Here is a 56,573-nt window from a genome sequence, read left to right as displayed (position 1 = left end):
CTGCTCGAATTCGGCGCGAGGGAAGACGAAGAGGCAGTGATCCTGCCCCTTGGTGACCATCAGCCCACCCGCCAAGGCGTCACGGAACTTCGCGGGCAGCGCGAGCCGCCCCTTGTCGTCCAGCTTCGGGGTGTGGGTGCCGAGGAACACGGCCTCCACCTCCCTACCGTCCACGGTGGCGAACCACCCCGGACGGCCACGGGGCTTCCCTTCCGCCCCACTGGGCACCACCGTACCCCACTTTTCACCACAGTCAACGCGACAAACCCGCGGACCACTCCGTCGAGTGTTCCGTTTGCGCAGGTCAGCAGGGTGGGTGCCGGTGGGGGGCGTGGTGGGGCGCGGTGGCCAAGATCCCCCGCACCGGGGGCCGGAGCAACCTCAGCTGTACCCCAAGCGTCCGCATAACGGCCGCGAAAGAACCCACCCCCGCCCCGGTGGGGCCCGGTGGGGACGCAAGTGGGGCCCGGTGGGGCGCCCGGTGGGACCCGGTGGGACCTCGGGTGGGGCCCAGTGGGGTCTCGGGTGGGTGGCAGTGGGGACACCGGTAGGGCCAGGTGGGGACACCAGCCAGTGGCGCGGATGCCGCGAATGACTCATTCGGGACATCCGACGCCCCGAATGAGTCATTCGCGACCTTGGCCGGCCGAGTTGTCCACAGGGCTGTGCCGGTAGCCGGGAGTAGTCCACAGATTACGACGACCGGTATGTCTGCCCGGTCGATTGCCGGACGATCGATCCGTGACCAGAAGATCGTGGGCCCGAGACGCCGAGGAGCTCTTCGGCGCCAGCCGGCGCGGCGTGATCACGGTGGCGCAGCTGGAAGACCTGGGCGTCCCGTCACGCACCAGCTACCGGCGATGCCGTCCCGGCCAACCGTGGCAACGGCTCCTTCCCGGCGTCGTCCTGCTCCGCACGGGCACGCCGACCCGGCGGCAACTGCTCGAAGGGGCCTTGCTGTACGGCGGCAGCGAGGCGGTCGTGACCGGCCTCGAGTCATGCCGTCGGCAGGGTCTGAAGCGCGAAGCCCGGCCGGGCGAACCGATCCACCTCCTGCTGCCGGCCCACCTCAAGACAACCAGCAGCGGCTACGTTCTCGTCGAGCGGACCACCCGGCTGCCCGCGCCGGTCACCCTCGACGAACTGCCCTTGGCCCCCGTGGTCCGAGCGGTGCTGGACGAGTGCCGGCGGCTGACCGAACGCGCGCCGATCAGAGCTTTGCTCGCGGAGGCGGTGCAGCAGTTGAAGGCCGGCCCGGCCGAACTGTCGGCGGAGCTGGAGCAAGGTAGCGACAGAGGCAGCGCTCTGCCACGCGAAGTGCTCCGGGAGATCGGAAAAGGAGCCCGATCGCCCGCCGAAGCCGCGGCCATGGCCGTCTGGCGTCGCACCGGCTTGCCGGAGCCGGTGTGGAACTTCGAGATCTGCGACGAGCGTGGCCGGTACATCGCCACCCCGGACGCCTGGTGTGATGCGGTGGCCTTGGCCTGGGAGATCGACTCCTACGAGTTCCACTTCGGCCAACCCGGCTACGCCGCCACCCTCGAACGCAACAACCGGTACGCCGCCGCGGGGGTCGCGGTGGTGCAGACAGTGCCCAGCCGGCTGCGTACCGAGCCCCGAGCCGTGGCCGGCGAGCTCGTGCTGGCTTACCGCGCGGCGGCGAATCGCCCGCGCCCTCCGGTAGTCCTGTCCGGACGTCGCGAATGACTCATTCGGGACCTCCGACGTCCCGAATGAGTCATTCGCGACGTTGCGGCGGCGCGGGTTAGGTCTCGGGGGTCAGGAGGGCGGCGACGCGGGCCGCGAGGCGGGTGCTGTCGACCGGGGTGACCGTCACCCACTCCTGGTCGCCGCGGCCCGGGGTCTTCGTCGCGCAGTAGGCGCCGACGTCCGTGTCGAACCACGTCAGCCCGCCGACCCGCGCCACCCGCCCCGACGCCGACCGGCGGCTGACGCTGAACTGCCCCGCCGCGTACACCGGCCGGGCCTGGATCGCGCGGACCTCCTCGAGCTGGGCCGCCGCCGTCCCCGAACCGGCGTCACCCGACAGCGTCGACGCCGGGAGGCTGATGCCGTAGCCCGGACCGGCCGACAGCTCCGGCAGGACGTCCACGATCGCCGTGCAGAGCTCGCCTTCGCGGATCGAGTCCAGGCCGATCGTCTGCTCCGGCTGGGTCGCCAGCACCCCGCGGCGGCCGCGGACCGCCGTCACCGCGCGGAACGGCGCCGGCGCCGTCATGTCGGCCAGCGCCTCGCACGCGACGAACACGTCCGCCGCCGCCAGCAGCTCCAGGCGCGTGGCCAGCGCCGGCTCCAGCCGGGACCCGCCGTAGAGGCCCCGCGAAGCCAGGTTGTCGTACACAGCCTTCCGGACCTCGGCGCGCTCGGCGTCGGTGCCGCCGACGCTGCGGACGGTCAGCGGTTCCGGCGGGCGGGCGTGGCCGAGGTCGGTCCAGAGGATGTCGAACGCCGACGCCGAAAGCCGGATCAAGCCCGCCCCAGCGACGGCGGGTTGGGGAACGACTCGGCGGGCGCGTGGCCGCGCAGCGCCGTGTCGCGCGTCCGCAGGACGTCGATCGCCTTCTGCCGCGCGGCTTCCGCTTCGGCGCGGCGGGCCGCCATCTCCCCCGCCAGCCCGGCCAGCACGAGCACGTTCCCGCTGGACGCGGCGTCGCGGATCATCGACGCCGGGTCGTAGGTCACCGGGGGCGGCATGTCGGCGCGGGCCCGCGCGGCCACCTCCGCCTGCGCGCCGACCGCCTGGCCCACCGACGCCGAGACGGCGGCCGAGTGCGACAGCCACCGCGCGGCCCGGCCGAGAGCCGCGCGCGCCTCGTCCCCCGCCTCGCCCTGCCAGTGTTCCTCCGAGGACGCGACCAGCGCGGCGACGTCGGCGGTGGACTCCTGCAGCCGTTTCGCGAGCCCGTCCCAGCGCGCGCCCGCCTCGCCGGCGGCGACCGGATCGTTGCCGTGCTCGACCTCCGCGGCCATCGCCTCGTGGCTGTAGGCCTCGTACCGCGCGGTGGGAACGGGGGGTTCGGGCACGGCGCACCTCCTGGTCAGGGCAGCTTGGGTTCGACCAGCCCGGCCACCGTGCCCGCGCGCCGGCACGCGAGCGGGGTGTCCGAGAAGCCGGTGTTGCTGACGTCGATCTGCACGCTGGCGCCGTCACCGACCCCGAGGAGCACGGCGCAGGTGCCGTCGGCGGCCTTCTTGTCCGCCACCTGCAGCGCCGGGTGGGCGCCGACCTTCGTCTTCGTGGCCGTCTTCTTCGCGACCGCCAGGTCGGCCAGGCCGTCGGTGTCGCTGAGGGTCACGGTGACGCCGAAGGTGCCGGGCACGGTCCAGTCGCACGCGCGGGCGCCGGCGATGTCCTTGGGCTTGCCGAGGACGCCGATCCCGGCGGTCGACCGGTCCTGCGGGGTGAGCAGCGTGCAGGGGTCGAGCGCGGCGAGGCCGGTCCAGGCGACCGGCGGGGGCTGGGCCGTGGCGGATGCGGACGCGGACGGGTGCCCGGCGGCGGCGGGTTGCTGCCCGCAGCCGCCGAGCAAGAGGAGAAGGACCGGCGCGCCCCACCGGAGCCGCCCGCGCACCCGGTCAGCCACCGGTGCAGTCCACGCCTTCGGCCGCTTGCTCGTCCGCGTGCTGGTACTTCGCCAGCGCCTCGCCGATCCGGTGCTTGAGCGTCTCCAGCTCCTTGCCGAACGCCGTGAGCTGCTGGACCGCCGAGCCCTGGCCGCCGATGCCGTACTCGGCCATGAACCGGCCGATCTCGCCCGCGTACCCGCCGCCCAGCGGCACGCTCCGGCCGAGCACCTTGGCTTCGCGGACCATCTCGCCCACGACGTCCTGCAGGGCGCCGAGTTTCGCGTAGGCGTCGGTGGCCAGTTCGGGCGCGACCGCGAAGCCGCGCACGTCGAAGGGCGGCTTCGTTCGCACCTCGCTCATAAGCGGTTACGCCTCTCCGTAGCCGGGCGACCTCGAACCGCAGCATACGACAGAGCAGGGTGTCAGCGGGAGCACCCAGAATCGGGTGAAAGGGCACCCGTTCGGGGTATCGTCGCTGCTTGCGCAGTGTCATCGCGGGGTTCCACCCCCCGGTTCGCCCGGGTTTGACACACTGGGTGGCAGGCTGGTCGCTGCGCGCGGACACCAGCGAGGGGCCGTTCGGGCCCGGCGGTGCGCACAGTGCGCGCGGCCATGCGCCACCAGGAGGTCGAGTGACGTCGAGAATCCAGTCTGCCGCGCCCGGATCGGGCGAGCAGGCATCCGGGCGGCCGCCTTATCCGGCGGAGCCCTCGGGCAACGGCCGGGCCCACGGCCACCCCGGCAGAGTGCCGCTGGACGAACTGCACGAGACCGCGCGGCGGATCGCCGCCAACGTCGAGCGCGTGCTGGTCGGCAAGCCCGACGTCATCCGGATCGCCCTGGTCACGCTGCTCGCCGAAGGCCACCTCCTGGTCGAAGACGTGCCCGGCGTCGGGAAGACGTCGCTGGCCAAGGCCCTCGCCCGGTCGATCGACTGCACGGTCAGCCGCATCCAGTTCACCCCCGACCTGCTGCCGAGCGACGTCACCGGCGTTTCCATCTACAACCGCCAGTCCGGCGAGTTCGACTTCCGCCCCGGCCCGGTGTTCGCGAACATCGTGGTGGGCGACGAGATCAACCGCGCCTCGCCGAAGACGCAGTCGGCGCTGCTGGAGTGCATGGAAGAGCACCAGGTCACCGTCGACACCTCGACCTACCGCCTCGACCAGCCGTTCATGGTCATCGCCACGCAGAACCCGATCGAGATGGAAGGCACCTACGCCCTCCCCGAGGCGCAGCGCGACCGGTTCACCGCGCGCGTCTCCATCGGCTACCCCGACCAGCAGGCCGAGCTGGCCATGGTCGACGAGCACGCCGGCCACAACCCGCTCGAGGAACTGCAGCCGGTGTCCGACGGCCAGACCGTGCACCGCCTGATCGAGACGGTCCGCGGCGTGCACATCGCGCCGGAGGTCCGCCGGTACGCCGTCGACGTCGTCGCGGCCACGCGGCAGGTCCCGGAGATCCGGCTCGGCGCGTCCCCGCGGGCGACGCTGCACCTGGTCCGCGCGGCGCGGGCGCAGGCCGCGCTGTCGGGCCGGGACTACGTCGTGCCGGACGACCTGCACACGGTCGCGGTCCCGGTGCTGGCGCACCGCCTGGTCCTGACCACCGAGGCCCACGCGGCGCGGCGGTCGGCGACCGACGTCGTGCGCGCGGTGCTGCACCGGGTGCCGGTGCCGCAGGGTTCCCGGCCGTAGAGCCGAAGGGGAAGAGAACCGCATGCTGCGTGCCCTGTCCGGCCTGACCACCCGCGGCCGCTGCCTCCTGGCCGCGGGAATCGCCGCCGCGGTGTGCTCGTTCGTGCTCAACGAGCGCGACCTGCTGCGGGTGGCGGTGTTCGTCGTGGCGCTGCCGCTGCTCGTCGCCGTGTTCATCTCGGCGACCCGGCTGCGCATCGGCGCCACCCGCGCGCTGCGCCCCGAGCGGGTGGCGGTCGGCGGGAACGGCGAGGTGCAGCTGGAGCTGTGGCGCAGCGGACGGCTGCCGGCCGGCGAGATCCTCCTCGAAGACGGCGTGCCGTACGCGCTGGGTTCGCGCCCGCGGTTCGTCGTCGAACGGCTCCCGCACGACCGCCGGGTGGCGCTGCGGTATCCCCTGCAGCCGGTGCTGCGCGGGATCCAGCAGGTGGGGCCGCTGCGCGCGACCATCACCGACCCGTTCGGGCTGTGCGAGTTCGAGCGCGAGCTGATCGGCCATTCGCGGCTGGTGGTGGTCCCGCGGGTGGTTGCGCTGTGGGGCCTGCCGAGCGGCGCGGGCATCGGCGTCGGCGACGACGGCACGGTCCGCCTGCACGCCGGGCAGGGCGAGGCCGACGTGATCGTCCGCCAGTACCGCCAGGGCGACGACCTCCGGAAGGTGCACTGGCGCTCGACGGCCCGCCGCGACGAGATCATGGTCCGCGTCGAGGAGCGCCCGTGGCGCGGCGGCACGACGGTCCTGCTCGACCACCGGGCGGCGGCCCACCACGGTGCCGGCCCGGCGGCGAGCTTGGAGTGGGCGGTGTCGTTCGCGGCGTCGGCGGCATTGCATTTGCGCCGGTCAGGCCACCGGGTCCGGCTGGTGAGCGAGCACGGCGCCACGCTGGCCGACACCCCGGGCGACGGCGGCGACCACTACGACCACGTGGTGCTCGACGCACTGGCGGCCCTGCAGCCGGCCCACCAGCGCGACATCACGCTGGCCGGCGACCCGGCGGAGGGCCAGGAGCTGATCGCGGTACTGGGCACGGTGAGCACGGAGGCGGTGCACGAGCTGACCCAGTTCCGCCCGCGCGGCATCCGGAGCCTGGCGGTCCTGCTGGACACCCCGACGTGGTCGGCGGGCGTGACGGCCCCCGAGCAGCGAGCGGCGGCCACGGAGGATTCGGCGGCGCTCCTGCGCGCGGCGGGCTGGGGCGTGGTGATCGCGGGCCCGGGCTCGCCGATGCCGCAGGTGTGGGCGGAGTTGTGCCGCAGCGGCGCCCGCCGGGGAACGCTGATCGGGGGCCCGCGATGAGCACTACCGCACCCCCGCGTCCCACCGACCGGCCCGCTTCCCGGCCGGGGCGGCCGCTTTCCGCCTGGCGCAGCAGCGTCCTGGCTCCCGTTGCCGCCGGGGTGGCCACCCTCTGCGCCGCCACCTCCGTCACCAGCGTCGTCTCCGGGCTCGCCTGGTTCGGGTACCTCTTCGTCGCCGTCCTGCTCATCGGGGCCGCCGGGCTCGCGCTGCGGTCGCTGCAGGTGCCGACCGTCCTCGTCGGCCTCGGGCAGCTCGTCGTCCTGCTCTTCCTCATCACCGGGGCGTTCACCACCCACGGCATCCTGCAGGTCATCCCCGGCCCCGAGGCGTTCTCCGAGATCGGGACCACGCTCTCGGCCGCCGCCGAGCAGATCCGGGTCGGGCTGCCGCCCGTCGAGGGCAGCCAGCCGATCCTGTGCCTCGTCACCATCCTGATCGGGCTCGTCGCGATCCTGGTCGACACGCTGACCGTCGCCGTCGCGGCGCCCGCCGCGACCGGGCTCGTGCTGCTCTGCGTCTACGCCGTGCCGGCCGCGCTGAGCGAGGAAATGCTGCCGTGGTGGACGTTCCTGTTCGGCGGCGCCGCCTTCGCCGGGCTGCTGGCCGTCGACGGCAACCACCGGCACCGGCGCTGGCGGACCCGCGAGGCGCCCGGGCGCAGCGGCAAGCCCGGCGTGCTGTCGGCGCCGGTCGCCGTCGTCTGCGCGGCGATCGTCCTCGGCCTGCTGGGCGGGGCGATCACCTGGGTCGGCACCGTCGGGCGGATGCCGTTCGGCGGCAGCGGGAACGGCCCCGGCGCGGGCTCCGGCGGCTTCGGCATCCAGCCGTTCACCGAGCTGCGCGGCATGCTCGACCAGGGCGCCAACCGCGAGCTGTTCAAGGTCCGCGGCCTCGGCACCGACCGGCGCCTGATGCGCGCGATGACCCTGGACACCTACTACCCCAACAAGGGCTGGGGCCTGCACGACGAAGGCCGTTCGCAGCAGGGCAGCCCGGTCGGGCCGCGGCTGCCGGCCGCGCCGGGCGACGACGGCACCGGCGCCGCGCGCAAGATCGACGTCGAGCCGACGAGCTGGCGCGACAACTGGCTGCCAGTCTACGGCGCGCCGCGGGTGATCGACGGCGCGGCCAACGGCTACCTCTACGACCAGATCAGCGGCACGGTGTTCACGACGCGCAGCGAAGCTCCGCCGTCGTACACGGAATACGCGTCGCTGAAGGAACCGACGGCGGCCGAACTGCGCGTCACCTCGCGGGTCGACGACCTGCCGCCGCGCTACACCGAAATCGAGCAGGTCGACAACCGCGTCCGCGCGAAGACCGAGCAGCTGATCACCGGCGCGTCCAACGACTTCGACCGCGCTTCGGCGATCTGGCGGTACTTCACGGCGCAGAACGGGTTCGTCTACGACACGAACACCGGGCCGGCCAACGACGCCGACGCCCTCGCCGACTTCATCCTCAACAACAAGCGCGGGTTCTGCGAGCAGTTCGCGTCGGCGATGGCGGTGATGCTGCGGGTGGCGGGCATCCCGTCGCGGGTGGCGATCGGCTTCACGCCGGGCGTGCAGGTCAACGACTACCTGTCGATCAGCACCCAGGACGCGCACGCGTGGGTCGAGGCGTACTTCGGCGACAAGGGCTGGGTGACGTTCGACCCGACGCCGCTGTCCGACGGCCGCGGCATCACCCCGTCGTACCTGCAGGCCGGGCCGCAGGACGGCACCCAGCCGGACGACACCCAGGTGGCGCCGAGCACGGTCCAGTCGAGCGCGGCACCGACCGGAGTCCCGCGCGACACCGAGCCGAACCTGCCGGCCCAAGCGGCGAAGGACGCTTCGGGCAGCGACGGCTGGCTGTTCGACTTCGCGGTGGTGCTCGCGTTGCTGGGCGCGGGCGCGCTGGTCGTCGCGGCCCTGCTGCGCCGGTTGTTCGACCGCAGACGGCAGGCGGCGCCGCCGGTTCCGCTCCCGGACGAGGCCGGGCCGTCACCCGGCGACCGGAGCGAGGGCGCGCTGCTGGTCCGGGCCCCGGCGCCGACAGCGGCCCCGTCCCGGGCGCAGGCCCTGCTCGGCTGGCTCCCGCTGCTGGCGGCCGGGTTGTGGATCACCGCACTGGGCCTGCTGGCGGCGACGGTCGCCTGGTGGCTGGGTGTGCTGGTGGTGCTGGTGTCCCTGCTGGTGGCAGGCCCGGCGATGATGCGCGAGGCGGTCCGCCGACGGCGGCTGCAGCGCATAGTCCAGCAGCAACCGGGAGCGGCCGACGCGGCGTGGGCGGAGCTGCGCGCGGAGTGCGCCGACCGTGGTCTGCCGATCCCCAGCAGCGACACGGTACGGGTGGCGGGCCAGAAGCTGGCGGCGAAGCACCACTTGGACGACGAAGGCCGCGAAGGGCTCCGGACGGTGATCGGCGTGCTGGAGAGGTCCTGGTACGGCGAGGACGAAACGCCACAGCCGGAACTCCAGCCGGCCTTCGAGGGACTGCGGCGGAGCCTGCGCCGGAACGCACCGCTTTCGTGGAAGGGACGCCTCTTCCCGCGCTCGGTCTTCCGCAACCGCGACTGACGAACTCCGCGCGGACATCACACGTGATCAGCGAGGCATCACCCGTGATCCAAGGGGCATCTCGCGTGATCCGAGAGGCATCACACGTGACTGGGGAGGCATCACACGTGATCAGCGGGGCATCACCGTGATGCCCCGCCAGTCACGCGAGATGCCCGTCCAATCACGCGAGATGCCCGTCCAATCACGTGTGATGCCCGCCCTGCGCTGCCCTCACCCTTGTGGGGGTCACCCACTGTCACCCCAGCTGGCCGCGGCCTCGTGGGTGGCTGAGCACACAAGAAGATCCGCGTCCCTCCGAACGGCGGGACGCGGATCTCTGGTCTTGCGGCGCTACTGCTCCTCGAAGCGCTGGCGGAAGCGCTCCTCCATCCTCTGGGTGAAGGAACTCCGGCGGCCTGACTGCTTGCCGCCGCGGGCGCCCGGTCCACCGCCCTTGCCGTCTCCGTCGGCGCCGTGCCGAATCGATGTGACGGCCATCATGACTCCGAAGAACATCACGAGGAACCCGAGCACGCTGATCAGCGGGATGTCGGCCACCCGGAACTGCGGCACCACCACGCCCAGCACCAGCAGGGCCACGCCCACTACGAACAGGGCGATGCCCTGAATACGCCGTCGGCGAGCGGGGCGACGCAACCGGGTGCCACGCACCGTGGATGCGAACTTGGGGTCCTCGGCATAGAGCTCGCGCTCGATTTGATCGAGCAGCCGCTGCTCATGCTCGGAGAGTGGCATCTTTCCTCCTCCGGCACAGCTGTCGCGGGCGCCGGGCCGCGCAACGTCCTGGACCCAACAGCCAACCCCAGGCGGGGTGGCACTGTCCAGGATACGAGGCCCGCGCCCGCACGACTACCCGATCCCGCATCCAGAAGGGATCGAATTGGGCTAAATCCGGCCGGCGGGGTGTTGCGGACGGTCACCGTCGCCGATCGTGACCGTTTTACCGCGTGTTCCACGTTGTGGGGGAACGCCGACCGTGCCGCGGCTCACCGCTCGTGATCAGCCCGCCCGAGGCGGGACCGAGCGCCCATCGCCCTCCTGGTCCCGAGGCGCCAGCAACGACGCCGGCCGGACCGCGGCCGAGCCGAACTTCGACCGAGCCACGTCGGCCGCCACCTCCGCGTCACGCCAGCGCGGCGCCGGCGACTCGAACACCAGCTGCTCCCCCGCCTCGCCCGTTTCCAGCCCCTCCACCCGGACCCCGATCAGCCGGACCGCCCCCGCCGGCGCGTGCTCCTCCAGCAGCGACACCGCCACCGCGTGAATCTCCCGCGCCACGTCCGTGGCCGAGACCAGCGTGCGGGCCCTCGTGATCGTCCGGAAGTCCGCGAACCGCACCTTGATCGAGACCGTCCGGCCGCGCACGCCCCGGGCCCGCAGCGTCGCCCCCACCCGCGAAGCCAGCCGCAGCAGCTCCAGGCCGAGGGAAGCCCGGTCGTGGCGGTCGACGTCGAACGTGTGCTCCGCGCCGATCGACTTCTCCGGGGCGTCGACCACCACCGAGCGCTCGTCCACCCCGTGCGCCAGCCGGTACAGGTGCTCGCCGATCGCCGTGCCCAGCGACTTCTTCAACCGCTCCGGCGGGAAGGCCGCGACGTCGGCGATCGTGTCCAGGCCCAGGCGACGCAGGCGCTCCTCCGTCCGCTCGCCGACGCCCCACAGCGCCGACACCGGCAGCGGGTGCAGGAACGCCAGGGTCTCCGCCGCCGGCACCACCACCATGCCGTCCGGCTTCGCCATCCCCGACGCCAGCTTCGCGACGAACTTGACCTTCGCCACCCCGACCGAGCAGGTGATCCCGTGCTCGGCCTCGACCCGCGCGCGCAGCTGCGCGCCCAGCGAAGCCGGCGTCGCGCCCAGGCGCCGCAACGCCCCGCTGACGTCCAGGAACGCCTCGTCCAGGCTCAGCGGCTCCACCAGCGGCGTCAGCTCGCGGAAGATGCCCATCACCCCGCGGGACACCGAGCCGTACAGCCCCGAGGTCGGCGGGATGTTGATCAGCTGCGGGCACAGCCGCTTCGCCGTCGAGAACGGCATGGCCGAGCGCACGCCGAACTTGCGCGCCGGGTAGTTCGCGGCGGCCACCACGGCCCGCGGGCCGCCGCCGGACACGACCACCGGCTTGTCCGCCAGCTCGGGCCGCGTCCGCAGCTCCACCGACACGAAGAACGCGTCCATGTCGACGTGCAGCAGCCCGCACCCGGTGTCGTCCGGCACCGGCTCGCCCGGCCGGACCCGGAACCGGCCCATTCCGCCCGGCAACTCAGCATTTCGCCCCACGCCGGGGACGCTACCGGCCACCACCGACAGTTTCCGATCACCGGGAGCTCGACGGCGGAAACCGGCCGGAAAACCCTCAGCCGAGGCGGGCGACCGCGTGCAGCCGCCCCGCGATGTCCCGCAGCGCCGGCGACCCCGCCGCCGCCTGCTCGAAGGCGGCCAGCTCGTCGTCACGGACGTCGCCGGGCACCAGGTCCGAGATCACCCGGTCGCCTTGCAGCAGTGTGACCTCGAGGCCGGCGGCCTCCAGGCCGGCGCGCAGGCCGTCGGCGGAGAACCGGCGCAGCACCGTGTCGCCCGGGGCGATCCCGTCCGCGCTCTCGAGCAGCCGCCGGGCCTCGCCGACCCGGCCCGCCAGCGCGCGGTGCAGCACCGCCGCGTGGCGGTTCGCCACCAGCACCGACACCGCGCCACCCGGCGCGACCGCCGTCGCCAGCGCCGCGAGCACCGCGGCCGGGTCGTCGACGATCTCCAGCAGCCCGTGCGCCAGCACCAGGTCCGCCGAGCCCGCCTCGACGTGCCTGCCCAGCGCGTCGGAGTCGTCCGCGACCACCGTGATCAGCTCGGAGACGCCCTCCTCCTCGGCGCGGCGCTGCAGCGTGGCCAGCGCGTTCGGGCTCGGCTCGACGACCGTCACCCGGCAGCCCGCCGCCGCGAACGGCACCGCCCAGCCGCCGCTGCCGCCACCCACGTCGACGACGCGGGGGTGCTCGGCGCCCCGAGCGCGGGCGGCCTCGATCTCGGCCTCGAGCACCCGGCGGACGGCGCCCGAACCCCGGGCGGCCACGGTCTCCGTCTTCATGTCGCACAGGGTAGTGCCCGCCCCGCGCCGTCCCCCGGGCTCCTCCCTTCGAGTGAACGCCCCTTGCCCGGCGGCGCCCGGAGCCCGCACCCGTAGGCTGGAGAACGTGCACACGGTCGCCGTACTCAGCCTCAAGGGAGGCGTCGGCAAGACGACGGTCGCTCTCGGTGTCGCGTCCGCCGCCCTGCGTAGGGGCACCCGGACCCTGGTGGTGGACCTCGACCCGCAGGGCAACGCCACCACCTCGCTCGACCCGCCGTTCACCGACGCCACCCTCGCGGACGTGCTCGAAACCCCCACCCGGGAGATGCTGCAGCGCGCCATCGCACCGAGCGTCTGGAGCGAGGACGTCGACGTGCTCGTCGGCTCGGAAGAGCTGGAGCTGCTCAACGACCCGGAGGCCGACAGCGAGCGCCTGGCGAACTTCTCCCGCGCGCTGGACGAGCTGCACCGCGAGCCGCTGCACGAAACACCGTACGAGCTGGTGATCCTCGACTGCCCGCCGTCGCTGGGCCGTCTGACGAAGTCGGCGCTGGTCGCCGCGGACAGCGCGCTCATCGTCACCGAGCCGACGATGTACGCCGTCGCCGGCGCGCACCGCGCCCTGGAGGCGATCGAGAAGATCCGCAAGGAGCTCAACCCGCGGCTGCGCCCGATCGGCGTCCTGGTGAACAAGCTGCGCGTGCGCTCCTACGAGCACCAGTTCCGGATCGCCGAGCTGCGCGAAAACTTCGGCTCGCTGGTGATGCCGACGGCGATCACCGACCGGCTGGCGGTGCAGCAGGCGCAGGGCGCGTGCAGCCCAATCCACGAATGGCACTCGCCGGGCGCGCAGGAGATCGCGCTGACGTTCAACATGGTGCTGGCCAAGATCCTGCGGTCGAACCGGGCGGGCCGCCACCGCATCGCCGGTGAGGAGCCCGAGGGCCCGGACTGGCCGGAAGGCCCGGCGCCGGAGACCCCCGAGGCACCGGCCGAGGTGTCCGAATCCGCGGGGTGAGCTGTGCCCGAAGGTGACACCGTGTTCCTGGTCGCCCACCGCTTCGCGAAGGCGATGACCGGGAAGACGTTGCTGCGCGGGGAGTTCCGCGTGCCCCAGCTGGCCACTGTGGACCTCGCCGGGCGCGAGGTGCTCGGCGTCGGAACGGTCGGCAAGCACCTGTTCACCCGGTTCTCCGGCGACCTGACCCTGCATTCGCACCTGCTGATGGACGGCATGTGGGACGTCTACCCGGCCGGCGCGAAGTGGCGGCGGCCCGGCCACCACGCCCGCGTGATCCTGACCGCGGCCGACGTCCAGGTGATCGGCTTCCGCGTCCACGACCTCAAACTCGTGGCCACGAGCAAGGAACACGACCTCATCGCCCACCTCGGCCCGGACCTGCTGGATCCACAGTGGACCGACGACCACCTGAAGCAGGCGAGCGCGAACCTGACCGCCGATCCCGCCCGCGAGCTCGGCATCGCGCTGCTCGACCAGCGCGTGATGGCGGGCGTCGGAAACCTGTACAAGTGTGAAATCGCTTTCCTGCTCGGCGTCACGCCGTGGACGCCGGTGTCCGAAGTGGACGCCACGCGGACGGTCCTGCTCGCCCGCAAGCTGCTGCTGGCCAACGCCCGCTCCGGGCGGTTCGACCAGAGCACCACCGGTCACCTCGACCGCAACCGCAAGAACTGGGTCTACGAGCGGACGCGCCAGGGCTGCTACCGCTGCGGCGGCAAGCTCCTGGTCCGCCAGCAGGGCCACGACGTCCAGCGGCGGCCGACGTGGTTCTGCCCGAAGGACCAGACCGGCCCGTACCCGGCGCAGTAAGCTGAGTCACGTGACGACGTTCAAGCTCCCGCTCTACGGGGCCGACACCGAACGCGGCGACCTCGCTCCCTGAGCCGCCCGCGCTCCTTCCCGTCACCTCTTCCGCACCTCCCAGGGAGCTCGGTCATGCCCGGAATCCTCACCGGGCAGGCGCTGCGCGCGTTCGCGCACGCCCTGCCCAAGGTCGAACTGCACGTCCACCTGGTCGGCTCGGCGAGCCTGCCGACCGTCCTCGAACTGGCCCGCCGCCGGCCCTCCGCCGGCGTCCCCACCGACGAGCGCGAGCTCGCGGCGTTCTTCACCTTCCGCGACTTCGCCCACTTCCTCACCGTGTACCTCGCGGTCACCTCGCTGGTCCGCGACCGCCACGACATCCACACCCTCGTGACCGGCCTGGCGGCGGACCTCGCCGCCCAGAACTGCCGCTACGCCGAAGTCACCGTGACGCCGTACAACCACCTGCTCGACGGCGTGCCCGGCGACGACCTGCTGTCCGGGCTCGAAAGCGGCCGCGCCCGCGCCGCCGAACTGGGCGTGGAACTGGCCTGGTGCTTCGACATCCCCGGCGAAAAGGGGGTCCGGGCCGGACAGGAGACGCTCGTGTTCGCGCTGCGCGAACGCCCCGGCGGCCTGGTGTCGTTCGGGCTCGGCGGCCCGGAGCTCGGCGTCGGGCGCGCACAGTTCGAGCCGTACTTCACGCGGGCGCGCGAAGCCGGGCTGCACAGCGTCCCGCACGCCGGCGAGACGACCGGACCGGCCACGATCTGGTCCGCCCTGCACGACCTCGGCGCCGAGCGGATCGGGCACGGCACCAGCTGCACGGCCGACCCCGCCCTGCTCGAACACCTTGCCGCCCAACGGATCCCGCTCGAAGTGTGCCCGACGTCGAACGTGCGGACCGGCCAGGTCGCCGGCATCGCCGCGCACCCGGTGCGGCGGATGCTCGACCACGGCGTCGTCGTGACGCTGAACACCGACGACCCGCCGATGTTCGGCGCCACGCTCACCGGCGAGTACGTCGCCGTGGCCGAAACGCTCGGGCTCACCGCGGCCGAGCTGGCCCGCCTCGCGGCGAACGCCGTCGACGCGTCCTTCCTCGACGAGCGGCGGAAAGCCGTCCTGCGGACCGAGATCACCGCTGTGCTGTCGCAAAAATGACGTTGCACGCCACCGTGAACTTCACCTAGCGTGGCGGTACACGAGAAAGGAGGTGGTCCTAAGTTGTATTCCAACAGGACTCGTGAGGTGGCTGTCCGCTAGCGGATGGCACGTGGAGGACTTTGAGCAGCGATACAACTGAGCCACCTTCGGCTCATCGCCTGCTTCACGTGGTGCCTGATAGCGAATACCAGGCAGTCACCGTGCCCCCGGGGTTCCCGAGCACCAGTCCGGCTCGGGCTCAGGCGTTTGACGGCGCTTGAGAGCCGCCCCGGGGGTTCCTTACATTGCTCATCTGTGCAGGTCATGCCACCCGGCGTCGCAGGACGACCGTCCGGCGATCAGCGTTCCGCCGTTCTGTCCCCCGGACGGCTGAAGCTCGCTAGCCTGGACGCATGCTCAGGCCCGACTACCCGATCACCACGGAACGCCTGCTCCTGCGCCCGTTCACGCCCGAGGACCTCGACGCGTTGAACTCCTTCCAGTCCCGCGCCGACGTCGCCCGCTACCTGTACTGGGGGCCGCGCAGCCGCGCCGAATCCGCCGCGGCGCTCGCCAAACGGGTGCACAGCTCGACGTTGACGAAGGAAGGGCAGCTGCTGGCGGTGGCGGTCGAGCTGGCCGCGACCGGCCAGCTGATCGGCGACCTGAACCTCGAGTGGCTCAGCAGCGAACACCGGCAGGGCGAGATCGGGTTCGTCTTCCACCCCGACCACCACGGCAAGGGCCTGGCCGCGGAGGCGGCCACGGAGCTGCTGCGGCTGGGCTTCGAAGACCTGGGGCTGCACCGCATCATCGGCCGCTGCGACGGCCGGAACACCGCGTCGGCCGCGCTGATGGAACGCCTGGGCATGCGCAAGGAAGCGCACCTGAAGGAGAACGAGATCGTCAAGGGCGAATGGACCGACGAGCTCATCTACGCGATGCTCGAAGACGAGTGGAAGGACCGCGACTGAGTGGTCCCGTTCACGCGGGGGTGACGCTCCGGTCGCGGCTCCCGGGCGATTTGGCAGCATGGGGGCGTGTTCTTCGACAAGATCGTCCGCCCGGCGCTGTACCGGCTCTCCTACCACGACCCCGAGCTGGTGCACGAGCGCACGATCGCCGTCCTGGCCCGGCTCGGCAAGGCCGCGCCCGCGCTCGGCGGCGCGCTGCGCGTCGACGACCCGGTGACGGTGCTGGGCCTGCGCTTCCCCAACCGCGTCGGCCTGGCCGCCGGGATGGACAAGAACGGCCGCGCGCTGCCCGCGTGGGCCGCGCTGGGCTTCGGTTTCGTCGAGGTGGGCACGGTGACGCGGCTGGCGCAGCCGGGCAACCCGAAGCCGCGCCTGTTCAGCCTGCCCGCCAGTGACGCGGTGATCAACCGGATGGGCTTCAACAACGAGGGCGCCGAAGCGCTGGCGGCCAAGCTCGCCCGCGACGGGAAACCCGGTGTCCCGCTCGGGATCAGCATCGGCAAGTCGAAGGCGACACCGCTCGAGGACGCCGTCGAGGACTACCGGTTCTCCCTGCGTGCCCTGCACCCGTACGCCGACTACTTCGCCGTCAACGTCAGCTCGCCGAACACGCCGGGGCTGCGGCAGCTGCAGGACCGCACCGCGCTCGCCGAGCTGCTCGGCGAGCTGCGTTCGACGTCGCTCGAGCTCGCCGGTGGCGGTTCGCCGACGCCGGTGCTGGTGAAGGTCGCGCCCGACCTGACCGACGAGGCACTGGCCGAACTGCTGGAGGTCGCACAGGCCCACGGCGTCGCCGGGATCATCGCCACGAACACCACGCTGGCCCGCGACGGCATCGCCCCCGCGGAGAGCAGCCTGGCCGGACAGGGGGGAGGGCTGTCCGGCCGGCCGCTGACCGCCCGCGCGGCCGAGGTCGTGCGGTTCGTGCACGACCACACCGGCGGGAGCCTGCCGATCATCGGCGTCGGCGGGATCATGGGCCCGGACGACGCGATCCGGCTCGTCGACGCCGGCGCGTCGCTGGTGCAGCTCTACACGGGCTTCGCGCTGCACGGGCCGGGGTTGGTGCGCCGGGTCAGCCGGGGCCTCGCAGCCCGGCGGTAGACGCGAAGCGCACGTAACCGCGCCACGATTCGTAGCGGTCCAGACCGGGCCCGTCCGCCGTCAGGCACCGGACGGCCAGCGGGGCGGTGCCGTCGTCCAGCTCGACGCGGTCGAGCACGAACGGTTCCTTCAGGGTGGCGGCGAACCGCTCGAACGCGGCCGGCGACAGGCGCCAGCGCTCGCCGTCCAGGCCGCCGCCGCCCGGGAGCACGCCCGGCTGCGGCGGTTCGGTCGGCAGCAGGACCATCCGGTACGCCTCGATGGTCCGGACCGGCCCGGTGAAGCGGGCGCCGAGGCCGGTGAGTTCGGCGTTGAGCGGCTGCCCGCGCAGGTGCGCGCCGAACACGACGAGGTCTTCGCCCGGCTCCGGGTAGGGCGTCATCGGCTCGTCCGTGCAGACGGTGGCCAGGTCGAGGGCGATCTGGTCCTCGAAGGCGCGCGTCAGGAAGGTGACGCCGAAGGGGCGGCGGTCGCCCGGCAGCACCGGGACGGTCACCGCGGCCACGTCGAGGAGGTTCGCGAAGGCCGTGCAGGCGGCCAGGCGGTGCCGGACGCCGGCCGGGTCGCCCAGCGCTTCGGCGATCCCCGGGTGGTCCGGCACGGTCGGCACGACGAGGGCGTCGAAACCGTCGAAACCCGGCTCCGCCACGGAGACGGGGGTGAGGATCGCTCCGGCCGCGATCAGCCGGGCGACGACAGTCTTGAGCGCGAGGGCGGCTGCCTCGCCGAGGGGGAGGTCCGCGGCGTAGGCGATCCGCGGGTGCTCGCCGGCGCCGAGGCGGACGTCGGCGGGCCAGGTGCGGGCGCCGCCGGTCGCCGCGGTGAGGGCGAGGTGGGCCGCGACCAGGCCTTTCGCGTACACGGAGACCTTGTCGGCGGGCAGCAGGCCGGGCGTCGGCGTCACCGCGGCGACCGCGTTCAACGCCGCCGGGACCGCGCCGCCGGTGCTCAGGGCCAGGTCGACGACGCCGAGCGCGACGGCGACCGCGGCGCCGTCACCGCCGACCTTGGTGCGGTCCCAGGCCGAGGCGAGCGGGCCGGACCCGGTCTTGCCGAGCACGACGGCGCCGGCCGAGGTGAGCCGCGCGACGACGGGGGCGCTGGTTTCCGCGACACCGTGGGCGGACGGCTGCTTCGCGACGTCGATCCGGTCTTCGACGGCGATGACCGTGCCGGCGAGCGGCAGAGTCTCCCCCGCCGTGACGCGTTCGTCGACGGCCTTGGCGTCGACGAGGACGTCTTCGACGGCGCGGAGGGTGGTCCAGAGGTCGGGGCGGCCGGCTTCGGTGAGCCGCTCGAAGGCCGCGATGACACGCTGGGAGGCGGTGGGCGGGGTGGTGGGCACGGGGTCCGGGTCCGGCGGGAGCGTGGTCACGGGGCGTCCTTTCCTCGGCGGTCGAGAAAGTCCACTGTGTACGGTCGGCGCCGGCGAACCTCAGTCCACGGCGGGCCTCCCGGCGAGTGACACCTCTTCATGCATGACAGAAACGTTAGGTGGCCTACGTTTCCGTAGCCATCAGTTTCCGATTACGCGCGGGTTTCGGCACCAAGAGGTGAACAGGGGGCGACGCCGGGGTGAAACGCACGATCACGCACGCGCGGTGACGACCACCCGGTTCCCCCGGTCGGCGGCCCTCGAACGGCCGAGTTCGAGATCCGGATGGCGCAATCGCGCCCCGATCCGGTGACGAAAGCCGGAACTCGCGTGATCCGAGCCGTACCGGGTCCGATCACGCGAGATCCGCCGCGGATCACGTGAGTTCCGGGTCTGATCACGCGAGATCCGGGGTGGATCACACGGGGTGCGGGTCAGGAAAGTTCGCGCAGCGCCATGGCGAGGCCGGCCAGGCGGTCGGTGGCGTCGGTGAGGGCCTGCTTGGACGTCACCAGGCCGTCGCTGGACGCGGCGACCGTGTGGCCCGCCGCGGCGACCAGGTCGGCTCGCGGGCCGCCGAGCGGGCGGGTGGCAGCGGGGGCGGGCCGGCGGGCGCCGCCGGGATCGGGGTGCGCTTGAGGTCACGCAGCTTGAGGCCGGATCGGACGCTGAACGTGCCGAAGATGACGGCACCGGCGAAGGCGGTGATCGCCTGCGGCATCATCGCGACGCCGGCCGGGCTGAGCCAGCCCACCGCCGCGGCCACCGTCACGACCACGCACAGGATCGTCAGGATGATCCACAGCGTCATCGCCTTCGACGTCCGGCGCTTGCGGCGTTCCAGCTTCGCGGCCGGGTGGTTCCAGCGGTCCCACTTCGCGCGGGCCTCGGCGAACGCCGGGACCTGGCTCGCCATCGACGACAGCGAGGCCGACATGTCGGGCCGCCGCACCGGCGGGCGCTGCAGCGGGTTGGGCCGGGCGGGCTTCCCGCCGGCCTGCTCGGCCGGCGGGAAGTACTTCTGCACCTTCTGGAGCTTCTCCTGGGCGCGCACGGCGTAGTCGGGCAGCTTCTCGATGTGCTTCTCCAGCTTGGCGCTCAGCTCGCCGAAGTCACGTCGTCTGCCCTGCTGCCCCATTGCGCGCCCCCTTCGAACGGTCCGCCCGGTCAGGCCGGGTTCTTGCCCTGCTCGGCCTGCACGCGCGCCTGGATCTCACGCTGGATGTCGGCCGAGCTGCTCGCCGGCGCCTGGGCCGTCTTGCCGCCGTCGGTCACCTGCGCGACCGAGTCACCGTGCATCGACGCGCGGATCTGCTGCAGCCGCGACTGGCCGGCCAGCTGCGTGGTGGAGGCCTGGACCTCCATCATGCGCCCCTGGACCGAGTTCTGGGCGAGCTCCGCCGAGCCGAGCGCCGTGGTGTAGCGCTTCTCGATCTTGTCGCGGACCTCTTCCAGCGACGGCGTGTTGCCCGGCGCGGCCAGCTGGCTCATCTGGTTGAGCGAAGCGGAGACCTGCTCCTGCATCTTCGCCTGCTCCAGCTGCGAGAGCAGCTTGGTGCGCTCGGCCAGCTTCTGCTGCAGCATCTGCGAGTTGCGCTCCACGGCCTTCTTGGCCTGGGCCGCAGCCTGCAGCGACTGGTCGTGCAGCGTCTTCAGGTCCTCGATGCTCTGCTCGGCCGTGACCAGCTGCGTCGCGAAGCTCTCCGCGGCGTTCTCGAACTCGGTGGCCTTCTGCTCGTCACCCTTGGCGCGCGCCTCGTCGGCCAGGACCAGCGCCTGCCGGGTCGAGGCCTGCAGCTTCTCGACCTCGCCGAGCTGCCGGTTGAGCTTCATCTCCAGCTGCCGCTGGTTGCCGATCACGGAGGCGGCCTGCTGCGTCAGCGCCTGGTGGTTGCGCTGCGCCTCCTCGATGGCCTGCTGGATCTGTACCTTCGGGTCGGCGTGCTCGTCGATCTTCGACGAGAACGCCGCCATCATGTACTTCCAGAACTTCACGAACGGGTTGGCCATCTCCTCCGCCTGCCTTCTTGCGTCCCACGGGCCTAGGTACTCGGGGTGTGGGGCGTCGCTCCCCTGCTGCACGGTCAACGCACCAACCCCGGCGTTGGGTTCCATCGTGTCAGGTCGGCCACGTCCGTTCCAGGCGACCCGGCCGAATTCAGGGTTCACCCCGATCACTACCCGTAGACAACGCCGACGGCCCCGGGCGGGTTGCCCGGGGCCGTCTGCCGAAAACGGGTGGAACATTTGACGAGAGCAGGCCGGCGAACTCGCGCCGGCCGGGGGTCCGGGGGCTTGCCCCCGGCGGGGTTCTGGGGGCTCGGCCCCCAGAAGACACGCGTAAGGGCGCTCAGGGCGAGCGCTCTCCGCGAGCACACCTCACCCCACCACGCCCTTACGCCGCGATGGTCGAGGCCAGTTTGGGCTGGCCGATCGTCGTGCGCAGGGTGGTGTTCATCCGCGGCGCCGGGGAAACCCGCAGGTCGGCGAGGTCGTTCCCGATCAGCTCGGACATCAGGCGGCCGCCCTCGATGCCGGCGGCCGAGGCCTCGGCGCCCCGCTTCTCGCGGGGCGTTCCTTCCACGATCCGCTCGTCGACCGGTGCGACCTCGACGTTGTCGAGGGCCGAAACGTCCGCCGCCACGTTGTGCAGCAGCTCGCCGAGCGGAAGGTCCAGGGCCTGGCAGATGGATGCGAGCAGTTCGCTCGACGCCTCCTTCTGGCCCCGCTCCACCTCCGAGAGGTAGCCGAGGCTGACCCTGGCGGCGCGGGAGATGTCGCGCAGCGTACGACGCTGGTTGGTGCGGGCATGACGGAGCCGATCACCGATCGCCTCACGCAACAGCACGGTCATCACGCGCCTCCCTTCCGAACAAGTACCCCCTACGTTACCCAGAGCGGTGCCCCGGGCGCAGGAGTTGGTGTGCACGTACGCCAAGGGCGAACGCGTGTTTCACGCCAGATGTTCCCCGAGCAGGGCAAACGCCGCCAGGACCGATTGGGTCCTGATCAAGTCCCGGTCGCCGGTGAGGGCGAGGGTCCGGACTGTGCGTGTTCCCGGCCCGGCCAGCCCGACGTGCACGGTACCCGGTTCGACGCCGTCCTGGGCGGCGGGACCGGCCACGCCGGTGAGCCCGAGGCCCCAGGTGGCGCCGCAGCGGGCACGGGCACCCTCGGCCAGCTGCGCGGCGACCTCGGGGTGGACGGCACCGTGGTCCGCCAGAAGGGTGGCATCGACACCGGCCAGCGCGGTCTTCAGCTCGGTCGCGTAGACGACCAGCCCGCCGCGCAGGACCGCGCTCGCCCCCGGCACCCGCGCGAGGGTGGCGCAGACCAGCCCGGCGGTCAGCGACTCGGCCGCGGCCACCGTCTCGCCCCGCGCGGTCAGCGCGCCGACGAGGGCAGCGGCCTGCTCGTCTGCCGCAGCTGGTCGTGAGTGGGAAAGAGGGTTGGAACCCTCCTTTTCACTCACGACCCGGTGACCCGGCGCCCGGCCGCGCGCAGCCGGATCGCCCGGACCAGGTAGTCCACGCCGGTCACCACCGTCAGCACCAGCGCCAGCCCCATCAGGGCCCACCGCACCGGGTCCGCTCCGGCCGGCAGGGGCAGCAGGTACGCCACGATCGCCGCGATCTGGGCCATCGTCTTCGCCTTGCCGCCGCGGCTGGCCGGGATCACGCCGTGGCGGATCACCCAGAAGCGCAGGAGCGTGACGCCGATCTCACGGACCGCGATGACGATCGTCACCCACCAGCCGAGCTCGCCCAGGACGCTCAGGCCGACCAGGGCCGCGCCCGTCAGCGCCTTGTCCGCGATCGGGTCGGCGATCTTGCCGAAGTCGGTGATCAGGCCGTACTTGCGGGCCACCCAGCCGTCCAGCTGGTCGGTGGCCGAGGCGATCGCGAACAGCCCGGTCGCGATCGCGCGCCAGGTCGTGTCGTGGCCGTCGCCGACGAACAGCGCGATCACGAACAGCGGCACCAGGACCAGGCGCGACAGCGTCAGGAGGTTCGCGACGTTGAGCGTCGGGACCGGGGTCGGCGCCGGGACCTGGGCGGAGGCTTCGTGGGTCAGGCCCTCGTCCGCGGCGTCGCTGGGGAGCGCACTCACCGGTCGGCGTCCGGTACCGCGCGGACGATCAGGTCCACGCCCGCCGAATCCACGACCTCGCAGCGCACGAAGTCGCCGACCTGCGTCTTCTCCGGCGCGTCGAGGATGACGCACTCGCCGTCGACCTCGGGGGCCTGGTGCGCGGCGCGGCCGGTGAGCTCGCCGTCGTCGTCCAGCTCGACCAGGACGTCGACGAACGTGCCGATGCGGTCCTCGGCGCGCTGCGCGGTCAGCTCCTCGACCAGCGCGGAAATCCGGGTGACGCGCTGGGCCACCTCTTCGGCGTCCAGCTTGCCGTCGAACGTCTCGGCCTCGGTGCCGTCCTCGTCGGAGTAGCCGAAAACGCCCACGGCGTCCAGGCGCGCGCCGGTCAGGAACCGCTCGAGCTCGGCAAGGTCGTGCTCGGTTTCGCCCGGGAAGCCGACGATCACGTTCGTCCGGATGCCCGCCTCCGGCGCGTACTCGCGGATCTGCTCGCACAGCGCCAGGAACGAATCCGTCGAGCCGAACCGGCGCATCCGGCGCAGCACCTGCTCGCTCGAGTGCTGGAACGACAGGTCGAAGTACTCGGCGACGCCCGGCGTGGTCGCGATGGCCTTGACCAGCTGCGGGCGCGTCTCGGCCGGCTGCAAGTAGGAGACGCGGACGCGCTCGATGCCCTCGATCTCCGCCAGCCGGGGCAGCAGCCGCTCCAGCGCGGTGGCGCCGTCGCGGCCGAAGTCCTTGCCGTAGGACGTCGAGTTCTCGCTGACCAGGAACAGCTCCTTGACGCCGTGTCCGGCCAGCCACAGCGCCTCGGCGACGATCTCGTCGGGCTGCCGCGAGACGAAGGAGCCGCGGAACGACGGGATCGCGCAGAACGAGCAGCGCCGGTCGCAGCCGGACGCGATCTTCAGGGCCGCCACCGGCGAGTCGTCGAGGCGCGTGCGCAGCACCCGCGGGCCCCAGCCGTGCTGCGCGTGCCCCGGGACCTCGACCGTCTCCGCGACCGCGGGCCGCTCGACCGGGCTGATCGGCAGCAGCTTGCGGCGGTCGCCCGGCGTGTGCGAGGCGATCTTGCGGCCCGCGACGACGTCGTCGAGCCGGTCGGACACCTCGGCGTAGTGGTCGAAGCCCAGCACCGCGTCGGCCTCGGGGAGGCTGTCGGCGAGCTCGTGCCCGTACCGCTCGGCCATGCAGCCGACGGCGACGACCTTCTTGCCCGTGTCGGACGCGGCGAGCAGCGTGTCGACGGAGTCCTTTTTGGCCGACTCGACGAAGCCGCAGGTGTTGACCACCACGACGTCGGAGTCCTCCGGATCGGCCGCCAGCTCCCAGCCGCCGGCCGCGAGCCTGCCCGCCAGCTCCTCCGAGTCGACCTCGTTGCGGGCGCAGCCCAGGGTCAGCAGGGAGACGCGTCGGGTGGCAGCTGGGTCCGCGGCAGGGGAAGGCACGACGTTCAGGGTAGCCGCCGGTCCCGGGCGGGCCGACGACGGCGTAGCCCGGTCGTGTCGGCGCCCGCACTGGACGATGTGGCAGGGTGGACCATCGTGCCGTTCGACTCGCCCCGCCCGACCGTCCGCCGCGCCCGGATCGCCGACGTCCGCAAGATCAAGGCCCTGGTCGATTCGGACGCGGGCCGTGTCCTGTTGGAGAAGGACCTGGTCACGCTGTACGAGGCGGTCCAGGAGTTCTGGGTCGCCGAAGTGGGTGACGAGGTGGTCGGGGCGGCCGCGCTGCACGTGCTCTGGGAGGACATCGCCGAGCTGCGCACGGTCGTGGTCGACAAGGCCGTCCGCGGCCAGGGCGTCGGGCGCGTGCTGGTCGCCCGGCTGGTCGACGAGGCACGTGAGCTCGGTCTCAGACGGCTGTTCGTGCTGACCTTCGAGACCAGCTTCTTCGCCGGGCACGGGTTCGTGGAGATCGACGGCACCCCGGTGTCGCACGAGGTCTACGAGGAGATGCGGCGGTCGCACGACACGGGGGTCGCCGAATTCCTCGACCTGCCCTACGTCAAGCCGAACACCCTGGGAAATTCCCGCATGCTGCTCGAACTGTGAGTGAAAACCTCCTTTCGGGCGGTGACGTGCGCCACTGCGCTGCCCGAAGCTGATCGGGCACTCGTCCCCGATCGGCAAGGAAACCGATGCGCACGACACTGCGGAACCTGGGGGCCACCGTGACGGTGGCCGTTTCTGTCGGCGCGGGCGCCCTGCTGGGCACCGGCACCGCGGCCGCCGTCGACATCCCGGCGGTCACCGACCAGTACCTCTTCAGCACCTCGCTCTCGAACTTCGAGACGATCCGCAACTCCGCGCCCTACAACGGCCAGCTCGACTGGTCGTCCGACGGCTGCTCGTGGGCCCCGGACAACCCGTTCGGCTGGAAGTTCCTGCCGGGCTGCCACCGGCACGACTTCGGCTACCGCAACTACAAGAAGCAGGGCCGGTTCACCGAGGCGAACCGGCTGAGAATCGACGACAACCTGTACACCGATTTGAAGAGCGTGTGCGGCTCCAACATCGCTTGCAAGGGCGCGGCCTGGACGTACTACGAGGCGGTGCGCAAGTTCGGCGGCTGAGCCAGGATGGTGATCATGGAGATCGATCACCTGCTCAGCACCACCCGCGCGGTCCGGCGGAAGCTCGACCTCGACCGCCCGGTCGAGCCGGAAGTCCTCGAGGAGTGCCTGAACCTGGCGCTGCAGGCGCCGACTCCGGGCAACGTCCAGGCGTGGCGCTGGCTGGTCGTGCGGGACCAGGGCGTGAAGGACCGGCTCGGCGTGCTGTTCCGCGAGGTCGGCGAGGCCTACCTCGCGGAACGGGCGAAGCACGCCGACCCGCGGGCGCTCGCCTCCGGGCGGCACCTGATCGACGTGATCGAGCGGGTCCCGGTGTTCGTGATCCCCGTCCTGGCCGGCCGCCCGGCCTGCGACAACGCCACCGACGCGGCGTTCTACGGCGGTATCTTCCCGGCGGTGTGGAACTTCCAGCTGGCGCTGCGCTCGCGCGGGCTGGGTTCGACGCTGACGACCTACCACCTGTCCCGCGAGGCGGAGGCGGCGGAGATCCTCGGCATCCCGGCGGGCCACACGCAGGCCGGGCTGCTGCCGGTGGCGTACACGACGGTCCCGGACTTCAAGCCCGCCGCGCGCACCCCGCTGTCCGAAGTGGCCTACCTCGACCACTGGGGCACCCCGCTCAGCTGATCCGGACGGTAGCCTCCCCCGCGTCCTCGCTCACCGCCACCAGCTCGATCCGGCTGGCGGCGAACGACGTGGCCTGCGGGCCGGTGCGGGGTCCGCTGTGGAGCTCGGCCGTGGTGCTCTCGCCGCGGCCGGGCTCCTTCAGCAGGAACGCCAGGGTGGCCTCGCCCTGCCAGATGCAGGTCATCCCGGGCCGGCACCGCGAGTCGGCGACGACCCGGGTGTAGCGCACTGTCAGGTCCTTCCCCTGCACGGCGGCCTCCTGCCCGAGCCGCAGGGTGACGTCCTGCCCGGCGGGCGCGCTCACCACCGGCAGCGCCGGTGCCGCGGGCGACGCCGGTACCGCCGGCGGCACCGGAACCGGAGCGGCGGCGACCGAGCTCCCGGCGCCCACCGTGAGCACGGCGAAGGCGAACAGTCCGGCTACGAATCGCTGAAGGTCCACGTGCTCAGGACGGAACCGGGCGAGCACGGGTTGCACCGCTACTCCTCGTCGTCGGCCGCGTCGGCGTCCACCGGGCCGCCGCCGCGGATCATGAACAGGACGCCTTCCAGCTCCTCCGGCTTGATCAGCACGTCGCGGGCCTTCGAGCCCTCCGACGGGCCCACCACGCCGCGGCTCTCCAGCAGGTCCATCAGCCGGCCCGCCTTCGCGAACCCGACCCGCAGCTTGCGCTGCAGCATCGACGTCGAGCCGAACTGGGACGTCACGATCAGCTCCGCCGCCTGCAGCAGGACGTCGAGGTCGTCGCCGATGTCCGGGTCGATCTCCTTCTTCTCGCCCGCCTTCTGCGCCGTCACGCCGTCCTGGTAGTCCGGCTGCGCCTGCTCCTTCGCGTAGTTGACGACCGCGGCGATCTCCTCGTCGCCGACGAACGCGCCCTGGATGCGGACCGGCTTCCCGGCCCCCATCGGCAGGTACAGCGCGTCGCCCATGCCGATCAGCTTCTCCGCGCCCGGCTGGTCGAGGATGACCCGCGAGTCGGTCAGCGACGACGTCGCGAACGCCAGCCGCGAGGGCACGTTGGTCTTGATCAGGCCGGTCACGACGTCGACCGACGGCCGCTGCGTCGCCAGGACCAGGTGGATGCCCGCCGCACGGGCCTTCTGGGTGATGCGGACGATCGCGTCCTCGACGTCGCGCGGGGCCGTCATCATCAGGTCGGCGAGCTCGTCGACGATCGCCATGATGTACGGGTACGGCCGGTACTCGCGCTCCGAGCCTGGCGGCGCGGTGATCTCGCCCGAACGGACCTTCTTGTTGTAGTCGTCGATGTGCCGGACCTTGTTGACCTGCATGTCCTGGTAGCGCTGCTCCATCTCCTCCACCAGCCAGGCCAGCGCGGCGGCGGCCTTCTTCGGCTGGGTGATGATGGGCGTGATCAGGTGCGGGATGCCCTCGTACGGCGTCAGCTCGACCATCTTCGGGTCGATCAGGATCATCCGGCACTCGTCCGGCGTCGACCGGGCGAGCAGCGACACCAGCATCGAGTTGACGAAGCTCGACTTACCGGAGCCGGTGGACCCCGCGACCAGCAGGTGCGGCATCTTCGTCAGGTTCGCGGTGACGAAGTGGCCCTCGATGTCCTTGCCGAGGCCGATCACCATCGGGTGGTTGTCCTTGACCGTGGACGGCGCCCGCAGCACGTCACCCAGGCGGACCATCTCGCGGTCGGAGTTCGGCACCTCGATGCCGACCGCGGACTTGCCCGGGATCGGCGCCAGCAGCCGGACGTTGTCGGTGGCCACCGCATAGGCGATGTTCTTGGTCAGTGCGGTGATCTTCTCGACCTTCACGCCGGGACCGAGCTCGACCTCGTAGCGGGTGACCGTCGGGCCGCGGGTGAAGCCGGTGACCTGCGCGTCGACGTTGAACTGCTCCAGCACACCGGTGATCGCCTCGATCATGGCGTCGTTGGCCTTGCTGCGGGACTTCGGCGCGTCGCCGAGCTTCAGCAGGTCGGGGGGCGGGAGCTGGTAGTCGCCCTCGACCGTGCGGGTGACCGCGAGCGGCGGTTCGACGGGCTTCTTCGGCTTCTTCTCGGGCACCTCGGCGACGGGCTTGGGCTTGGGCGGCTTGATCGGCGTCGGCGCCTCGGCCAGCATCGCGTCGATGTCCAGCTGCTCGGGCTCGGCTTCGCTGGACTGGCGGCGCCGGGACGGCTTGCGCAGCCGCGCGGCCTTCGGGTCGGCGTCGGTGACCTTCTCTTCGTCGGTGGCGAAGCCCGAGCGCTGCGCCTCGGCTTCGGCGATCTCTTCCTCGTCGAGGCCCCAGTTGCGCAGCCGGTGCGGGATCTGGCGGACCGGCGTGCCGGTGAACACGAGCACCCCGAAGAACAGGGCGAGGATGAGCAGCGGCACGGCGACCCAGGTCGTGACGCCCATGGTCAGCAGGCCGCCGGAGAACGCACCGACGATGCCGCCGGCGTACATCCGGCCGTCGTTGGTGTCCGGCAGCGCGGTGAAGATGTGCAGCATCCCGAGCACCGACAGGACGACCATGATCGTGCCGACGACCATCCGCGGCCGCGTCTCCGGGTGCGGCTCGGACCGCATCAGCGCGACGGCGACGACCACGAGTACCAGCGGCAGCGTGACGGCCCCGGCGCCCAGGACGGTCCGGGTGGCGATCTCCACCCCGGCTCCGATCGGGCCGGCCGCCCGCCACCAGACGCCGACGGCGGCGACGATGGCCAGGGCGATCAGGCCCAGCGCCAGCCCGTCGCGGCGGTGTTCCGCCTCGAGCTCGCGGGTGCGCCCCACCGTGCGTGCCAGCGTGCCCAGGCCCTTGGCCAGCAGGTTCCAGGTCCCGCGGACGCTCTTCCCGAAGATCCCGGGCGTCTTGCGGCGGGCCCGTGGTGGCGGCTTGCGAGCGGACGACGTACGTGGCTTCGCGGGTGTACGCGGCTTACGCGCCGCTGCCCCCTTCGCGCCGCTTCCCGTGCTTCTCTTCCTCGTCGCCGACCCAGCCATGCTGTTTACGGTAACCGGCCGTGGCGGTTCGTCCCACGCGCCACTCTCGGCCCAGGGTGAACTTCTGCCGCACACCGAGGGGTGCGGGGCCATCCGGGTGAACCGATCCGGCCAGTGCGCAAACGGGTGAAATCGGCGTCTGCCATGCTCTGCCCCATGCTCGCGCTGCGCACCGACGAACCGCCCCGCCGTGCTCCCGCCATCTGGCGGACCATGCTGAACATCGACCGGGGGCTGGTGAACCTCGTCGGGCGGCTGACCGTCACCGGCCGGGTGCCCGCCCAGCTGCGGGGACGGCCGCTGCTGATGGCCGCGAACCACATCGGCGTGTTCGACGCCTTCGTGCTGATGGCCGCGTGCAAGCGGATCGGCATCAACCCGCGGTTCATGCTGGCCGGCGGCATCCTCGACGCGCCCGTCATCGGGCCGGCGCTGCGGGTCAGCGGGCACCTGCGGGTCGACCGCAAGCACGCCGGCACCGCCGTCGGGCAGTTCGCCGAGGCCGTCGAGGCGATGAAGACCACCCGCGAGCCGATCATCGTCTACCCGGAGGGCCGGATCAGCCACGACCCCGGCCTGTGGCCGGAACGCGGCAAGACCGGCGCGGCGCGGCTCGCGCTGGCGGCGGGCGTGCCGGTGATCCCGATCAGCCAGTGGGGCGCGCACGAGGCCGTCTACTGGGGCACCGAGACCGTCAACGGCCCGGCCGACCTGGTCCCGCTGGCCCGCTCCGGGCTCAGCGCTCCCCTGCGCCGGCCGCGGTTCCGGGTGCACTTCGGCGACCCCGTCGACCTGTCGGACGTCGAGCCGGAGCGGCCGGGCGCCGGGGTGCGCGCGCACGCGAAGATCATGCAGGCGATCGCCGACGGCCTGGTCCCGCTGCGCCGCGACGAGCTCGACCGGCCCAGGTTCCACGACCCCACGCGGCCCACCGACACGGTCAGCCCCTGGAAGCCGCCGTCCGCACTGTGAGACACGCGCGGCGGCGCCCCTAGAGTCGGCGACGTGAGCACACGGATACTCGTCGTCTACTACAGCTCGACCGGGAACACCGCCGCCCTCGCCGAGTCCCTCGCCGCGGGCGCGCGCGAGACCGGGGCGGACGTGCGGGTGCGGACCGTGCCGGAAACCGTGCCCGCCGAGGCGATCGCGCAGAACCCGCGGTGGCAGGCCTGGGTCGACGCCGGGCCGCACCACGAGCTCGCCACGCTCGGCGACCTCGAGTGGGCCGACGGGCTCGCGGTCGGCAGCCCGACCCGGTTCGGCGGCCCGGCCGCCCAGCTCAAGTCCTATTTGGACAGCACGGGCGGCCTGTGGGCCAAGGGAAAGCTCGCGGACAAGGTGGCGACGTCGTTCACGACGGCGTCCACCGCGCACGGCGGCCTCGAGTCGACGCTGCTGGCGATCAACAACGTCTTCTACCACTGGGGCGCGATCGTCGTCCCGCTCGGCTACACCGACCCGCACCTGATGCAGTCCGGCAATCCCTACGGCGGCTCGTTCGTCTCCCGCAAGTCGGCCGCGCCGGACGACGTCGCGCTCGACGCCCTGCGCCTGCAGGGGCGGCGGCTCGCCACCATCACCACGCACGTCGCCACCGGGCTCAAGCGGGCGGAATAACCGGGGAAATCGGTTCGGCGGTGACGCCGGCAGGATCTAGAGTCGCGGTGGTGACCACCGAGCTCCCCGTCCTCGCGCCACCCCGGGTCGCCCACCGCGGCCGCGGCACCGCCTACGTCCTGCTCGCCGCCCTGTTCTTCAGCACGTCGGGCACGCTGGGCAAGTCCGTGATGACGGCCGGGATCACGCCGCAGCAGGTGGCCGCGGCCCGGATCGCGCTGGCCGGGTTCGTGCTGCTCGCCGGGGTCGCGCTGGTGGCGCCGCGGAAGCTGCGGGTGCGCCGGGCGGAGCTGCCCGTCCTGGCCGGCTACGGCCTGCTCGGCGTGGCCGGGGTACAGCTGCTCTACTTCGTCGCCGCAGGGCGGATCCCGGTCGGCATCGCGATCCTGCTGGAGTTCGTCTCGCCGGTGCTGATCGCGCTGTGGGTGCGGTTCGTGCGGCGGCACCGGCTGCCGCGCGCGGTGTGGGGCGGCATCGCGCTGGCCATGGCGGGGCTCGCGCTGGTCGCCCAAGTCTGGGAAGGCGTCACCCTGGACGGGCTCGGCCTGCTGGCCGGCTTCGGCGCGGCCCTGTGCTCGGCGGGGTACTTCCTGCTCGGCGAGCGCGCGGTGGCCGGTATCGACCCGCTGGGACTGGTCACCTGGGGCATGGTGGTCGGCGCGGTCGCGATCAGCTTCGTCGCGCCGCCGTGGACGTGGCCGGCCGGGCTGCTCGGCGCCCAGGTCGGGTTCGGGGCCTGGCACCCGCCGGTGTGGCTGCTGCTGACCCTGCTCGTGCTGGTCGCGACGGTGCTGGCGTACGTCTGCGGCATTTCGTCGCTGCGGCACCTGCCGGCGTCGGTGGCGAGCGTGCTCGGGCTGGTCGAACCGGTGATCACGACGGTCGCGGCGTGGGTGCTGATCGGCGAGGAGCTCGCCTGGCCGCAGCTGCTCGGCTCGGCGATCCTGCTGGCCGGTGCGTACATCGTGCAGCGGAAGTCCGGCATCCTCGCTCAGTGAGGTTGCGCAAATTCTGCGCTGCGTCGTTTCCAGGTGGGAGAATTCCGCGATCCACGCCCACCCGGGAAGGAAGCACCTTGGCGACTAAGTCCGGGCTGCGGCCCGACCTGCGGCAGCGGCACGTCCGGATGATCGCCCTCGGCGGCATCATCGGCGCGAGCTTGTTCATCGGCAGCGGCGCGGTGATCCACACCGTCGGCCCGGCCGCCGTCCTGTCCTACGCGCTCGGCGGGCTGCTCGTCGTGCTCGTCATGCGGATGCTCGGCGAGATGGCGACGGCGGCCCCGGCGCTGGGCTCGTTCATGGAGTACGCCCGCGACTCGCTCGGCGGCTGGGCGGGCTTCACGATCGGCTGGCTGTACTGGTACTTCTGGGTCGGCGTGGTCGCGTTCGAGGCGGTCGCCGGCGCGAAGATCCTGCAGGGCTGGATTCCCGGCGTGCCGCAGTGGGTGTTCTCGCTGGGGCTGATGCTGCTGCTGACGGCGACGAACCTGGCGTCGGCGCGGTCGTTCGGCGAGACGGAGTTCTGGCTGGCGTCGATCAAGGTCGCCACCATCGTCGTGTTCCTGGTGCTGGGCCTGCTGTTCGTGCTCGGGCTCTGGCCGGGCGCGGACTTCTCGGTCGGCAACATCGGGCTCGACGGCTTCGTCGCGAAGGGGCCGTTTTCCGTGGTGCACGGCGTGGTCATCGTGATCTTCTCGTACTTCGGCGCGGAGATCGTGACGATCGCGGCGGCCGAGTCCGACCAGCCCGAGACGGCGGTCCGCAAGGCGACGTCGACGATCGTCTGGCGGGTGATCGTGTTCTACGTGGGTTCGGTGGCGCTGCTGGTGATGATCACGCCGTGGCGCGAGATCCCCAGCGAGACGAGCCCGTTCGCGGCGGCGTTCGGCCGCTTCGGCGTCCCGGCGGCGTCGACCATCGTGTCGGCAGTGGTGCTGACGGCGGCGCTGTCGGTGCTGAATTCGGGGCTGTACACGGCATCCCGGATGCTGTTCGCGTTGCGCCGCCACGGCTGGGCGCCGGGCTGGATCGCGGACACGAACGCGCGCGGCGTGCCGTGGAAGGCGATCCTGGCGTCGACGTCGGTCGGGTACGTGGCGGTGGTGATGAGCTACGTGTCCCCGGACAAGATCTTCTACTTCATCATCAACTCGGCGGGCGCGGTGGCGCTGTTCGTGTACGCGATCATCTGCGGCTCCCAGATCCGGATGCGGCGGTCCCTCGAAGCGACGGCGCCGGAGAAGCTGAAGCTGCGGATGTGGGGCTACCCCTGGCTGAGCTGGGTGACCCTGGTCCTGACGCTGGTGGTGGTCGCGTCAATGCTGTTCGTCGACGAGGACGCGCGGGCCCAGCTGTACCTGAGCCTGATCAGCCTGGCGGTGATCCTGGCCGTGTACGCCCTCATCCGCCGCCGATCCGGCCGTGCGCAGGCGGGCATCACGCGTGATTGAAGGGGAATCACGCGTGATCGGGGAGGCATCTCGCGTGATTGGCGGGGCATCGCGGTGATGCCCCGCTGATCACGCGTGATGCCCCTCGGGACACGCGTGATGCCCGCTGGATCACGGGCTCAGCCGCCGGCGATGCGGGACAGGGCGCCGAAGAACACGTCCGTGATCTTGGCCGGGTCGGGGGCGATGAACGCCTGGCCGCCCGTGGCTGCCGTCAGCTGGTCGAGTTCGGACTTGTCCGCGTCCGGGCCGATGCCCACGCCGATCAGGGGGATCGAGCGGCGGGGGTCCTGGAGCTTTCCCAGCTCGGACAACAGGTCCGCGCGGGAGATGCCGTGCGGGTCGTCGTTGCGGCCGTCCGTCATCACGATCACCAGGTTCAGCCGGCCCGGCTCCCACTCGCGGCGGGCCGTGCGGTACGTGTCCAGGACGCTTTCGTACAGCCCCGTTCCGCCGTCCGGGGTGGCCTTCACCTGGGCCAGCTTGTCCAGTGCGCCGCTCGCCAGGTGCTGGGCCACCGGGGCCATCGGGAGCAGCTCGCGGTAGTCCTTGTCGCCGTCCAGGCGCGTCGAAAACGTCAGCATCCGCAGCTGGGTCGCCGGTTTGAACAGGCGCAACGCCTTCGCCGCCGCCTCCATCGTCACCTGCATCCGGTTCAGGCCGGTGCCCGGGACCTGGGCGTTCATCGACCCCGAGACGTCGACCAGCACCTGCACCCGCGCGCTGAGGTTGATGCCGGCCCACTGGTTGAGCAGCTCGTCGACGACGGGCGCGGACGGCAGGCTCGCCGTCCGGAAGCCCGCCGGCGACACCCTCGGGTCGTCCGGGTGGTCGCGCAGCGCCTGGCCGCCCGCCGCGCGCAAGCCCGTCTTCGCGATCGCGTCCGCGCCCGCGTCGCCGAGCACCGCGTCCCGCAGCGCGTCGACGATCGGGCGCTGCTGCGGGGTGATCCCGCCCAGCTCCGCGAACGGGTAGTCCAAAGTGGGCACGGCCGCCGAGTAGACGGCGACGAGCGGGGACTTCGGGTCCTCGACGTTGTGGCGCAGCAGGGAGTTCTCCGACGCCGGGAACGCCGTCACCGCGGCCGTGCCGCCGCCGTCGCTCGACCCCGGCAGCCGGGCGATCAGCTCCGTCTCGTCGCCGAGCGTGTTGGCCGAGAAGCGCCGCAGCAGCGCGACGTACGCGGCCGACGGCTCGGGGGCCGCCTTGACCGCGTCCTGCAGGCCGAGCAGCGCCACCGCGCCGACCGGGTCGCGGGCCGGGTCCGGCATCCCGGGCACGGCGCCCGGCGCGGCCAGCGCCTCCGCCCAGGTGGGCGCGTGGTCGGGCCAGCCGAGCCCCTTGACGACGTCGGCGGCGACGGCCAGCACCACCGGCGAACTGGCCACCGACGCGCCGCTCCCGGGGACGTCGGCGGCACCGAGCTGGTGGGCGCGGCGCAGCGCGAGCGTCGAATCCGGCACCCAGACCTGCGGCCGCGGGCTCCCGTCGGAGAGGGCGAGCCGCTCGGCGGCCTGGGTCGCCTCCCTGGTCTGGACCTCGACGCTGCCGCACGGCAGGTCGAGCCCGCGCGCGACCAGCGACAACGCGGGCGCGATGTCCGCGGATGCGGTGACGAGGACCTTCGTGGGCTGCTCGCACGACGGCTGGGAGCGCACGGCCGACACCGTCACCCACGCCGCGGCGCCGAGGACGAGCACGAGGCCGGTCGCGACGGCGGGCAGGAGCAGCCGGCGTCGTCTGCCGTCCGAGTGACGTCCCATCGGCGCGGCCTCTCTGCGCGAGGCGGGGTGGGATCAAGGTTATCCCGCAGCAAAGCCGCCGCATGTGCGCCGGACGGCCTAACAGCTCACCCCGGGGAGGGAGCAGGCCCCGCCCGCAGCGGGATGTCCCCGCGTCCCGCGGCCGAAACACTGGACCGCATGAAACCGGCCCGAGAAGAACAACGCAGGGCGCGCCGCGCGCTGCTGCGCCAGACCGTCACCGTGGCCTTCGCCCTGCTCCTGGCCAGGGTGACGCCGTGAAAACGCGGAACGCCTTCGCCGCCGCAAGGGGGAGGCGAAGGCGTTCCGCGCCGGAAACTCAGACCGGGATGACCGTGGGGACGATCATCGGGCGGCGGCGGTAGGTGTCGGCCACCCAGCGGCCCACCACCCGGCGGACCGCCTGGGCGATCCGGTGCGTGTCGGTGATGCCCTCGGCCTCCGTGCGCGCCAGTTCCATCTCGACCAGCGGCACGACGGCGTCGAGCGCCTTCGGGTCGTCGGAGAAGCCGCGGCCGGACACCGTGGGGCTGGTGACCGCGCGGCCGGTGCTGGTGTCCACCGCGACCGTGATCGCGATGAACCCGCCCTCGCCGAGGACCAGCCTGTCCGACAGGGTCGACTCGCCGACGTCGCCGACCGACAGGCCGTCGACGTACACGTGGCCGACCTCGACGCGGCCGGTGCGGGACGCCTTGCCGTCCACGAGGTCCACGACCACGCCGTCCTCGGCGATCACCACGTTCTCCGGGGCCACACCGGTGCGGATGGCGAGCTCGCCGTTCGCGCGCAGGTGCTTCCACTCGCCGTGGACCGGCATCACGTTGCTCGGGCGCACCGCGTTGTACAGGTACAGCAGCTCCCCCGCCGACGCGTGGCCGGAGACGTGGACCTTCGCGTTGCCCTGGTGCACGACGTTCGCGCCGAGCCGGGTCAGGCCGTTGACCACGCCGAACACCGCGGTCTCGTTACCCGGGATCATCGAGCTGGCCAGCACGACGGTGTCGCCCGCGCGGATCGAGATCTGCCGGTGCTCGCCGCGCGCCATCCGCGACAGCGCCGAGAGCGGCTCGCCCTGCGACCCCGTCGAGACGAACAGGACCTTGCTCTCCGGCAGCGTGCTGGCCTGGTCGAGGTCGACGAGCAGGCCGTCCGGCACGTTGAGCAGGCCCAGCTCGGCCGCGATGCCCATGTTCCGGACCATCGACCGGCCGACGAACGCGATCCGGCGGCCGTGCCGCTCGGCGGCGTCGAGGACCTGCTGGACGCGGTGGACGTGGCTGGCGAAGCAGGCCACGATCACGCGCTGGTCCACGCGCCGGATGACGTCGTCGAGGACCGGGCCGATGTCGCGCTCGGGCATGACGAACCCGGGCACCTCGGCGTTGGTCGAGTCGACGCAGAACAGGTCGACACCCTCGTCGCCGAGCCGGGAGAAGCCGGCCAGGTCGGTGAGGCGCCCGTCCAGCGGCAGCTGGTCGAGCTTGATGTCGCCGGTGTGCAGGACCACGCCCGCCGGGGTGCGGATCGCCACCGCGAGCGCGTCCGGGATCGAGTGGTTGACCGCGAAGAACTCGAGGTTGAACACGCCGACGTCGCGGCGCTCGCCCTCGCGGACCTGGATCAGGTTCGGCCGCTGCCGGTGCTCCTTGGCCTTGGCCGCGAGGAGCGCGTTGGTGAACTTCGAGCCGTAGATCGGCAGGTCCGGCCGCAGGCGCAGGAGGAACGGGACGGCGCCGATGTGGTCCTCGTGCCCGTGGGTGAGCACCAGGCCGTCGATGTCGTCGAGGCGGTCCTCGATCGCGCGGAAGTCGGGCAGGATCAGGTCGACGCCGGGCTGGTCGTCCTCGGGGAAGAGCACCCCGCAGTCGACGATGAGCAGCCGTCCGCCGAACTCGAAGACGGTCATGTTGCGCCCGACCTCGCCGATGCCGCCCAGCGCGACGATGCGCAGGGCCCCCTCGGGCAGCTCGGGCGGGGCGTTGGTGGGGCCTGGACCAGGGGGAAGTGAGCTCACCGAGGCAGGGTCCCAACGCTGGTGTGCGAGGTCGGCGCCACGTAGGCGGCCCGCGAATCTGCTTGTGCCACCCGCTCACCATGCCAGTCCTGGGCCGCCGTGTCGCCCAGCGGCACGCCGCCCTGGGCAAGATCACCGGCGATCAGGGCCGTCTGCTCGGTGGTCGGGGCGACGATCGGCAGCCGCGGATCGCCGATGTCGAAGCCGCGCAGCCGCAGCGCGGCCTTGCTGAACGCGACCCCGCCGACCCGGGACATCGCGCGCAGCACGGGAAGCATGCCGCGGTGGTTCGTGCGCGCGGTGGACGTGTCGCCGTTCTCGTAGGCGTCGATCATCGCGCGGATCCGGCCCGCGACGACGTGACCGATCACACTCACCACGCCGACCCCGCCGACCGAGATCCACGGCAGGTTGAGGCCGTCGTCGCCGGAGTAGTAGGCGAGGTGGGTGTTGGCGATGACCTCGGACCCGGCGATGAGGTCGCCCTTGGCGTCCTTGACCGCGACGATCCGGGGGTGCTCGGCCAGCCGCAGCAGCGTGTCGACCTCGATCGGGACGACCGAGCGCGGCGGGATGTCGTAGAGCAGCACCGGCAGCCCGGTGCTGTCGGCGACCGTGGTGAAGTGCGCGAACAGCCCGGCCTGGCTGGGCCGCGAGTAGTACGGGGTGACGACCAGCAAGCCGTGCGCACCGGCCGCCTCGGCCTGCTTCGCCTGCTCGATGCTGTGCGCCGTGTTGTTGGTGCCCGCGCCGGCCACGACGGTCGCGCGGTCGCCGACGGCCTCGACCACCGCGCGGATCAGCTCCTGCTTCTCCTGGTCGCTCGTGGTCGGGCTCTCGCCGGTGGTGCCGTTCACCACGAGGCCGTCGTTCCCCAGCTCCACGAGGTGCTCGGCCAGCTCCTGCGCCCGCTTCAGGTCGAGCGCGCCGTCGGCGTCGAACGGGGTGGCCATCGCGGTGAGCACGCGCCCGAACGGCCGTCCGGGCGCTGAGGTTGGTGGGTTGGACATGGTGAGACGGTACCCCGCCGGTCCGACGAAAACCGCGTCGACCTGGTCACCAGGAGGATTTCCCGGGGGTGGCCGCTCGTCGCGGAACTTCTACTTGACCTTGGTCACGATCGGCGCGGTGATGGGGCCGCCGTCGGCCCGGGCGAGCAGGCAGTAGAACTCCCGCGCCGGCTCCTCGCCGCTCTTCGCCGGCGCGGCGTCCCACTCCGCCTGGGTGGGGACGAGGGCGCGGAAGGTGAGGTCCGCCCGCTGGGTCTCGGGCACGATCGAGGACCGGAACGCGGTCGCGCACGCCGCCTCGGCACTGGCCGTGACCGCGGGCAGCCCCGGGTAGGCCGCGATCTTGGCGTCGTCGGTGCTCCAGTTCTCGACCGAAAGCAGGCTGCCGATCTCGTAGACCTCCAGCGTGTGCGCGTTGCCGCACTCGGTCTTGTTGTCCTCTTCGCTGATGATCGAGCCGTCCTGCACCGGGGTGTTGAAGCACCGGTAGTAGCCGCCGATGGCGGTGCGGAGCTGACCGCCGACGCCGTAGGTCATGGTCGGCTGCTTCTGCTTGTCGGCGGCGGGCGTCTCGTAGGCCTTGCCCGCGAAGAAGCCGCCGATCAGGGCGGCCACGACCAGCACGGCCGCGGCCGAGAGCCACAGCGGGAGGTGAGACTTCTTCGCCGGCGGCTGCGGTGCGGGGGCGCCGAGCATCGCGGTGCCGTGCGGCGGGGTGGGCCGCACGCCCTGGGCCGTGGTCAGCAGGTTCTGGGCCTGGGGCGCGGTCAGCCGCGCGTCGGGGTTGGTGACCAGCAGGCCGAGGATCGCGGCGGCGATCGGGCCGTGGCCGCGGGTCAGGTACGGGATCTCGGTCATGATCGCGTGCAGCGTCGCGGCGGTGGTCGCGCGCTCGAACGGGATCGAGCCTTCGACGGCGAAGAACAGCGTCGCGCCGAGGGACCACAGGTCGGACGCGGGCAGCGCTTCGCGGCCCTCGACGCGTTCCGGCGCCATGAAGGCGGGCGAGCCGACGATCATGCCGCTGGTGGTCAGCCGCGGGTCGTCGACGGCGTGGGCGATGCCGAAGTCGGTGAGCTTCACGCGGCCGTCCGGCGCGACGAGGATGTTCGCCGGCTTGACGTCCCGGTGCACGATCCCCGCGGCGTGGGCCGCCTGCAGCGCGGCGAGCACCCGCTCCCCCAGCTGCGCGGCCTGCGCGGCGGGCATCGGGCCGCGCTGCCGGACGAGGTCGGCGAGGCTCGGGGCTTCGACCAGCTCCATGACGATGAAGGTGGTCCCGCCGTCGGCGACGACGTCGTAGACGGTGACGACGGCGGGGTCGTTGAGCCGCCCGCCGGTGCGCACCTCGCGCAGGGCGCGCTCGGAGAACACGGCGGCGGACTCGGCGTCGGGCAGCCGCAGCTCCTTGACCGCGACCTGCCGCCCGATGACCTGGTCTTGCGCCCGCCACACGACACCCATGCCGCCCCGGCCCAGTTCGCCCAGCAGGAGGTAGCGGCCCGCGACGACCCGCTGACCGGGCACGGCGGGTGCCTGCTGCGGCGGGTAGGGCCGGGTCTGTTCGTCGGTCACGGTGCTCCTTTTGGCGGCGGTCGCGCAGATGCTAGTCGGACCGCCGCCGGGCGCCGCGGGTTCCGCGGAATTCGTGGCCCGGCGGGGGAAAGCAACCTCAGCGGGCGAAAGTGAGGTAAATCAGGACCAGGTTGAGGGCGATGATGATCGCCGCGATCACCGAGGCCGCGACCGTCGTCGGGCGGCGGTTGGCGTCCGGCCCCATCAGGTCGCGGTCGGCCGTGAGGCGGATCAGCGGGATCAGCGCGAACGGGATGCCGAAGGACAGCACCACCTGCGACACCACGAGCGCCGCGCTCGGGTCCGCACCCAGGGCGAGGACCACGATCGCCGGGGTCAGCGTGACCAGGCGGCGCAGGACCAGCGGGATCCGCTTGTGCAGCAGCCCCTGCATGATCATCGCGCCCGCGTACGCGCCGACCGACGTCGAGGCCAGGCCCGAGGCCAGCAGGCCGATCGCGAACAGCAACGCGATGCCGGGGCCGAGCGCCACCGCGACCGCGCCGTGCGCGCCCTCGATGCTGTCGACGCCCTCCTGGCCCTGGAGGTTCGTCGCGGCCAGCAGGAGCATGCCGAGGTTCACCGCGCCCGCCAGCAGCATCGCCAGGCCGACGTCCGCCCGGGTCGCCCGCAGCAGCCGGCGGCGGCGGGCGCCGTCCGGCCGGCCGTGGCGGTCGCGGACCAGGCCCGAGTGCAGGTAGACCGCGTGGGGCATCACCGTCGCGCCGAGCATGGCCGCCGCGATCAGCACGCTGCCCGCGCCGTCGAACCTCGGCACCAGCCCGCCGGCCGCCGCCGCGGCCGACGGCGGCTCGACGACCAGGCTCGCCAGGAAGCCGACGGCGATCACCGCCAGCAGGCCGGTGACGACCCGCTCGAACGTCCGCTGGCCGCCGCGGTCCTGGACCGCCAGCAGCGTCAGCGACACCGCGCCGGTGACCAGGCCGCCGGCGACGAGGGGCAGGTCGAACAGCAGGTTGAGGGCGATCGCGCCGCCGACGACCTCGGCCAGGTCGGTGGCGATGGCGACGACCTCGGCCTGGGCCCAGTAGGCCAGCCGGGCGGGCCGGGACAGGCGGCCGCGCAGCGCCTCCGGCAGCGACATCCCGCTGACCAGCCCCAGTTTCGCCGACAGGTACTGCACGAGCACGGCCATCAGGTTCGCCGCGACGATCACCCAGACCAGCAGGTAGCCGTAGCGGGCGCCGGCGCTGATGTTGGCGGCGACGTTCCCCGGGTCGACGTAGGCGATGGCGGCGACGAACGCGGGCCCGAGCAGGGCCGAACCGGCGCGCAGCCGCGAGACCAGTCTCGGGCGGACTGCCTCCGTCACCGCCATGAAGCCTGCCTCTCGCCGGATGTCGGGGAACCCAAACCGGAGTTTAGGCGTGCCGAACTTTGCTTTTCAAGGGTGACGACTCCCACCCTCGTCCCCGGATACCCAGCAGAACGCGCCCGAAAAGTCAGGCGTGGGCGACCTCGTGGCCGGACTCGCGCAGGGCCGCGACCGCGTGGCCGAGGTCGGTGGCTCGGACCAGGATGTGGTCGGTGTCGAACGTCGACATCGAGAACAGCGCGACGCCGGCCGCGGCCAGCTCCGAGGCGAGCGCGGCGATGATGCCGGTCAGCGTGAACTCCAGCGGGCCGCGGACCGACAGCAGCCGCCAGCCGTCCTCGGCCGCCGTGGCGCCGGACGGCTCGCGGCCGGCCGGGCAGATCACCGACAGCTCTTCGGGGGTCCGCGTCACCGAGACGAACGCTTCGCCCGGCTCGAACAGCTCCGCGGGCACCGCGGCGTCCGCGGGCAGCCGCACGACGGCGTACTCGCCGGGCCGGACGTCGATCGCGAGTCGCTTCATCAGCCTTCCAGCACCTTCGGGCTCGTGGCGATCTCGGTGCCGTCCGGCAGCGTCGAGATGGTGAAGTCCGCGAACACGTTCGCCGCGGCTTTCTGCAGCTGCCGCAGGCATTCCACCGCCAGCTCGCGGATTTCGACGTCCGCGTGCTCGGTGGCGCGCATCGCGACGAAGTGCCGCCAGGCGCGGTAGTTGCCCGTGACGACGATCCGCGTCTCGGTCGCGTTCGGCAGCACCGAGCGGGCGGCCTGGCGGGCCTGCTTGCGGCGCAGGGTCGCGGTCGGGACGTCGGCGAACTTCTCCTCGAGCCCGGCCAGCAGCTCGGTGTAGGCGTCGACGCTCGCCTGCGTCGCGGCGAGGAACTTCTCGTGCAGCACCGGGTCGTTCGCGATGACCTCGGGCTCGACGAACTCGGCGTTGCGTTCCGGGACGTACCGCTGCGAGAGCTGGGAGTAGGAGAAGTGGCGGTGCCGGATCAGCTCGTGGGTCAGCGACCGGGAGATGCCGCTGATGTAGAAGGTCACCGAACCGTGCTCCAGCACCGAAAGGTGGCCGACGTCGATGATGTGCTCGAGGTAGCCGGCGTTCGTCGCGGTGGCCGGGTTCGGCTTCTTCCACGACTGGTAGCAGGCCCGGCCGGCGAACTCGGCGAGCGCTTCGCCGCCGTCCGCATCCGTCGACCACGGCACGTCCTCGGGCGGGAGGAACTCGGTCTTCGCGATCAGCTGCACTCTGGGCGACACGGTTCCGGCCACGTCAGCACTCCTTCTCCCGGCTCCCGGGCAGCCTAACCGCGTGGGGGCGGCCACTCCTGGGGGACACGGTGACAGCACGGCCGCCTTGACTGACGTCACGGATGACGTCATAGTGGTGTCATGGATCTGACCCCGTACATCGCCAACCTTCGCGAGGACCTCGCGAACACGGCTGCCGCCGGGGACGAGCACACCCGGCGGGCGGCCGCACTGCTGTCCTCCGCGCTCGAGCCCGCCGTCCGGCTGACCCTGATGAACGCCCTCGCCGACCTCGCCGCCGAGGTCACGGCCGCGCTGCCGGGCCAGGTGGTCGACGTCCGGCTCGACGGCCGGGACGTCCGCGTGGTCGTCACCGGCACCGCCGAGGACACGACGTCACGCGAGACACCACGTGACACCACACCGCCGCCACCGATCGACGGCGGTGACATCAGCCGGATCACGCTGCGGCTGGTCGAACAGATCAAGGGGCAGGCCGAGCGCGCGGCCGCCGCCCAGGGCGTCTCGCTGAACACGTTCGTTTCGCAGGCGGTGCAGGGCGCGCTCGGCCACGGCGCGCTCGGCGGCGGGGGCCGCAAGCACCACGGCAAGGACGGCGGCAGCGGGTCGCACCTGCACGGCTGGGTCGAAGGCTGAGGGGGAACCGACGATGAGCGAAGAACAGACCACACCGGCCGACGACCTCGTCCGGATCGACGAGTTCGAGACCGACGTGCCGCTGGAGCTCGACGTCAGCGTCACGATCGGCCGCGTCGAGATCGTCCTCGACGGCGACTCCGGCGCGCGGGTGGAGCTGCGGCACGACCAGGGCGAGCAGCAGCCGTGGGTGGCGGGCGTGAACAGCCTGCTGTCCTGGGTCGGCGAGCGCTTCGGCGACCAGCTGGGCGTCGACCCGGCGACCTCCCCCGCCGAAGCGGTGCGACAGAGCCGGATCGAGAAGCTCGGCAACCGCCTGGTCGTGAGCGCACCGAAGGCGTGGCAGCTGCGCAACTCCGCCCTCGCGGTGAAGGTGCACGCGCCGGCGGGCTCGCACGTCGAGGTCCGGGCGGGCGCGGCGGACGTCACGGTGACCGGTTCGGCCGGCCGCGTCGACCTGCTGACCGGCTCCGGCGAGGTGAAGCTCGAGCGCGCCGACGGCTCGGCGACGATCCGCACCGGCAGCGGCGCGGTCAAGCTCGGCCCGACACTGGGCGGCCTGCAGCTGCGCAGCGGCAGCGGCCCGGTCGAGGCGTCGTCGATCGCGGGCTCCGCAACACTGGCCACCGGCACCGGCGACGTCTGGCTGGGCGCGGTATCGGGCGAGGTGATGGCCCGCACGGGCAGCGGCGACCTGTCGGTGGCCGACGCGGGCTCGGGCAGCCTCGACCTGATCACCGGCTCCGGCGAGGTCCGGATCGGCATCCGCGGCGGAACGTCCGCCGAGGTCGACCTGACGTCCAGCGCGGGCCGGGTGTCCAGCGAACTGGACGTGGCCGACACGGCACCGGAGGGCGGCGCGAAGCTGAGGGTCCGAGCCCGCACGGGCACCGGCAACGCCGTGGTGACGCGCGCGGCGGGCTGAGTAAGGGGGAGGAACGGGCCGTTTCCGGTGCGGGGGTGCCGGGAACGGCCCGTTCGCGTGGAATACCCGAGCAAGTGCTCCGGCGAATCCGCCCGCTGCCGAAGATCCGACAGCGTTTCTCAGGCCTCGAGATACCACTGGAAGCTCGTGGACACGCTGATGGAGCCGCTGTGGTGACCGAACGGGAATCCACCGGCCGCCTGGGAGAACACCTCGAACTCGATGCTGGTTTCGGTGATCTTCACGTTCTGCACGTACGCGAGACCACGAAACACCGTGTACCCCTGGGTGACCGTGCCCGGGATGATGCGAGCCCCGTCCGGGGCACCGTATTGCTCGGGCCGGTATTCGATCGACACCGTCGTGTCGGTGTTCACCCCTGAATTGTCCTGATGATACACAATCGGACCAACCAGGGCTGTCTGATACGCCATGGCACCCATCCTCTTCAATTGATCTCAACCACCACGAGGCCGTCGGCCGTGCGCATTGCAGCGGTCGATCAAGTGCGTTGTCAACAGCCAGGAAAAAAGATCCTCAAATGCGGCCACAGTAATATGCTCACGAGCCACGGCTCGGCCCACAAGAGATCATGGGCGCTGATTGCGGTGAAAAAATCAGGTTTGATTTTTTGCCGGGCGGCGGGCGCAGCTCGGACGACTCCGACAATAAGTCACCCCGCCCGAATCGATGGTTGGGAATTGACCGGAATCTCGATTCCCTCCGGACCCGAAAGCAGGCATGGGTGACACGACCGGCTCGCCGTCTTCATCAGGCGCCGGGTTTTGTGACGAAGATGATGCCGTGCAGAATTCAGATCGTGGTCGAGCCGACCAGCTTCCCCAGCGGGGCCGCCAGTTCACCCCGCTCCCCCACGACCACGCCCGACAACCCCAGCCACTCCGCCATGTGCCGCAGCTCTGCCGCCAGCTCGGGTAGCACCCGGGCCACGTCCACGCCCTCCTCCGCGAACGCTCCCTGGACCCGCAGCACGCCCGCCACGCGGTCGGCCTTCAGATCCACCCGTGCCACCAGCTCGCCGTCCAGGAGGAACGGGAACACGTAATACCCGTACACCCGCTTCGGCTCCGGGACGTAGATCTCGATCCGGTAGTGGAACCCGAACAGCCGCTCCGTGCGGGCTCGCTCCCAGATCAGCGGGTCGAACGGGCACAGCAGGGCCCGGCCCGAGACCGACCGCGGGGTCCGGGCCGCCGTGTGCCGGTACGCCACCTGTTTCCAGCCGCGGACCGTGACCGGCTCCAGCTCTCCCGCCTCCACCAGCTCCGCCACCGCCTGGCGGGCCGGGGCCGGGCCGAGGCGGTAGTAGTCGCGCAAGTCCGTCTCCGTCGCCACGCCCAACGCCCGCGCCGATCGTGAGATCAGGCCCCGCGCGCCCTCCTCCGCCGAGACCGAGCGGGACAGGATCTCCGGTGGGACGACTCGCTCGGTGAGGTCGTAGAGACGCTCGAAGGAGCGACGCGTGCCCGTGGTCAGCTGGCCGATGCCGAACAGGTACTCGCAGACGCGCTTGACCTCCGACCGCTCCCACCACGAGCCGGGGCCGCGCCGCTGGGCGTCCGCCTCCACCGCACGCTCGATGCCGCCCGCGCCGATCGGGCCCAGCTCCTTCACCACCGACAGGATTTCGTCCACCAGGCCCGGCGACTTCTCGATCAACGGCCCGTAGTGCCGCCACCAGCCGTCGCGCTTCGCGCCCGAGCGGATCAGGGGCCAGTCCTCGATCGGGAGCAGGCTCGCCTCGTGCGCCCAGGTCTCCACCAGCATCCGCGGGCGACGGGCCGAGTTCGCCCACGCCGCCGCGTCGAGCATCGCCGGGTCGTACGAACCCAGTCGCGAGAACACCGGCATGTAGTGCGCCCGGACCGCCACGTTCACCGAGTCCAGCTGCAGCAGCTGGACTCTCGACAGCACCCGTTTCAGGTGCTGGCGCGAAGGCACGCCGGAGGGACGCGGGTCGGTGAAGCCCTGTGCGGCCAGGAACGTCTTCCGGGCCGTCGAGACGCTGATCGTTTGCATGGTGAGCTCATGGTGCCACCCACCACCGACAAAAACGCGCACCAGTAGATTCACGACCCATGAGCGACGCCGCCGTCCGTCCCGCCGATCTGTCCGACGCCGCGGAGATCGCCCGCATCCAGCGCGAAACCTGGCACGCCGCCTACGAGGACCTGCTCGGCAAACAGGCCCTCGCCCAGCTCGACGCCACCGACCTGGCCGGGACCTGGGCTGAGACCATCGACTACCCCGGCAGCCAGGTCTACCTCGCCACCGAAGGCGAATTCACCGTCGGCTTCTGCGTCGCCGGCCGCGCGCCCGAAGACGAGGTCGCCCAGGCTGACGGGAGCCTGCCCGACGACGCCGGCACCACCGGCCTGATCGCCACCCTGCTCGTCGAGCCGCGGTGGGGCCGGCGCGGGCACGCCGGGCGGCTACTCGCGACCGCCGCCGCGGGCCTGCGGGCCGACGGGGCCTCCCGCGGCATCGCCTGGGTCGCCCAGGGCGACCACGCCTCCCTCGGGTTCTACCGGCGGGCCGGCTGGAACCCCGACGGCACCGTCCGCACCCTCGACACCGGCGAACGCACCGTCCGCGAGGTCCGGCTCACCGGCACCCTCGACCTGTCCCTGGCCTGAGTCCCGGAAGATCACCCACCGCATCACGGCGTACATGAACACGCCTTCGCACGCGCCCGCGAGCACCCGCGAGACGTGGTATTCGATGCCCAGCGCCGTCAGCCCCGCCCCCACCCCCAGCAGGAACGCCGCGTAGTTGACCGCAATCGCCACGATGTAGAGCACGAGCTGGCGCCCGACGGCGGCGTGGGAATGGAAGTTGAACGTCCGGTTCAGCGCGAAGCTCAGCCCGAACGCGCAGACGTACGCCAGTGTGATCGCCAGCCACACCGGCCAGCCGAGCACGCCGTGGAAGACGGTCAGCAGCCCGAGGTCGACGCCGAAGGTGAACCCGTTGATGAGGCAGAAGCCGAGAAACGTCGGCGCCACGATCCGCGACAACCCCAGTGGCAGGAAGCGCACGACGGTCCGGCAGAGGGCGCCGAATCGGTCAGCGGGCGTACGGGGTTGCTCGGCGGCCACCCCGCCAGTGTTCCGGCGGGAGGTGACCGGCAGCCGTCGGGCAAGTGATCTTCTGGTGCGGACCACCCGCCGAAGAGGGGGGTCAACCCCCGTGCGCGGAGATCTCGAACTGATAACTTGGAAGAACGCGAGAGCTTTTCAGGAGGTGACACGATGAGCTGGATCCTGCTGACGCTGGGCGTCGCGTTCGGTTCGGCCATCGTGCCGCTGATCAACGCCGAAGTGTTCTTGCTGGGGCTGTGCGCGAGCCAGCCGGGGCTGCACTGGCTGTGGCTCGGGGCGGCGGTGGCGGTCGGGCAGATCGCCGGCAAGACGCTGTACTACCTGGCGGCCCGCGGGACGATCAAGCTGCCGAAGCCGCTGCACGACCGGTTGCACCGCGAGCGCCCGATGACGCCCCGGCGGGTGCGCTGGCAGCTGCGGACCAAGCGGGTCCGCGGGTGGGTGGAACGGCTGCGCGAACGCTGCCACCGGCACCCGCACTGGATGGCCGGGACCTACGGGGTGAGTTCCCTGGTGGGCCTGCCGCCGTTCATGGCGACGAGCGTGCTGGCGGGCCTGGTGCGGATGCGGCTCGCGACCTTCCTGACGACCGGGCTGGCGGGAAGGTGGATCCGCTTCAGTTTGATAGCGGCTTCACCCGCGGTCTTCGCGGGCTGGCTGCACCACTGAGATCGGGGCGGAGCGGGAGACGGTGAGGCCGCCGAGGGGACGGGCTCTCGTGTGGCGCACGCCGACGGCCTCAGCGAGAGAAGCCGCGGCGCACCCGTCGATGGCAGGGCCGCCGGCTGCTGGGTCACTGGGTCGCCCGGCCACTGGGTCGCCGGATCATTGAGTCGCTGGATCACTAAGTCGCTGGGTCGCCGGGAAACTGAAATGTTAGATCTAAGAGCTAAGAGCTGTCATCGCGCACGAACGACAACGACCAGCGAATTGCCACACCCCGGTCCCGGCCACCGCCACCACGAAAGCCCACCCGCCGATCGGCTCGGCCAGCACCGCCACCAGGAAACAGAACACCGAAAACCCACCCAGCCCGCGCAGCACCCCCCGCATGGTCGCGGCGGCCGCCGGCGCCCCGCCCTGGGCCAGCGCGAACACCGCCACCACGCTCGTCCCGATCGGGAACGGCGCCAGCACGCCGGTCAGGTCCGGGCCGAGCCGTCCCGCCGCGGCCGTCAGGACCACCACCAGGACCGCCGTCGCGACCGCGCGCGCCGGAAGGTCCCACCACGGCAACGTCACCGGCCCGGCCTCCCCCGCCGCCGGCAGCGACCGGATCCCCGCCCAGGCCGCCGCCCACGCCAGCCCGAGCGCCACCCACACCGGCACCGGCGCGAACGACAACGCCAGGTCCAAAGCCAGGCACAAGAGCCAGCCGACCACCACCGTGCCCGCCCAGCCGCGCGCCCGGGACACCCGCGCGAACACCACCGCGAACGCGGCCAGCGACACCAGCCCCAGCAGCGACGCCGACGCCGCCCGGGCGACGAACTCCGGGCCGTGGTCCAGGTACGTGATCAGCAGGATCGGCCCCGCGACGACCGGCATCGCGACCAGCAGCCCGGTCAGGCCGGGCCCCCAGCGCCGGCCGGCCAGCGACGAGCCCACCACCAGCAGTGGCGCCAGGACGAGCTTCAGCAGCACCGTCACCGTTCGACCTCCGCGGCGATGCGCACGAAGCTGCGGACCAGGGGACTCCGTCCCGCCTTCGGCCACGCCACCACGAGCTCGCTCGGCGGGCGGTCCGAGGCCGGAACCACGCACAGCCCCGGCGGCAACGGCTGGTCGACCGGCGCGAGGGCCGCGGTGCCGTTCCACCGCACCGCCTGCAGGCACTCCTGGACCGTCCGCACGACCGGAGCGCCCTCGGCAGCCGGGCCGCCCGTCCAGTAGGCCGTCCAGCGCGGGTCGGTGCCGTCCGGGAGGCGGACCCAGCGGCGTCCGGCCAGCTCGGCCGTCGACACCGCGGCCAGGTTCGCGAGCGGGTCGTCGTCGCGCAGCACCACACCGATTGGGACCCGGCGCAGCACGTGGACGCCGATGCCCGCCGGCTCGAACGGGGTGCGGGTCAGTGCCACGTCGACCAGGCCGGTGCGCAGACCGGCCGTCGGGTCGGCGAGGTCGGTCTCGTGCACGCGCACGTCGACGTGCGGGTGGCGCGAGCGGAACAGCGAAACCAGCCGGGCGCCGACGTGCTCGGCGGCGTCGGCCAGCGTGCCGACCGTCAGCGTCGCCGCGCCCGCCGCCGCGGTCACCCGGTCGCGGATGCGGCCGGCCTGCGCCAGCAGCGCGACAGCTTCGTCGTACAACACCGCGCCCGCGCCGGTGAGCGTGACGCCCTTGGGCGTGCGCTCGAACAGCGTCGCGCCCAGCTCGTCCTCCAGCCCGCGCACCGCGCGGCTGAGCGGCGGCTGCGCCATGTGCAGCCGGTCCGCCGCCCGGCCGATGTGCCGTTCCTCGGCCACCGCGACGAAGTAGCGGAGCACCCGCAAGTCCATACCCCCACGGTATCGAGTTGCCGCAACCGGTCTTGGACGCCCCGGTCCGCGCGCGCCGATGATCGGGAGCATGCGCATCGGCACCTTCACCTACGACACGACCCGCGACCTGGCCGGCACCGTGGAAACCGCCGCTACCCTGCCCGAGATCTTCGAACGGGCGATCAGGGGCGATTTCGACGTCGCCGAGCTCGGCCTGACGTTCTACCTGCGGCTGCTCGAAGAAGGCACCCCGTTCGTGGCGCTGCCGATCTTCCCCAACCGCGTCTTCCGGCATTCGTGCGTTTTCGTCAACACGCGTTCGGGGATCACCGGTCCGGGCGACCTCACCGGCCGGACCATCGGCGAGTTCGGCACCTACGGACAGGATTCGGGCGTCTGGGCCAAGGGGATCCTGATGGACGAGCACGGGTTCCGGCCCGAGGCGAACCGCTGGGTGATCGGCGGCCTCGAACACCCCGCCGAACCCTTCGGCTTCATCCCGCACCCGCACCCCGGCACCGTCGACGTCAGAACAGCCGGGCCGCGGACCCTGAACGACATGCTCGCCGGCGGGGAGATCGACGTGCTGTTCTCCGCGAACGTCCCGCAGTGCGTGCTCGACGGCGCCCCGGACGTCGCGCGGCTCTTCCCGGACTTCCCGGCGCGGGAACGCGACTACCACCGCCGCACCGGGATCTTCCCGATCATGCACACCGTCGTCGTCCGGCGGGACCTCCTGGCCGGCGACCCCGGCCTGGCCCGCCGCGTCTACACGATGTTCGAAGCCGCGAAGGACGCCGCGGCCGAGCGCTACCGCCGTGGCCGGCGGCTCTACCAGGTGCAGACCATGCTGCCGTGGGCGAACGCGCTGGTCGACGACACCCTCGCCGAGTTCGGCGAAGACTGGTGGCCCTACGGCATCGCGGCCAACCGCTCCGCGCTCGACACCTACCTGCGGTACCACCACGAGCAGGGCCTGTCCTCGCGGCGGTGGCGGATCGAGGAGATCTTCGCGCCGGACCTACTCGGCACGTGAGGCGGCTTCCAGCTCGATGGCCTTCCGCATCGTCTCGCGCGCCCGCCGCCGGTCGCCCGCGATGTCGTAGGCGTACGCGAGCTTGTACCAGGCCCGCCAGTTCTCCTGGTCCGCCTCGACCTCCGCGCGGCGCAGCCCGAACCAGGCGTCGGCCGCGTCGCGGTCCACCCGGCCCGACGGACGGCGCGGGAGGTCCGAGACGTCCGGGAGCGCGCCCTCGGCGTCCAGCCGCCGCGACAGGCGCTGGATCTGCAGGCCGTTGCGCCAGGTCACGACGACGACCCAGAGGCCGAGCAACGGCAGCAGCAGCACACCGGCGCCCAGCGCGATGCCGGCGCCCGTGCCCGTCTTGAACAGCGCGAACGCCCGGTCCGCCAGCAGGACCAGGTAGACGACCAGCGCCGCCGTCAGCAGCAGCGCGACATTGCGGGCCCTCACAGGTCGAGGACGTTTTCCAGGCCGACCGTCAGGCCGGGCCGCTTCAGCACTTCGCGCACGCCGAGCAGCACGCCCGGCATGAAGGACGTCCGGTCGAGGGAGTCGTGGCGGATGGTCAGGGTCTCCCCTTCGCCGCCGAACAGGATCTCCTCGTGCGCGACCAGGCCCGGCAGCCGGACCGAGTGCACCCGGACCTCCTCGACCGAGGCGCCGCGGGCGCCGTCCAGCTCCGACGTCGTCGCGTCCGGACCCGGCGTCACGCCCGCTTCGGCGCGCGCCTCCGCGATCATCCGGGCGGTGTGCGCGGCGGTGCCCGAAGGCGCGTCGGCCTTGCGGTTGTGGTGCAGCTCGATGATCTCCGCCGACGCGTAGAACTTCGCCGCCTGGGCCGCGAACCGCATCGCGAGAACCGCGCCAAGCGCGAAGTTCGGAGCGATCAGCACGCCCAGCGAGGGCTTCGGCGCCAGCAGCGCGCGCAGCTGCGCCAGGCGCTCTTCGCTGAAGCCGGTGGTGCCGACGACCGCGTGGATGTCGTGCTCCACCAGGTACTTCAGGTTGCCCATGACGGCCTCGGGGTGGGTGAAGTCGACGACCACCTGGGCGTCGGCCAGCGCCGCGAAGTCGTCGCCCGCGTCCAGCGCCGCGACGACCTTCATGTCGCCCGCGTTTTCGACGGCCTTCACCACCGTCGCGCCCATGCGGCCGCGGGCGCCGAGCACACCGACGTTGATGGTCATGAAGCGATCACCTCGTGCAGGTCGTCCGGAAGGTCGTCGGCGTGAGCGTACGGCCCGACGACCGCCGCCGCCGAGACCCCGCCCGGCCGCGCGAACAAAGTGCGAGCGAGCGCACACACGTCGTCGGTGGTCACCGCGTCGATGCGGGCGATCGTGTCGTCGACGCCCAGGTAGCGGCCGTAGTTGAGCTCGTTCTTGCCGATCCGCGACATCCGCGACGACGTGTCCTCCAGGCCCAGCACCAGCCCGCCGCGCAGCTGGCCCTTGGCGCGGGCCACCTCGGCGTCGGTCAGGCCGTCGACGCCGACCTTGTCGAGCACCTCGCGGATGACGCCGGCGACGTCGCCGAGCTTTTCGGGCTGGCAGCCCGCGTACACGGCCATGTGCCCGGTGTCGGCGTAGCTCGCGACCGACGAGTACACCTGGTAGGCCAGCCCGCGCTGCTCGCGGATCTCCTGGAACAGCCGGGAGCTCATGCCGCCGCCGAGGGCCGCGTTGAGCACCGACAGCGCGAAGCGGCGGTCGTCGTGGCGCGACAGCGAGCGCAGGCCGAGCATGACGTGCGCCTGCTCGGTGTCGTCGGTGTGCAGGGCCAGCTTCGGGAGCGTTTTGATCCGGGCGCGGCCCTCGCGCGGCGCGACCGGCGTCGCGGTGCCGGCCAGCCGCTCGCCGAGGGCCTTGCGGACCAGGCGCAGCACCTGGTTGTGGTCGATGTTCCCGGCGACGGACAGGACCATCCGCGGCAGCGTGTAGCGGCGCTTGTAGAAGTTCCGCAACGCCGCCGGCGACATCTCGATGATCGACTTCTCGGTGCCGAGCACCGGGCGGCCGAGCGGGTGGTCGCCGAGGATCGCCGTCACGAACGTTTCGTGCAGCAGGTCTTCGGGGTCGTCGTCGCGCATCGAAATCTCTTCGAGGACGACGCTGCGCTCCATGTCCATGTCGCGGTCGGTGCACAGCGCGTCGAACACGACGTCGGTGACCAGGTCCACGGCGAGCGGGAGGTCGGCGTCGAGCACCTGCGCGTAGTAGCAGGTGTGTTCCTTCGCCGTGAAGGCGTTGAACTCGCCGCCGACCGCGTCGATCTCCTCGGCGATCTGCGTGGCGTCACGGTGTTTCGTGCCCTTGAACAGCAGGTGCTCGAGGTAGTGCGCGGCGCCGGCGACGGCGGCCGGCTCGTCGCGGGAGCCGATGGCGACCCACAGCCCGACCGTGGCCGAGCGCGACGCGGGGACGTGCTCGGTGATCACCCGCAGGCCACCGGGGAGAACACTGCGCTTGACGACCGCACCGTCCGAAGTGGACTCCAGCGTGCGGGTGGTGCCGACGGGCTGCTCGTGCCCGGAAACCTGCCGTGCCATGGGTTCCTTACTCACGATGCCGCGAAGGCCCCCTGCCGCCGGGGTCGTGAGTGGTAAGGCGAGTTCTAACTCGCCTTACCACTCACGACAACTTGCACCGGGCGGATCAGGAGGCCTTCGGCGGAACTTGCGTCCTACTTGGCTTCGGCCTTCTCGGCGTCGGCAGCCGGCGCGTCGCCCTCGGCGGGCTTCGCGTCGTCTTCCTTGACCACGATCAGGCTGATCTTGCCGCGGTTGTCGATGTCGGCGATCTCGACGCGGAGCTTGTCGCCCACGTTGACCACGTCCTCGACCTTGGCGATCCGCTTGCCGTTGCCCAGCTTGGAGATGTGCACCAGGCCGTCCTTGCCCGGCAGCAGCGAGACGAACGCGCCGAACGCGGCCGTCTTCACCACGGTGCCGAGGAAGCGCTCGCCGACCTTGGGCAGCTGCGGGTTGGCGATGGCGTTGATCTTGTCGATCGCCGCCTCCGCCGACGGGCCGTCGGCCGCGCCCACGTAGATCGTGCCGTCGTCCTCGATGGAGATGTCGGCGCCGGTCTCCTCGGTGATCGAGTTGATCATCTTGCCCTTCGGGCCGATGACCTCGCCGATCTTGTCGACCGGGATCTTCACGGAGGTGACGCGCGGCGCGAACGGGCTCATCTCGTCCGGGCCGTCGATCGCCTCGGCGATGACCTCGAGGATGGTGCTGCGGGCGTCCTTCGCCTGCTTCAGCGCGGCCGCGAGGACCTCCGACGGGATGCCGTCGAGCTTCGTGTCGAGCTGCAGCGCGGTGATGATGTCCTTGGTGCCGGCGACCTTGAAGTCCATGTCACCGAGGGCGTCTTCGGCGCCGAGGATGTCGGTCAGCGCCACGTACCGGGTCTCGCCGTCGACCTCGTCGGAGACCAGGCCCATCGCGATGCCCGCGACCGGCGCCTTCAGCGGCACGCCGGCGTTGTACAGCGCCATGGTGGACGCGCAGACCGAGCCCATCGACGTCGAGCCGTTGGAACCCAGCGCCTCGGAGACCTGGCGGATCGCGTACGGGAACTCGTCCCGCTTCGGCAGCACCGGCACCAGGGCGCGCTCGGCGAGCATGCCGTGGCCGATTTCGCGGCGCTTCGGCGAACCGACGCGGCCGGTCTCACCGGTGGAGAAGGGCGGGAAGTTGTAGTGGTGCAGGTAGCGCTTCGTCGTCTCCGGCGAAAGGGAGTCGATCTGCTGCTCCATGCGCAGCATGTTCAGCGTGGTGACGCCCAGGATCTGGGTTTCGCCGCGCTCGAACAGCGCCGAGCCGTGCGCCCGCGGGATCACCGCGACCTCGGCCGCGAGCGACCGGATGTCGGTGAGGCCACGGCCGTCCATGCGGATCTTCTCCGTGAGGACGCGCTGGCGCATGATCTTCTTCGTCAGGGCCTTGAACGCCCCGCCGATCTCCTTGTCACGGCCTTCGAAGGCTTCGCCCTCGCCCAGGCCGATCTTCTCGATGACGGCGGCCTTGACCTCGTCGGTCGCGGCGTCGCGGTCCTGCTTGCCGGCGATCTGCAGCGCGCGGGCCAGGTCGTCGGTGGCGATCGCCGCGACGGCCTCGTAGACGTCCGGCTGGTAGGCCGGGTAGACCGGGAACTCGCCGGTCGGCTTGGCGGCCTCGGCAGCCAGGCGCTGCTGCGCCTCGCACAGCGACTTGATGAACGGCTTCGCGGCCTCGAGGCCCGCGGCGACCGCGACCTCGTCCGGCGCGGTGCCACCGGCGGCGATCAGGTCGAGCGTGTGCTCGGTGCCTTCGGCCTCGACCATCATGATCGCGACGTCGTCACCGACGATGCGGCCGGCGACGACCATGTTGAAGGTCGCCTTCTCCAGCTGCGACCAGGTCGGGAACGCGACCCACTGGCCCTCGATCAGGGCGACGCGCACGCCGCCTACCGGGCCCGAGAACGGCAGGCCCGCGATCTGGGTCGACGCCGAAGCGGCGTTGATCGCCAGCACGTCGTACGGGTCGTCCGGGTTGAGGCTCTGGACGGTGATGACGACCTGGATCTCGTTGCGGAGGCCGTCGGCGAACGACGGGCGCAGCGGGCGGTCGATCAGGCGGGCGGTGAGGATCGCGTCGGTCGACGGGCGGCCCTCGCGGCGGAAGAACGCGCCCGGGATGCGGCCCGCGGCGTACATGCGCTCTTCGACGTCGACGGTCAGGGGGAAGAAGTCGAAGTGCTCCTTCGGGTGCTTCGACGCGGTCGTCGCCGAGAGCAGCATGGTCTCTTCGTCGAGGTACGCGACGACGGCGCCGGCGGCCTGGCGGGCCAGCCGGCCCGTCTCGAAGCGGACGGTGCGGGTGCCGAACCGGCCGTTGTCGATGACGGCTTCGGTCTCGTGCACGGTGACTCCGGTGGAGTCGGTCATAGGGTGTGTCTCCTCTTTAGTTCCTTCTACTGGCGCGAGTCTCCCACCCTGGGACCCGTTTCGCCTGAGGACGCTCGAGGAATGAGGCCGGTCTTCGATCGAAGCTCCCGGGACGCTTCCCGGGAACCACTACCGAGGACCGGCGGACGGACCCTCGGGCGCGCTCGCGCCGTTTGTGGCGAGGGGGAGCGACCTGTGGTCACTCCCCCTCGGGTAAAGCTATCGGCGCAGGCCGAGGCGCTGGATCAGCGCACGGTAACGCTCGATGTCCACCTTCATCACGTAGTTCAGCAGCCGGCGGCGACGGCCGACCAGCAGCAGGAGCCCGCGACGCGAGTGGTGGTCGTGCTTGTGAGCCTTGAGGTGCTCGGTGAGGCCGACGATGCGCTTGGTGAGCAGCGCCACCTGGGCCTCGGGGGATCCGGTGTCCGAGTCGTGCACGCCGTACTCGGCCAGGATCGACTTCTTCTCTTCGGTGGACAGCGCCACTTGTGTTGCTCCTCGCAGATAATCAGTGCCGTGCGGCCCCGGACGTGGATGCACGCCGGGAAGACGGTCACGGCCGCCACGGACTGCAGCCGGACCCGATCGTTGAGGTTACCAGCCCGCTGAACAGGCTCTTCAGCCGCGGTCCAGCGCGAAGGCCCTGGCCACCCGGTACCGGGGACCACCCGGCGCACGCTCGCTGGTCATCAGCGCCACCTCGGTGGCAGGCCACCACCGGCTCGTGAAGTTCGCGAGACGCCTGGTCCAACGCCCGGCGAGCCCGGGTTCTTCCCGGGGGAACCGCGCGAGCGTCAGGTGGGCCCGGTAGGGCCTCGGTTCGGCGCCGGCGCCCGCGGCGTGCGCGAGCGGCGTCAGCTCCGGTCCGGCGACAGTCAACCACAGCACCCCGGGGAACGTCGCGGCCTTTTCCAGCCGGACGTCGACGGCCGGGCGGCCGGCCAGCCGCTCGCCCAGCCAGGCGGCGCGGGTCTCGACGTCGTCCGGCCCGTAGTAGGCGAGGGTGATGTGCCAGCGCTCCGGCGGCTCCCAGCGGAGGCCGTCCGGCTCGCCCAGGGCGCCGGCGATCGCCTCGCGGACGTCGTCCGGCGGCAGCAGCGCGCTGAACAGGACCGGCATCAGGAGCCGTTGCCCGCCCGGCGGAGCAGGTCGGCGATGGCCGGGAACTCGTCGTCGAGGCGCTTGGCGGCCTCGCCCAGGTCCTCGTCCTCGGCCAGGTCGCGCAGGTAGGCGAGGACCTTCTGGTCTTCGTTGACCACCGGGATGTTGTCGCGGCCGACGGTGGGCCGGGAGTCGCGGACGTCCTCCATCGCGGCCAGCATCGCCTCGCGGTTGCCCGCGGCGACCTCGGGCACCAGGATCTTGCGCTCGAGCATGATCATCCTGGCCAGCACCACCGGGTTGCCGATCTTCGCCCGCCGCCCGCTCATCACCTGGCTGAGCATGGGGGCGCTGATCCCGAGGACTTCGGCCAGGAACGCCTGCGAAAC

The 56,573-nt window shown here is 71.9% G+C and carries 55 protein-coding genes and 2 pseudogenes (2 of these 57 cut by a window edge); 21 read left to right on the top strand and 36 right to left on the bottom strand.

Annotated features, from left to right (window positions below):
* Positions 1-150 carry the 5' end (the start) of a division/cell wall cluster transcriptional repressor MraZ gene (gene mraZ / locus OO60_RS29700; RefSeq protein ID WP_004561064.1) on the bottom strand. 282 nt of this gene lie to the left of the window's left edge, so only the first 150 of its 432 coding nucleotides appear in the window; the start codon lies at positions 148-150; its stop codon lies off the left edge, out of view.
* Positions 151-801: 651 nt separating this feature from the next.
* Here mraZ and OO60_RS29695 point away from each other — a divergent pair.
* The gene (locus tag OO60_RS29695; protein ID WP_033262563.1) at positions 802-1,707 is read left to right on the top strand and encodes a hypothetical protein; all 906 of its coding nucleotides are present in this window, start codon (positions 802-804) and stop codon (positions 1,705-1,707) included.
* A 58-nt stretch (positions 1,708-1,765) separates the two neighbouring features.
* Here OO60_RS29695 and OO60_RS29690 read toward each other — a convergent pair whose 3' ends face one another.
* The 4 genes from OO60_RS29690 to OO60_RS29675 are packed head-to-tail and all read right to left on the bottom strand — an operon-like array spanning position 1,766 to position 3,948.
* Entirely contained in the window at positions 1,766-2,491 is a 726-nt protein-coding gene (locus OO60_RS29690) for an ESX secretion-associated protein EspG (protein ID WP_004561066.1), read from the bottom strand.
* Positions 2,488-3,045, bottom strand: coding sequence for a PPE domain-containing protein (locus tag OO60_RS29685; protein WP_004561067.1), 558 nt, complete (start codon positions 3,043-3,045; stop codon positions 2,488-2,490). Before OO60_RS29685 ends, OO60_RS29690 begins: the two co-directional genes overlap by 4 nt.
* A 14-nt stretch (positions 3,046-3,059) precedes the next feature.
* Entirely contained in the window at positions 3,060-3,605 is a 546-nt protein-coding gene (locus OO60_RS29680) for a DUF3558 domain-containing protein (RefSeq protein ID WP_004561068.1), read from the bottom strand.
* Positions 3,598-3,948: a hypothetical protein gene (locus tag OO60_RS29675; protein ID WP_004561069.1), complete on the bottom strand. Its 351-nt coding sequence runs from the start codon at positions 3,946-3,948 to the stop codon at positions 3,598-3,600. The genes OO60_RS29680 and OO60_RS29675 overlap by 8 nt, the downstream gene beginning before the upstream one ends.
* 272 nt (positions 3,949-4,220) lie before the next feature.
* Here OO60_RS29675 and OO60_RS29670 point away from each other — a divergent pair, with 272 nt between their 5' ends.
* Genes OO60_RS29670 through OO60_RS29660 form a run of 3 tightly spaced genes read left to right on the top strand, consistent with a single transcriptional unit; the run spans position 4,221 to position 9,152 of the window.
* Positions 4,221-5,288, top strand: coding sequence for an AAA family ATPase (locus tag OO60_RS29670; protein WP_205624269.1), 1,068 nt, complete (start codon positions 4,221-4,223; stop codon positions 5,286-5,288).
* Positions 5,289-5,310: 22 nt separating this feature from the next.
* On the top strand, positions 5,311-6,585 hold the full coding sequence (locus tag OO60_RS29665) for a DUF58 domain-containing protein (RefSeq protein WP_004561071.1): 1,275 nt from the start codon (positions 5,311-5,313) through the stop codon (positions 6,583-6,585).
* Positions 6,582-9,152, top strand: coding sequence for a transglutaminase TgpA family protein (locus OO60_RS29660; protein WP_033262662.1), 2,571 nt, complete (start codon positions 6,582-6,584; stop codon positions 9,150-9,152). The genes OO60_RS29665 and OO60_RS29660 overlap by 4 nt, the downstream gene beginning before the upstream one ends.
* Before the next feature lie 333 nt (positions 9,153-9,485).
* Here the strand turns inward: OO60_RS29660 and OO60_RS29655 are convergent, their stop codons facing one another.
* The 3 genes from OO60_RS29655 to OO60_RS29645 all read right to left on the bottom strand — a co-directional run bounded on the left by OO60_RS29655 (position 9,486) and on the right by OO60_RS29645 (position 12,237).
* The gene (locus OO60_RS29655; RefSeq protein ID WP_033262562.1) at positions 9,486-9,890 is read right to left on the bottom strand and encodes a DUF3040 domain-containing protein; all 405 of its coding nucleotides are present in this window, start codon (positions 9,888-9,890) and stop codon (positions 9,486-9,488) included.
* A gap of 264 nt (positions 9,891-10,154) precedes the next feature.
* Positions 10,155-11,405, bottom strand: a complete 1,251-nt coding sequence (gene dinB / locus OO60_RS29650) for a DNA polymerase IV (RefSeq protein WP_004562322.1) — start codon at positions 11,403-11,405, stop codon at positions 10,155-10,157.
* 106 nt (positions 11,406-11,511) lie between these two features.
* On the bottom strand, positions 11,512-12,237 hold the full coding sequence (locus OO60_RS29645) for a methyltransferase domain-containing protein (protein WP_033262561.1): 726 nt from the start codon (positions 12,235-12,237) through the stop codon (positions 11,512-11,514).
* Positions 12,238-12,343: 106 nt separating this feature from the next.
* Here OO60_RS29645 and OO60_RS29640 point away from each other — a divergent pair, with 106 nt between their 5' ends.
* The 5 genes from OO60_RS29640 to OO60_RS29620 all read left to right on the top strand — a co-directional run bounded on the left by OO60_RS29640 (position 12,344) and on the right by OO60_RS29620 (position 17,268).
* Positions 12,344-13,237: a ParA family protein gene (locus OO60_RS29640; protein ID WP_003075950.1), complete on the top strand. Its 894-nt coding sequence runs from the start codon at positions 12,344-12,346 to the stop codon at positions 13,235-13,237.
* Between the two features lie 3 nt (positions 13,238-13,240).
* Positions 13,241-14,050 carry a DNA-formamidopyrimidine glycosylase family protein gene (locus tag OO60_RS29635; protein ID WP_003075946.1) on the top strand — a complete coding sequence of 270 codons (810 nt, stop codon included), beginning with the start codon at positions 13,241-13,243 and terminating at the stop codon, positions 14,048-14,050.
* A gap of 126 nt (positions 14,051-14,176) precedes the next feature.
* Positions 14,177-15,208 carry an adenosine deaminase gene (gene add / locus OO60_RS29630; RefSeq protein WP_003075942.1) on the top strand — a complete coding sequence of 344 codons (1,032 nt, stop codon included), beginning with the start codon at positions 14,177-14,179 and terminating at the stop codon, positions 15,206-15,208.
* A 395-nt stretch (positions 15,209-15,603) separates the two neighbouring features.
* On the top strand, positions 15,604-16,164 hold the full coding sequence (locus OO60_RS29625; protein WP_033262560.1) for a GNAT family N-acetyltransferase: 561 nt from the start codon (positions 15,604-15,606) through the stop codon (positions 16,162-16,164).
* 66 nt (positions 16,165-16,230) lie between these two features.
* Positions 16,231-17,268, top strand: coding sequence for a quinone-dependent dihydroorotate dehydrogenase (locus OO60_RS29620; RefSeq protein WP_003075935.1), 1,038 nt, complete (start codon positions 16,231-16,233; stop codon positions 17,266-17,268).
* Here OO60_RS29620 and OO60_RS29615 read toward each other — a convergent pair.
* From OO60_RS29615 to rimO, 7 genes and pseudogenes are all read right to left on the bottom strand, one after another.
* Positions 17,240-18,643: an allophanate hydrolase-related protein gene (locus tag OO60_RS29615; RefSeq protein WP_003075932.1), complete on the bottom strand. Its 1,404-nt coding sequence runs from the start codon at positions 18,641-18,643 to the stop codon at positions 17,240-17,242. The two genes, OO60_RS29620 and OO60_RS29615, sit on opposite strands and share 29 nt — an antisense overlap.
* 434 nt (positions 18,644-19,077) lie before the next feature.
* Positions 19,078-19,781: pseudogene (locus tag OO60_RS44690) on the bottom strand (phage shock envelope stress response protein PspM).
* A gap of 29 nt (positions 19,782-19,810) precedes the next feature.
* Entirely contained in the window at positions 19,811-20,653 is an 843-nt protein-coding gene (locus tag OO60_RS29605; RefSeq protein ID WP_003066270.1) for a PspA/IM30 family protein, read from the bottom strand.
* Positions 20,654-21,038: 385 nt separating this feature from the next.
* Complete coding sequence (locus tag OO60_RS29600; protein WP_003066272.1) at positions 21,039-21,497, bottom strand: helix-turn-helix domain-containing protein; 459 nt, start codon at positions 21,495-21,497, stop codon at positions 21,039-21,041.
* A gap of 99 nt (positions 21,498-21,596) precedes the next feature.
* Positions 21,597-22,115, bottom strand: coding sequence for a CinA family protein (locus OO60_RS29595; RefSeq protein ID WP_063749426.1), 519 nt, complete (start codon positions 22,113-22,115; stop codon positions 21,597-21,599).
* Positions 22,112-22,753, bottom strand: coding sequence for a CDP-diacylglycerol--glycerol-3-phosphate 3-phosphatidyltransferase (gene pgsA / locus OO60_RS29590; RefSeq protein WP_003066276.1), 642 nt, complete (start codon positions 22,751-22,753; stop codon positions 22,112-22,114). Before pgsA ends, OO60_RS29595 begins: the two co-directional genes overlap by 4 nt.
* Positions 22,750-24,186, bottom strand: coding sequence for a 30S ribosomal protein S12 methylthiotransferase RimO (gene rimO, locus OO60_RS29585; protein WP_003066279.1), 1,437 nt, complete (start codon positions 24,184-24,186; stop codon positions 22,750-22,752). Before rimO ends, pgsA begins: the two co-directional genes overlap by 4 nt.
* 96 nt (positions 24,187-24,282) lie before the next feature.
* Between rimO and OO60_RS29580 the strand changes: the two genes are divergently transcribed.
* From OO60_RS29580 to OO60_RS29570, 3 genes are all read left to right on the top strand, one after another.
* Positions 24,283-24,792, top strand: a complete 510-nt coding sequence (locus tag OO60_RS29580) for an amino-acid N-acetyltransferase (RefSeq protein WP_033262559.1) — start codon at positions 24,283-24,285, stop codon at positions 24,790-24,792.
* Between the two features lie 86 nt (positions 24,793-24,878).
* Positions 24,879-25,313 carry a phospholipase gene (locus OO60_RS29575; protein WP_003066285.1) on the top strand — a complete coding sequence of 145 codons (435 nt, stop codon included), beginning with the start codon at positions 24,879-24,881 and terminating at the stop codon, positions 25,311-25,313.
* A gap of 15 nt (positions 25,314-25,328) precedes the next feature.
* A complete protein-coding gene (locus tag OO60_RS29570) occupies positions 25,329-25,940 on the top strand; it encodes a nitroreductase family protein (protein WP_033262660.1) in 612 nt (203 codons plus the stop codon).
* Here the strand turns inward: OO60_RS29570 and OO60_RS29565 are convergent.
* Together OO60_RS29565 and OO60_RS29560 are read right to left on the bottom strand one after the other, a co-directional pair.
* Positions 25,933-26,382, bottom strand: a complete 450-nt coding sequence (locus tag OO60_RS29565) for a hypothetical protein (RefSeq protein ID WP_240490628.1) — start codon at positions 26,380-26,382, stop codon at positions 25,933-25,935. The two genes, OO60_RS29570 and OO60_RS29565, sit on opposite strands and share 8 nt — an antisense overlap.
* Positions 26,383-26,420: 38 nt before the next feature.
* Entirely contained in the window at positions 26,421-28,910 is a 2,490-nt protein-coding gene (locus tag OO60_RS29560) for a DNA translocase FtsK (RefSeq protein WP_033262558.1), read from the bottom strand.
* 156 nt (positions 28,911-29,066) lie between these two features.
* Between OO60_RS29560 and OO60_RS29555 the strand changes: the two genes are divergently transcribed.
* The 4 genes from OO60_RS29555 (at position 29,067) to OO60_RS29540 (ending at position 32,982) form a co-directional block, all read left to right on the top strand.
* Positions 29,067-29,882, top strand: a complete 816-nt coding sequence (locus OO60_RS29555; protein ID WP_003066296.1) for a lysophospholipid acyltransferase family protein — start codon at positions 29,067-29,069, stop codon at positions 29,880-29,882.
* A gap of 33 nt (positions 29,883-29,915) precedes the next feature.
* On the top strand, positions 29,916-30,530 hold the full coding sequence (gene wrbA, locus OO60_RS29550; RefSeq protein WP_003066299.1) for an NAD(P)H:quinone oxidoreductase: 615 nt from the start codon (positions 29,916-29,918) through the stop codon (positions 30,528-30,530).
* A gap of 50 nt (positions 30,531-30,580) precedes the next feature.
* Entirely contained in the window at positions 30,581-31,528 is a 948-nt protein-coding gene (locus OO60_RS29545; RefSeq protein WP_033262658.1) for an EamA family transporter, read from the top strand.
* A gap of 77 nt (positions 31,529-31,605) precedes the next feature.
* Positions 31,606-32,982, top strand: coding sequence for an amino acid permease (locus OO60_RS29540; protein ID WP_033262557.1), 1,377 nt, complete (start codon positions 31,606-31,608; stop codon positions 32,980-32,982).
* Positions 32,983-33,101: 119 nt separating this feature from the next.
* On the opposite strand, the gene OO60_RS29535 is transcribed toward OO60_RS29540, so the two are convergent.
* The 7 genes from OO60_RS29535 to thyX form a co-directional block, all read right to left on the bottom strand.
* Positions 33,102-34,745 carry a substrate-binding domain-containing protein gene (locus tag OO60_RS29535; RefSeq protein WP_003066306.1) on the bottom strand — a complete coding sequence of 548 codons (1,644 nt, stop codon included), beginning with the start codon at positions 34,743-34,745 and terminating at the stop codon, positions 33,102-33,104.
* Between the two features lie 319 nt (positions 34,746-35,064).
* Positions 35,065-36,762: a ribonuclease J gene (locus tag OO60_RS29530; protein ID WP_033262556.1), complete on the bottom strand. Its 1,698-nt coding sequence runs from the start codon at positions 36,760-36,762 to the stop codon at positions 35,065-35,067.
* The gene (gene dapA / locus OO60_RS29525; RefSeq protein ID WP_051767807.1) at positions 36,759-37,772 is read right to left on the bottom strand and encodes a 4-hydroxy-tetrahydrodipicolinate synthase; all 1,014 of its coding nucleotides are present in this window, start codon (positions 37,770-37,772) and stop codon (positions 36,759-36,761) included. Before dapA ends, OO60_RS29530 begins: the two co-directional genes overlap by 4 nt.
* A 90-nt stretch (positions 37,773-37,862) precedes the next feature.
* Entirely contained in the window at positions 37,863-39,347 is a 1,485-nt protein-coding gene (locus OO60_RS29520; protein WP_003066315.1) for a serine/threonine-protein kinase, read from the bottom strand.
* Positions 39,348-39,444: 97 nt separating this feature from the next.
* Positions 39,445-40,686, bottom strand: a complete 1,242-nt coding sequence (locus tag OO60_RS29515) for an Nramp family divalent metal transporter (protein ID WP_033262555.1) — start codon at positions 40,684-40,686, stop codon at positions 39,445-39,447.
* A 124-nt stretch (positions 40,687-40,810) separates the two neighbouring features.
* Entirely contained in the window at positions 40,811-41,206 is a 396-nt protein-coding gene (locus OO60_RS29510) for an ACT domain-containing protein (RefSeq protein ID WP_033262554.1), read from the bottom strand.
* Positions 41,206-41,958 carry an FAD-dependent thymidylate synthase gene (thyX, locus tag OO60_RS29505; protein WP_033262553.1) on the bottom strand — a complete coding sequence of 251 codons (753 nt, stop codon included), beginning with the start codon at positions 41,956-41,958 and terminating at the stop codon, positions 41,206-41,208. The genes OO60_RS29510 and thyX overlap by 1 nt, the downstream gene beginning before the upstream one ends.
* A gap of 120 nt (positions 41,959-42,078) precedes the next feature.
* On the opposite strand from thyX, the gene OO60_RS29500 reads away from it, so the two are divergent.
* Together OO60_RS29500 and OO60_RS29495 are read left to right on the top strand one after the other, a co-directional pair.
* Positions 42,079-42,594: a toxin-antitoxin system HicB family antitoxin gene (locus OO60_RS29500; RefSeq protein ID WP_033262552.1), complete on the top strand. Its 516-nt coding sequence runs from the start codon at positions 42,079-42,081 to the stop codon at positions 42,592-42,594.
* A 13-nt stretch (positions 42,595-42,607) separates the two neighbouring features.
* A complete protein-coding gene (locus tag OO60_RS29495) occupies positions 42,608-43,519 on the top strand; it encodes a DUF4097 family beta strand repeat-containing protein (RefSeq protein WP_033262551.1) in 912 nt (303 codons plus the stop codon).
* 119 nt (positions 43,520-43,638) lie between these two features.
* Here the strand turns inward: OO60_RS29495 and OO60_RS29490 are convergent, their stop codons facing one another.
* The gene (locus tag OO60_RS29490) at positions 43,639-43,896 is read right to left on the bottom strand and encodes a hypothetical protein (protein WP_156081332.1); all 258 of its coding nucleotides are present in this window, start codon (positions 43,894-43,896) and stop codon (positions 43,639-43,641) included.
* Between the two features lie 436 nt (positions 43,897-44,332).
* A complete protein-coding gene (locus OO60_RS29485; RefSeq protein ID WP_033262549.1) occupies positions 44,333-45,559 on the bottom strand; it encodes a winged helix-turn-helix domain-containing protein in 1,227 nt (408 codons plus the stop codon).
* A 59-nt stretch (positions 45,560-45,618) separates the two neighbouring features.
* Here OO60_RS29485 and OO60_RS29480 point away from each other — a divergent pair, with 59 nt between their 5' ends.
* Positions 45,619-46,176, top strand: a complete 558-nt coding sequence (locus OO60_RS29480; protein ID WP_033262548.1) for a GNAT family N-acetyltransferase — start codon at positions 45,619-45,621, stop codon at positions 46,174-46,176.
* An 18-nt stretch (positions 46,177-46,194) separates the two neighbouring features.
* Here the strand turns inward: OO60_RS29480 and OO60_RS47915 are convergent.
* Positions 46,195-46,545, bottom strand: a pseudogene (locus OO60_RS47915) (GtrA family protein); the annotation flags it as partial.
* Between the two features lie 246 nt (positions 46,546-46,791).
* Here OO60_RS47915 and OO60_RS29470 point away from each other — a divergent pair.
* Positions 46,792-47,310, top strand: coding sequence for a YqaA family protein (locus tag OO60_RS29470; protein ID WP_003084061.1), 519 nt, complete (start codon positions 46,792-46,794; stop codon positions 47,308-47,310).
* A gap of 213 nt (positions 47,311-47,523) precedes the next feature.
* Here OO60_RS29470 and OO60_RS29465 read toward each other — a convergent pair whose 3' ends face one another.
* Both OO60_RS29465 and OO60_RS29460 read right to left on the bottom strand, forming a co-directional pair.
* A complete protein-coding gene (locus OO60_RS29465; RefSeq protein WP_033262547.1) occupies positions 47,524-48,291 on the bottom strand; it encodes a hypothetical protein in 768 nt (255 codons plus the stop codon).
* A complete protein-coding gene (locus OO60_RS29460) occupies positions 48,288-49,139 on the bottom strand; it encodes a LysR family transcriptional regulator (protein WP_003084056.1) in 852 nt (283 codons plus the stop codon). Before OO60_RS29460 ends, OO60_RS29465 begins: the two co-directional genes overlap by 4 nt.
* A gap of 58 nt (positions 49,140-49,197) precedes the next feature.
* Here OO60_RS29460 and OO60_RS29455 point away from each other — a divergent pair, with 58 nt between their 5' ends.
* The gene (locus OO60_RS29455) at positions 49,198-50,157 is read left to right on the top strand and encodes a substrate-binding domain-containing protein (RefSeq protein ID WP_033262546.1); all 960 of its coding nucleotides are present in this window, start codon (positions 49,198-49,200) and stop codon (positions 50,155-50,157) included.
* Here OO60_RS29455 and OO60_RS29450 read toward each other — a convergent pair.
* From OO60_RS29450 to OO60_RS29420, 7 genes are all read right to left on the bottom strand, one after another.
* Complete coding sequence (locus OO60_RS29450) at positions 50,143-50,595, bottom strand: tetratricopeptide repeat protein (protein ID WP_003084050.1); 453 nt, start codon at positions 50,593-50,595, stop codon at positions 50,143-50,145. The two genes, OO60_RS29455 and OO60_RS29450, sit on opposite strands and share 15 nt — an antisense overlap.
* On the bottom strand, positions 50,592-51,332 hold the full coding sequence (gene dapB, locus OO60_RS29445) for a 4-hydroxy-tetrahydrodipicolinate reductase (protein ID WP_003084044.1): 741 nt from the start codon (positions 51,330-51,332) through the stop codon (positions 50,592-50,594). Before dapB ends, OO60_RS29450 begins: the two co-directional genes overlap by 4 nt.
* Complete coding sequence (locus OO60_RS29440; RefSeq protein WP_003084041.1) at positions 51,329-52,693, bottom strand: M16 family metallopeptidase; 1,365 nt, start codon at positions 52,691-52,693, stop codon at positions 51,329-51,331. Before OO60_RS29440 ends, dapB begins: the two co-directional genes overlap by 4 nt.
* 134 nt (positions 52,694-52,827) lie before the next feature.
* Complete coding sequence (locus tag OO60_RS29435; protein WP_003084037.1) at positions 52,828-55,080, bottom strand: polyribonucleotide nucleotidyltransferase; 2,253 nt, start codon at positions 55,078-55,080, stop codon at positions 52,828-52,830.
* Between the two features lie 219 nt (positions 55,081-55,299).
* Positions 55,300-55,569: a 30S ribosomal protein S15 gene (gene rpsO / locus OO60_RS29430; RefSeq protein WP_003084034.1), complete on the bottom strand. Its 270-nt coding sequence runs from the start codon at positions 55,567-55,569 to the stop codon at positions 55,300-55,302.
* Positions 55,570-55,701: 132 nt separating this feature from the next.
* Complete coding sequence (gene thpR / locus OO60_RS29425; RefSeq protein WP_003084031.1) at positions 55,702-56,202, bottom strand: RNA 2',3'-cyclic phosphodiesterase; 501 nt, start codon at positions 56,200-56,202, stop codon at positions 55,702-55,704.
* Positions 56,202-56,573, bottom strand: the 3' portion of a protein-coding gene (locus OO60_RS29420; RefSeq protein ID WP_003084028.1) for a helix-turn-helix domain-containing protein. Its footprint extends 102 nt past the window's final position; the window shows 372 of its 474 coding nt (coding positions 103-474); its start codon lies beyond the right edge, outside the window; its stop codon occupies positions 56,202-56,204. Before OO60_RS29420 ends, thpR begins: the two co-directional genes overlap by 1 nt.

The sequence above is a fragment of the Amycolatopsis vancoresmycina genome (assembly GCF_000716785.1).
GTDB classification, from domain to species: domain Bacteria; phylum Actinomycetota; class Actinomycetes; order Mycobacteriales; family Pseudonocardiaceae; genus Amycolatopsis; species Amycolatopsis vancoresmycina.
The sequence above is the reverse complement of the archived record's forward strand: the minus strand, read 5'-3'. Positions and strand labels throughout refer to the sequence as shown.

Bases quoted from the DNA above. Each gene is read 5' to 3' on its own strand.
- dinB (WP_004562322.1), bottom strand. From the start codon at position 11,405: ATGGGCCGGTTCCGGGTCCGGCCGGGCGAGCCGGTGCCGGACGACACC.
- add (WP_003075942.1), top strand. From the start codon at position 14,177: ATGCCCGGAATCCTCACCGGGCAGGCGCTGCGCGCGTTCGCGCACGCC.
- OO60_RS29675 (WP_004561069.1), bottom strand. From the start codon at position 3,948: ATGAGCGAGGTGCGAACGAAGCCGCCCTTCGACGTGCGCGGCTTCGCG.
- OO60_RS29470 (WP_003084061.1), top strand. From the start codon at position 46,792: ATGAGCTGGATCCTGCTGACGCTGGGCGTCGCGTTCGGTTCGGCCATC.
- OO60_RS29575 (WP_003066285.1), top strand. From the start codon at position 24,879: ATGCGCACGACACTGCGGAACCTGGGGGCCACCGTGACGGTGGCCGTT.
- OO60_RS29480 (WP_033262548.1), top strand. From the start codon at position 45,619: ATGAGCGACGCCGCCGTCCGTCCCGCCGATCTGTCCGACGCCGCGGAG.
- OO60_RS29655 (WP_033262562.1), bottom strand. From the start codon at position 9,890: ATGCCACTCTCCGAGCATGAGCAGCGGCTGCTCGATCAAATCGAGCGC.
- OO60_RS29515 (WP_033262555.1), bottom strand. From the start codon at position 40,686: ATGGCGGTGACGGAGGCAGTCCGCCCGAGACTGGTCTCGCGGCTGCGC.
- dapA (WP_051767807.1), bottom strand. From the start codon at position 37,772: ATGTCCAACCCACCAACCTCAGCGCCCGGACGGCCGTTCGGGCGCGTG.
- thpR (WP_003084031.1), bottom strand. From the start codon at position 56,202: ATGCCGGTCCTGTTCAGCGCGCTGCTGCCGCCGGACGACGTCCGCGAG.
- OO60_RS29440 (WP_003084041.1), bottom strand. From the start codon at position 52,693: ATGGCACGGCAGGTTTCCGGGCACGAGCAGCCCGTCGGCACCACCCGC.
- OO60_RS29625 (WP_033262560.1), top strand. From the start codon at position 15,604: ATGCTCAGGCCCGACTACCCGATCACCACGGAACGCCTGCTCCTGCGC.
- dapB (WP_003084044.1), bottom strand. From the start codon at position 51,332: ATGACCATCAACGTCGGTGTGCTCGGCGCCCGCGGCCGCATGGGCGCG.
- OO60_RS29535 (WP_003066306.1), bottom strand. From the start codon at position 34,745: ATGGGACGTCACTCGGACGGCAGACGACGCCGGCTGCTCCTGCCCGCC.
- OO60_RS29570 (WP_033262660.1), top strand. From the start codon at position 25,329: ATGGAGATCGATCACCTGCTCAGCACCACCCGCGCGGTCCGGCGGAAG.
- OO60_RS29660 (WP_033262662.1), top strand. From the start codon at position 6,582: ATGAGCACTACCGCACCCCCGCGTCCCACCGACCGGCCCGCTTCCCGG.
- OO60_RS29555 (WP_003066296.1), top strand. From the start codon at position 29,067: ATGCTCGCGCTGCGCACCGACGAACCGCCCCGCCGTGCTCCCGCCATC.
- OO60_RS29495 (WP_033262551.1), top strand. From the start codon at position 42,608: ATGAGCGAAGAACAGACCACACCGGCCGACGACCTCGTCCGGATCGAC.
- OO60_RS29455 (WP_033262546.1), top strand. From the start codon at position 49,198: ATGATCGGGAGCATGCGCATCGGCACCTTCACCTACGACACGACCCGC.
- OO60_RS29510 (WP_033262554.1), bottom strand. From the start codon at position 41,206: ATGAAGCGACTCGCGATCGACGTCCGGCCCGGCGAGTACGCCGTCGTG.
- OO60_RS29665 (WP_004561071.1), top strand. From the start codon at position 5,311: ATGCTGCGTGCCCTGTCCGGCCTGACCACCCGCGGCCGCTGCCTCCTG.
- OO60_RS29500 (WP_033262552.1), top strand. From the start codon at position 42,079: ATGGATCTGACCCCGTACATCGCCAACCTTCGCGAGGACCTCGCGAAC.
- OO60_RS29460 (WP_003084056.1), bottom strand. From the start codon at position 49,139: ATGGACTTGCGGGTGCTCCGCTACTTCGTCGCGGTGGCCGAGGAACGG.
- OO60_RS29600 (WP_003066272.1), bottom strand. From the start codon at position 21,497: ATGACCGTGCTGTTGCGTGAGGCGATCGGTGATCGGCTCCGTCATGCC.
- OO60_RS29435 (WP_003084037.1), bottom strand. From the start codon at position 55,080: ATGACCGACTCCACCGGAGTCACCGTGCACGAGACCGAAGCCGTCATC.
- OO60_RS29645 (WP_033262561.1), bottom strand. From the start codon at position 12,237: ATGAAGACGGAGACCGTGGCCGCCCGGGGTTCGGGCGCCGTCCGCCGG.
- OO60_RS29605 (WP_003066270.1), bottom strand. From the start codon at position 20,653: ATGGCCAACCCGTTCGTGAAGTTCTGGAAGTACATGATGGCGGCGTTC.
- OO60_RS29485 (WP_033262549.1), bottom strand. From the start codon at position 45,559: ATGCAAACGATCAGCGTCTCGACGGCCCGGAAGACGTTCCTGGCCGCA.
- OO60_RS29560 (WP_033262558.1), bottom strand. From the start codon at position 28,910: ATGGCTGGGTCGGCGACGAGGAAGAGAAGCACGGGAAGCGGCGCGAAG.